The sequence below is a fragment of the Arthrobacter sp. U41 genome, assembly GCF_007679325.1.
Classification (GTDB): domain Bacteria; phylum Actinomycetota; class Actinomycetes; order Actinomycetales; family Micrococcaceae; genus Arthrobacter.
Genome location: NZ_VEGI01000001.1, coordinates 1,816,729 through 1,873,545, shown reverse-complemented (window position 1 = coordinate 1,873,545; position 56,817 = coordinate 1,816,729). Strand labels below are relative to the sequence as shown.

Sequence of the window (56,817 nt, the reverse complement as noted above, 5' to 3'; positions counted from 1 at the left end):
CCACGGTGCTTAAGATCAGGGCGTCGGCGCTGGGCCCCATAACCGATTCCGGCGCGCGCAGGCGGGTGAGCGCCACCGGCGTCGGGGCGCCCTTTTCGTTCATGACGGTGATGACGGCCTCGCCGATCCCTGCGGAGGTGAGGGTCTCCTCCAGGTCGTAGTCGCTCATGGGGAAGGTGGAGACGGTGGCTTTGAGCGCTTTGGCATCCTCCGGCGTGTAGGCCCGGAGCGCGTGCTGGACACGGTTGGCGAGCTGGCCCAGGACTTCGGCGGGGACATCCCTGGGGGTCTGCGTGACGAAGAAGATGCCGACGCCCTTGGACCGGATCAGCCGCACCGTGGTGGTAATGGCGTCCAGGAAGGCCTTGGATGCGCCGTTGAACAGCAGATGGGCCTCGTCCAGGAAGAAGACGAGTTTCGGCTTGTCCAGGTCTCCGGCCTCGGGCAGTTCGTCGAAGAGGTCCGCCAGCAGCCACATCAGGAAGGTGGAGAAAAGCATCGGCTTGGTCTGCAGGGTGGGCAGTTCCAGGCACGTGATGACGCCTCGGCCGTCCGGGGCGGTGCGCATCAGTTCGGCGGTGTCGAACTCGGGTTCGCCGAAGAACTTCTCCATACCCTGGGCTTCGAGGGTGACGAGTTCCCGGAGAATGACACCGGCGGTCGACTTCGACAGTCCGCCCAGTTCCTCCAGTTCATCTTTGCCTTCCGCGGAAGTAAGGAACTGGATGACGGCGCGCAGGTCCTTGAGGTCAATGAGTTCGAGGTCGTTTTTGTCCGCGAAATGGAAGACCAGCTGCAGGCTCGATTCCTGCGTGTCGTTGAGTTCCATGATGCGGGACAGCAGGATGGGGCCAAAGGACGTGATGGTGGCACGGACGGGGATGCCGTTACCGTCGCCGCCGAGGGCCAGGAACTCCACTGGGAACGTCTTCCCGGACCAGGCCTGGCCGATCCCTTCCGTGCGTGCAAGCAGCTTCGGGCTGCCGGTGGCGGCCGTGGCCAGCCCGGACAGGTCTCCCTTGATATCCGCCAGGAACACCGGCACCCCGGCGGCGGAGAGCTGTTCGGCCATCATGTGCAGGGTAACGGTCTTGCCCGTGCCGGTTGCGCCGGCCACCAGCCCGTGGCGGTTCATCATGGACAGCGGGAGCCGGACGGGGGCATCCTTATGGACTTCGCCGTCGATGATCGCGGCGCCCAGTTCGATGGTGGGGCCCTCGAGGGTATAGCCCTTCTGGATGGTGGCGACTTTGTCAGCAGTGGATTTGATGGCCATGCGGACAGCATAGCCGGGTCCGGCAACCCCGGACCCGGCTAAGCTTTCGGTTTTCTGCGCCCCAGTGCTGAGAGGCTAGCCGGCGAGGGCGTTGAGGACTTCCTTCGCCACGTCCTCGCTGGACTGCGGGTTCTGGCCGCTGATCAGGTTGCCGTCACGGACCACATGGGAGCTCCAGGCGGCGGCGTTCTCGACGACCGCGCCCTTCTCCTTCAGGACGTCCTCCACGAACCACGGCGTGTTGGGGCCGGTGCCGCCGCCCAGTTCCTCCTCGTTGGTGAAAACGGTGAGGCGGCGTCCCGCGAAAGCGAACGTTCCGGCGTCGTCTGTGGCGCTCAGCAGCCCGGCCGGGCCGTGGCAGAACGGGGCAATGACCTTGCCGTCGGCGTTCGCTGCGGTCAACAGCCTGCCAAGGTCGGCATCGCGGTAGAGATCAGCCATGGGGCCGTGCCCGCCCGGCATAACGATCGCATCGTAGCCGGAGAGCTCGACGTCGGCCAGCGCCAGCGGCGCGGACAGCTCGGCGTCGATCTCGGAGATGTAGGTGCGGAAGCTGTCGGCGCGGTCCTCACCGCCGGCGGACTCGGCCGCCAGGCTGACCTGGTCCACCGTGGGCTTCGCGCCGCCGGGCGTCGCGATGTGGACGGTGTGGCCGGCGTTCCGGAGGGTCTGGTGTGAAACCACCAGCTCCTCGGCCCAGTAGCCGGTGGGGTGTTCGCTGCCGTCCCGCATGGTGAGGGAATCAGCGGCGGATACGACCATCAGGATGTTAGCCATGTCAGTCTCCTGTTCTGCCGGCCAGGCGGCCGGGGGTGAATGGAAAAGCGGTCCATGGGCGGCAACTCCCCGCAGCCGCCAGGTATTCCGGCGACGCGCACGCCTGGCCTCAAGGTGCCTCAAGGGTTCCGAAGTAAGCTGGGGTATGGCTACCCGGGTATTGACGAAGCTGGTTTCCGCCGCCATCACGCTTGGCCTTGTCCTGCTGGGCGGAGGGCCGGCCGCCGCGGCGCCGCCGCCCCGGGTTGCCGAGCCGGTGGGTATCGACGTGTCGTGGCCCCAGTGCGGGAAAACCCTCCCCAAACGGCCGGCCTTCGCCATCGTCGGTGTCAATAACGGCCTCGCGAACACCACCAACCCGTGCCTGGCGGCCCAACTGGCTTGGGCGGAAACCGCCCCTTACCCGCCGCTCACCGACCAGCCGCGGGTGGCGCTCTACGTCAACACGGCCAACCCGGGCCAGCAGGGCTCGTGGTGGCCCACGTCGAACCACTACGGCGGTGCCGACGTCGACAACCCGTACGGTGTCTGCGGCAGCGGGGCCGGCGACTTCAAAGCCTGCTCCTACATGTACGGCTACGCGAAGGCCTATGACGACGCCACGATCCGCGGGATCGACAATCCGCAGGACTACCTGTGGTGGCTGGACGTGGAGACGGAAAACAGCTGGCAGGCGGACAAGGCCGCGAACGTCGCCGACCTCGAAGGCATGGCCGACTACTTCGAGAGCATCGGTGCGAAAGTCGGGATCTATTCCACGGGCTACCAGTGGGGCCAGATCGCCGGAACGGTTCCTGCCAGCAGCCCCCTCGCCGGCCTGCCAAGCTGGCTCGCCGGGGCGCGGTCCCTGAACGGCGCCAAGTCGAACTGCTCCCTGCCGGCGCTTACCCCCGGCAGCCGCGTGGCCCTGACGCAGTACGTTTCCGGCGGCCTGGATTACAACTATTCGTGCCCCTAACTGGACCAGGCACATGGGGAGCGCCACAGCGGGCGCAGAAATAACCCGGGGGCCGGCGTCGTTGTTGCCAGTGTGCGCGCGCCGGGATCCGGCGCCGCGCCTGTGACTTCCCGCTACGAAAGGCCGGCTTTTTCCGTGACTGTTCCGCTTTCCATCCTTGACCTGGCAACTATCGGCACGGGCCAGACGGCGGCAGAAAGCCTGGCCGGCAGCGTGGCTATGGCGCAGCTCGCCGAGAAGCTGGGGTACCGGCGTGTCTGGTACGCCGAGCACCACAACATGTCCGCGATCGCCTCCTCGGCCACCAGTGTGCTGATCGCCCATGTCGCCGCGCAGACGGAGAGCATCCGACTCGGCGCCGGCGGCGTGATGCTGCCCAACCACTCGCCGCTGACCATCGCCGAGCAGTTCGGCACGCTGGAAACCCTGCACCCCGGGCGGATCGACCTGGGCTTGGGCCGGGCGCCCGGCAGTGACCAGAACACCCTGCGGGCCCTGCGCCGCGATCCGATGTCCGCCGACAGTTTCCCGCAGGACGTCCTCGAACTTCAGGGCTACCTGAGCGGCCCCACCCGAATTCCGGGGGTGGAGGCCACCCCGGGCAAGGGTACCGATGTGCCGCTGTACATCCTGGGGTCCTCGCTGTTCGGCGCCAAACTTGCCGCGCAGCTGGGCCTGCCCTACGCGTTCGCCTCGCACTTCGCCCCCAACGCCCTTCAGGACGCCGTCGCGATCTACCGCCGCGACTTCCAGCCGTCCGCACAGCTGGACGCCCCGCACGTGATCGCCGGGGTCAACGTGATCGCGGCGGACACCGCAGCGGAGGCACAGGAGATGTTCCAGGCCACCAAACGTGCCCGCGTCTCGCTGTTCTTCGGCAACGGCCGCGTCTTCAGCGACGATGAAGCGGACATGATCCTGGACTCGCCGCAGGGCCAGCATGTGGCGCAGATGATGAAGTATTCCGCCGTGGGCACCCCGGACGCGGTGCTGGACTACCTTGACGAATTCACGGCCCACGCCGACGCCGACGAGCTCATCGTCGCGCACCAGAGCACCGGCACCGAGGCCCGGCTGCGCTCGGTGCAGCTGCTCGCGGACGTCGCCGGACTGGTCCGCGTCTAGGCACCCGGGTCGGTGAGCTTCGTGGCCGGATAGCCGCCTCCTCCGGCACGAACCCCGGCGGCTGCGGATGTTACATCCCCGCAACCGCCGGGACACCCAGGGGAAATCGAGCCGGGAAATACTGGAAGCACGTCCCGCGGGGACGGTCTCATGCAGGCATTGGGGACAACCGGAAGGACGCCGTCCATGCCCACCCCGCTCAACCAGTCCCTTGCCGACTCTGCCCTCCTGACGAAATCCCTGCCCTTGGGCCTGCTCCGCGCCTTTGTGCAGACCAACGCCGCCGACGACGGCCTGACGCCGCAGCTGCTGGCGGAACTCAAGATTTTGGCCCGCACGCCGGGGTTGCTCGTGGCCTGCAATTACGGCGGCACCCTGTGCGAGGCGGAAGGCATTTCCACCGAAACCCTGCCGCTGGGCAGCGCCGCAATTGCCCTCCGGGCGCTGGCCGCCCTCCCGAACACCCACGCCGCCGTCATCTCCGGGCGCTCCCTGCGCGACCTGGCCGCCGTCTCCCGGCTCCCGGCAGAAGTGCACCTTGTCGGCTCGCACGGCGCCGAGTTCGACATGGGCTTCGCCCACGGGTTGTCCCTGGCCACCGAATCCGTGCTGCAGCAGACCAGCCAGGCCCTCGCCGAAACCGTGGGCGCCTACCGCGGGATCACCATCGAGCGGAAGCCCGTGGCCGTCTCCGTGCACACCCGCCCGGCGACCCCCGACGTCGTCGCACTGGTCACCCAGCAGGCCGAGGAAATCGCCAAGGCGCACGGGCTGTCCTTCATCGTCGACGGCTCCGTCCTGGACCTGTCCGTGGTGGAACCGTCCAAGGGCGCCGCCATGGAACACCTGCGGTCCATGCTGGGGGTCAGCGCCGCCCTCTACGCCGGGGACGCCTCCAGCGATGAGGCCGCCATGGCCACCCTGCGCGGGCCGGACCTGGGCCTGCGCGTCGGCGAAGGGCCCACGGCCGCGGCGCACCGGCTCCGGGATCCGGAGTCCTTTGCCCGGGTCCTGGCCATTCTGTTTGAACTCCGCCGGGCGTGGCTGTTCGGGGAAGACGCCGTTGGCCTGGAACGGCATTCCATGATCGGCAACGGCTCCTCCACCGCGCTCATCACCCCGGACGCCAAAATCTGCTGGATGAGCCATCCGCTGCCGGACTCGGGTTCCCTTTTTGCCCATCTGCTCGGCGGTGACGCCGCGGGCCACTTCTCGGTGGAACCCGTGAAAGCCTCGCAGGTCCTGGGCCAGCGCTACGTGGACAGCACCATGATCGTGGAAACCCGCTGGGCCGACGTCACTGTCACGGACTATCTGGAACCGGCGCCGGAAGGCATCACCAGCCTGGTCCGGGTCCTCTCGGGGACCGGAACAGCGCGGATTGTCTTTGCGCCCCGCCCGGACTACGCCAACGCGCCCTTCAGCATGGAGGCCCGTGGTGCCGAGCTGCACGTCGTGGGAACGGCGGACCCGATCATCCTGCTCGCACCGGGCGTCGACTTCACGATCACCTCGGACGGCCGCCATGCCACCGCCACCGCCGACGTCGAGCTGCGGCACGGCCCCGTCGTGCTGAATCTGCGCTGCGGCGACACGGAACCCCACCGGGCCGAACCGCCGGAGGAGAACTCGCGCCGCGCCGCCGTCGCGCATCATTCCCGGCGCTGGGTGCAGGCACTGCAGCTGCCATCCGTGAAACCTTCCCTGGTCCGCCGGTCGGCCCTGGTGCTCCGCGCCCTGGTCCATGAGCCCACCGGCGCGGTGCTGGCCGCGCCCACCACGTCGCTGCCGGAGGGGATCGGCGGCACCCGGAACTGGGATTACCGGTACTGCTGGCTGCGGGACGGCTCCATGACGGTCAACGCACTGGTGGACCTCGGCTCCACCGCGGAGGCGGAAGGGTTCCTGGCGTGGCTGGGACGGATCCTGGCCCACGCCCCCGGCCCGGAGTGGCTGCACCCGCTGTATTCGGTCACGGGCGCGCCGCTGTCCACCGAGGCGATCATCGAAAGCCTCCCCGGCTATGCGGGCTCCCGGCCGGTGCGGATCGGCAACGCCGCGGACCACCAGGTGCAGCTGGACGTCTTCGGACCGGTCGCCGAACTCATCGATTCCCTCAGCGCGCGGCAGGGGGTCCTGGCCGATGCCCACTGGGAGCTGATGGTCCAGATGGCCTCTGCGGTCCTGGCCCGCTGGCACGAGGCCGACCACGGGATCTGGGAGGCCCGGCGGGCACCCCGGCACCACATCTACACCAAGGTGATGTGCTGGGTGGCGCTGGACCGGGCCTTGCGCACCGCCGTCCGGCACGGCCGGACGCCGCTTCCGGAGTGGGAACCGGCGGCAGCGGTCATCCGGGAGGAAGTCCTTCGCGAGGGCTGGGACGACAGTGCCGCCTCCTATACCGTGGCCTACGACAGCCCGGACCTGGATGCCGCCGTGCTGCACATCGGGCTCTCCGGCCTCCTGGACGTCTCCGACCAGCGCTTCCTGGACACCGTCACGGCGGTGGAACGGGAACTGCGGGTGGGTCCCACCGTGTTCCGCTACCGGTACGACGACGGACTGCCGGGCCTGGAGGGCGGATTCCACATCTGCACGACGTGGCTGATCGAGGCCTACGTCGCGGTGGGCCGGATCGAGGAGGCCTGGGACCTGTTCGACCAGCTGGTCAACCTGTTCGGTCCCACCGGGCTGCTGCCGGAGGAGTACGACCCCGGCACCGAAACCCACCTTGGCAACCATCCGCAGGCATACTCACACCTGGGCTTCATCCGCTGCGCCCGGCTGCTGGACGCGCTCCCGAAGAACTAGGGTCTCGCTGGAGTCGTTCGTCGGCTCAGCGCCCCTACTCGCAGGCGATGCCGTCGCGGTCACCGTCCATCTTGGTGCGGTAGCCCGGCTGGCCGGCCCGCAGCGGCGCGGCACCGGCGGCACGGGCGGCGGCGCAGTTCGCGTAGTACACCGTTGCAGGAGCAGGAGCAGGAGCAGGAGCTGGAGCAGGAGCTGGAGCAGGTGCAGGTGCAGGTGCAGGTGCAGGTGCAGGTGCAGGTGCCGGCGGGGCGGGTGCGAGGGTGGCCCCGGCCGCCGGGGTGGTCGGGGTCGCCTGGCTGGCGGGGGCGGTGGTGTCCCGGCAGTCGGCCAGTACCCGGGTCATAGCGTCGTGCTCGGCCCGGGTGACCCACAGCCCGTAGCTGGCCTTGACCGAGATCTGGCGGGCCACGTAGTCGCAGCGGTAGGACTTGTTCGGCGGCAGCCAGGTGGCGGCGTCGCCGTCGCTCTTTTGCTGGTTGGCGGGGCCGTCCACCGCCAGCAGGTTCAGCGGATCGTTGGCGAAGGAGACCCGCCGGGCCTCCGTGAGCTGCTGGGCGCCCTTCTGCCAGGCGTCACTGAGGGCCACCACATGGTCGATCTGAACGGCGCTGCTGGTGCTGGTGCCGCGAAGGAAGTTGATCAGGGTTGCCGTGTAGGGATCGTTCAGGATGCCGGAGAGGACAACGCAGTCCCGGGTGCCGGGCTTGAGGGCGAGGTCGCTCAGGTCCCGGCGGAGCATGTCGTTCCGGGTGTCGCAGCCGTTGCGGTCCACATCGGCCCAGGCCTGGCCGAACTGATCGCGCGAGTAGCCCGTTTTGGGCGCCCGCCCCTTGACCGGAATCGTCGCCAGTACGTCCAGGGACTTGGCAGCGAGGGCCGGCTGCTTGGGCGGCACGCTGGCGGCCGGGGCCGGCCAGGAGTTCTGCGGGGAACTTTCGACCCTGGGCGCCGGACTGCCGGTCAGCGAGGGGGAAGCGCCGCCGGCGGCGGCCGGGGACGCGGACGGGGTTACGGCCGAGGCCGTCCCGGGGCTGGCGCAGGCGGTGGCGGAGATCAGCAGCAGCCCTGCCAGCCCGGCCGCGATCCAGTCAACGGCGCCGGGTTTTGCGGTGCGGCGCATTGTGGCCGCGCGCTGATCGGCCCCGCGCTTAATGTCCCCCGGCGTCCTGTCGCTGCGCTTGGTATCCCTGTGCAATTCTTCCCCGATTCGTGCGGTTGCCCCGTTACCCGCGGGACGGCTTAAGACCGGTCCCAGCCTACCGGCGCCGGGCGACAATTCCGCGTCAGCGGACCCCCGGGCGGGACGCGGAGAAGATGGCCGGCGCGGCGCCTTCGCCGGTGGCGAGGTCGGCGAGGATCCGCCCGACGACGGGGGTGAACTTGAACCCGTGCCCGGAGAAACCCGCGCCGATCACGAGCGGGCCGATGCGGTCGAGGACGAAGTTTTCGTCCGTGGTGGTGGTGTACGTGCAGCTGATGTCGGTGAGGGAATCGGCGTCGACTCCGGGGAGCCAGGTCCGGGCGTAGCGTTGCAGCGCCGCCATCTGTGCAGGCTCGGGCGTGAACGACCTCCGGTCCGGGTCCACCACCGGACCCACGCCGTGCCAGCCGGCCTTGATTCCCTCGCCCGGCGTCTGCATTCCGTAGACCGGGGAGTACCAGCCCGCGAACTCCGGGCCCTGACCGGGGACATGGTTGAACCCGGGCCAGAGGGCGTCCTCGTCCCGGATGGCGAAGTGTGCGGGCTGCTCCTGAGTGACGGTGAGCCGCGGGAGGGACACCCGCCCGCCCAGCAGCTTCGCGGTCCACGCGCCGGCCGTGACCACGGCCTGCCGGGCGGTCAGCACCTCGGTCCGGCCGCCCGCGTCCAGGGTGAGCCGGACGCCGTCGTCCGCCACGGCGACGTCCAGGACGGTGACCCGGTGCCGGATGTCGGCCCCGCGGTCCGCGGCGAGACGCTGCATCACCGGCAGGGCGGCGTCGGGATTCAACTGTCCTCCGTCGGGCATGTGCAACACCTCCTGGTCGAACCGGATGCCGCGCCAGCGTTCCGCGGCTTCGGCAGCAGGCAGGAACTCGGCCCGCAGGCCGGCGCCCCGCAGGGCGTTCCGGACGTCGCCCAGCCGCGGATCGGTCCCGTGATTCACGACGCCGGTGCGCGCCAGAAGGCGCTCGCCGCCGTCAGTTGCAAGCTCGTCCCACAGGCGGACCGCTTCGGCCAGCATCGCCACGTAATCCGGATCGGCGTAGCCGGGGTTGAAGTTCCGCGTGGCGCCGTGGGAAGCGCCGTTGCGGTGCCCGGGGCTGAACTGCTCGAGCAGGGTCACGTCCCGGCCGCGGCTGGCCAGCGCCCAGGCGGCCGCCGAGCCCATGGCGCCGCCGCCGATGACGACGGTGTCAAGGTGTTGGGTCTTCAAGGGGTCCTCCGGATCGAATGGGTGCGGGAAGTGGGGCGCGAGGAGTGGGAGCGCGGCGGGCCGGGGTCAGGTGAGGAGCAGGGCCACAATGATCATCGCCGGAACGGCCACCACGGTGGTGATCAGCACGGTGTCCCGGGCGACGGTGAGGCCGGTCCGGTAGCGGCTGGCGATCACAAAAACGTTCTGCGCGGTGGGCAGGGCGGCGGTCACCACCACGGCGAAAAGTGCTTCGTCTTCCAGCTGCAGCGCGAAGCGGGCGAAGGCGTAGGCCACCAGCGGATGCACCACCAGCTTGAAAGCGGAGGCCAGCAGGGTGTCGGCCCGGCGCCCGGCCGAAGCCTGCAGCGGGCGGGACCCGTTCAGGCTCATCCCGAAGGCGAGCAGCATGGCCGGAATGGCGGCCCCGCCAATCAGGTGGATGGGCTCCAACACCAGCGGAGGCACCTGCCATCCGGTGGCGGCCACCGCCAGGCCCAGGCCGGAGCCCACAATCATGGGATTCCGCAGGATCATCAGCACGAAGCTCAGCGGAGTGGTCCGGTGGGTACTGGTGGTGGCGTCCAACGCCATCAGGAACAGGGGGGTGAAGAAGGCCAGCTGGAAGATCAGCAGCGGCGCCACGTACCTGGCATCCCCCAGAACGTACACGGCAATGGGGATGCCGAGGTTCGCGGAATTGGCCAGCGAGGCGCTCATGGAGGACGTCAGGGACTCCGCCAGGGGACGCTTGAGCAGGAAACGGACGACGACGAAGAAGAGCGCCGCCGTGGCGACGGCGCCGACGGCCGCCACCAGCAGCGGAGCGGCGAAGACGTCGTGGACGTTGGCTTGGCTGAGCGTGTCGAAGAGCAGTGCCGGGCTGGCGACGAAGAAGGTGAGCGCGCTGAGCACGGAGCGGGCGTTCTCGCCCAAGATTCCGCGCCGGCCGACGAACATGCCCACCAGGATGATGCACCAGACCACGAAGAATCCGGCGAGAACGCCTAGCACGCGCAGGTCCGCGGCGCAGGGTGCGGGGGAGGGGTGGGGCTCACCCCTCCAGAGTAATCAGCTATATTCGTTCCGGGCGTGCCTGTTACGGCGAGTGCCGTTTTTGCGGCCTGCCGCAGAGCCCTTAGTTCAGTGTGGCGTTGTTCAGGGCGAACGGCGGGCGCATGATGCCGGGGGTGTGGCCTTCCGCGGGGTCGTTGCCGATCTGGACAATCCTGTTGTCCTTGTCCACATGGACCACCTTGGGGCTGTACGCCCTGGCTTCATCCGTGGTCATCTGGGCGTAGGTGATCAGGATGATGATGTCGTTCTCGTGCATGAGATGCGCGGCGGCACCGTTAATCCCGATCACGCCTGAACCGCGCTCGCCGGCAATCGTGTAGGTCTCCAGCCGGGCGCCATTGGTGACGTCGACAATGGAGACCAGCTCGCCGGGGAGGATATCGGCCGCTTCCAGCAGGTCCAGGTCCACGGTGACCGACCCGACATAGTGGAGGTCCGCGTGCGTGACCGTGGCGCGGTGGATCTTGGACTTGAATATTGTGCGATTCATAACGGGACCAGTCTAGCGCCGGCACGCCGGCAGCGCTGTGAGCCAGCGAACACGCGCCTGCTCAGCCGGCCGGCGGGATGGACGCCGCAGTCTCGGCCAGTATTTCCCGCGCGGCCAGGATCGCCGGACGCGTGGCGCTGGAGCGGCGCACCGACGTGAAGATGGTCCGGTGCGGATCGCCCGGCAGGGTAATCAGTTGCGACGTGGTGCCCCTCCCGGTCCAGACGAGGTCCGGCATGAGGGCCACGGCGTTCCCGGATTCGATCAGCCGGATCTGGGCCTGCAGGTCAGCGGTCTCGAAGCGGACGTCGGGCTCGAATCCCGCGCTGCGGCAGGCCTGCTCGGCCCAGTGCCGGGACGCCGCCCCGCGGGGCTCCATCACCCACGCCAGCTCGGCGGTATCCGGGAGGGACGTGATCGCCGGCCGGCCGGGCCCGCGCGGCGGAACAGCGAGGCGGATCGCATCGCTGGTGAGCCGGAGGCGGTCCAGTTCGGCATACCGGGGAGCCGCGTGTCCGGGGTACTGTTCCGCAATCACCAGGTCGAAGTCACGTGCCCAGGTCTCATGAAGCGCCGTTTCAGGTTCCCGCTGGGTCATTTCGATCCGCACCTCGGGGTAGCGGGACGCCATCCGGGTCAGGGCGTCCGGCATCAGGGCCAGCGCCGCGGACTGGAAGACGGCGATGCGGACCGTGCCCGTCACAGTGGTCAGGGACGCTGCCAGATCCGCCTCGGCCTGTTCCAGCGTTTCCAGGAGCTGGGCCGTATGGGCCACCAGGACTTCGGCCTGCGGGGTGAGCTGCACCCGGCGCCCGGTCTTGCGAAGCAGTTCGACGCCGGCCTCCTTTTCCAGGAGGGCCAGCTGCTGGGAGACCGAGGAGGGGCTGTACTGGAGCGCCTCGGCGACCTCGGCAAGGGTGCCCCTGATCTTCAGTTCGCGCAGCAGGCGCAACCGACGGACATCCAGCATCGCTATTCCTTTGTGAATTCTAATGCTTATTGATTAGGAGAATTCACTTTATCTAATGCAATCCTGGTTGCATACTGTTGTCGTTAAGTTACCCCCATCACAGGGTGGATTGATGGGCGCCACACCTATACGCGGGAGACCCAGATGGCAACGAAAGACATAGACAGGTCGGTCATGCGGCGCAAGCCCATCGACGACATCGAGGAAGAGAGCCTGCACAGCGGCCTGATGAAGAGCCTGGGGTTCTGGCAGCTGACGGCCATCGGCGTCGGCGGCATTATCGGCGTCGGCATTTTCTCCCTGGCGGGCCTCGTGGCCCACGGCAGCGAGACCGAACCCGGCGTCGGCCCAGCAGTGCTGTTTTCCTTCCTGATCGCGGGCCTCGCCTCCGCGGCGGCCGCCCTGTCCTACGCGGAATTCGCCGGCATGATCCCGCGGGCGGGATCCGCCTACACCTATGGTTACGTGGCGCTCGGCGAAATCATCGGCTGGTTCATCGGCTGGGACCTTCTGCTGGAGTACATCGCGATCGTGGCCGTCGTGGCGATCGGCATTTCCGGCTACTTCGACGCTTTCCTGTCCGGCATCGGCATCAACATGCCTGTCTGGATGACGTCGACGCCGGATGAAGGGCTCGGCGGCATCGTCAACATCCCGGCGATCGCCGTCTGCCTGCTCGTGACCTGGATACTTTCCCGCGGCACCAAGACCTTCGGACGGTTCGAGCTCATCGCCGTCGCGATCAAGGTCATTCTGATCCTGTTCATCATTGGTCTTGGCGTCTTCTACATCGATACCGGAAACTACAACCCGTTTATGCCCAGCGGCTTCGGTCCGGTGGTGGCGGGAGCCGCCACGGTGTTCTTCGCCGTGTTCGGGTATGACGCGATGAGCACCGCCGCGGAAGAGGCGAAGGACGGCAAGAAGCACATGCCGAAGGCCATCATCATGTCCCTCATCATCGCGATGCTCCTGTACGTCGCTGCCACCCTGGTGCTCACCGGCATGCAGAACTACCAGGAGATCGACCCCAAGGCCGGCTTCGCCTCCGCATTCAACAGCGTGGGCCTGCCGGTCATCGCCACCATCATCTCGGTCTTTGCCGTGCTGTCCATCCTGACCGTGATGCTCACCTTCCTGCTCGGCGTCACCCGCGTCTGGTTCTCGATGAGCCGCGACGGGCTGCTCCCCGGCTGGTTTGCCAAGACGGACAGCCACGGCACACCGCAGCGCGTCACCTGGATCGCCGGGATCGGCTCCGCCCTGCTGGCCGGCGTGTTCCCGATCAAGGCCGTCGCCGACCTCACCAACATCGGCATCCTGGCCGCGTTCGTCGTCGTCTGCACCGCGGTCATCGTGTTCCGCTACAGGAAGCCCGATGCCCCGCGCACTTTCCGGCTTCCCCTGATGCCGCTGGTTCCGGCGTTTGGTGTGCTGGCCTCGGCGTTCCTGATGCTCCAGCTTCACTGGGAGACCTGGGCCCGCTTCGGCGTCTGGCTGATCATCGGCCTGGTCATCTACTTCGGCTACGGCCGCAAGCATTCCCTGATGAACCCGGACAGCCCGCGGCACGAGGAGCTCGTGGAGATGCACCGCCCCCTCAAGTAGCCGCGTACCACCCGAGATGCGCTATCACCTTTGGTTCCCATTCAGGACTTTTGGGAGCCAAAAGTGATAGCGCATCCGTGTGTTTGGGGCGGTTGAGGCCGCTCCGTGAAAGTTCGATTTTGCTAACCAGTATTGCTCGGAAAACATCGCTTTATCTTATGAAAATCCGGTCGCATACTGAATCTTGAACGGTCCACATTTTGAGAAAGAACGAGTACCAGCCATGACCAAGATTTCAACGGAGTCCGGCGTGCACCCTGGCAACGGGGCCGGACACGCACCCGTTTCGGAAGGCTCGCCGGTCCTTGAGGCCGCGGCCCTCGCCGAGGAGACCATCGGGCTGGTACGCCGCTGGCTCACCGAGGCGGCGAAGGTCCCGGTCGACGCCTCCGCCGAGCAGCTCGCCGGTGTGTTGAAGGATCCCAACGGACTGGACTTCACAGTCGGGTTCGTCGACGGGGTCGTCCGCCCCGAGGACCTGCAGGTCGCCGCCCGGAACCTCGCCGCACTGGCCCCGAAAGTCCCGGCCTTCCTGCCCTGGTACATGCGCAGCGCCGTCCGGCTTGGCGGCACCGTGGCTCCGGTGCTGCCGCAGGTGGTCATCCCGATCGCCCGCCGTGTGCTCCGTGAAATGGTGGGCCACCTCATCGTCGATGCCACCGATGCCAAGCTGGGCCCCGCCATCGCGAAGATCCGCAAGGACGGCATCAAGCTCAACGTCAATCTCCTGGGCGAGGCCGTGCTGGGCGAACACGAGGCCTCCCGCCGTCTCGAGGGAACCCACAAGCTCCTGTCCCGGCCCGACGTCGACTACGTCTCCATCAAGGTCTCCTCCACCGTTGCCCCGCACTCGGCGTGGGCCTTCGATGAGGCCGTGGAGCACGTCGTGGAGAAGCTCACGCCGCTCTTCGAGCGCGCAGCCTCCTTCGCCAGCGGTGGGCAGGCCAAGTTCATCAACCTGGACATGGAGGAGTACAAGGACCTGGACATGACCATCGCGGTCTTCACCCGGATCCTGGACAAGCCCGAATTCAAGGACCTCGAGGCCGGCATCGTGCTGCAGGCCTACCTGCCGGACGCGCTCGCCGCCATGATCCGCCTGCAGGACTGGGCCGCCGCCCGCCGCGCCAACGGCGGCGCCGCGATCAAGGTCCGCGTGGTCAAGGGCGCCAACCTGCCGATGGAACAGGTCGAGGCATCCCTGCACGACTGGCCGCTGGCCACCTGGAACACCAAGCAGGACTCGGACACCAACTACAAGCGGGTTATCAACTACTCGCTGCACCCGGACCGGATCCGCAACATCCGGATTGGCGTCGCCGGCCACAACCTCTTCGACATCGCCTTCGCCTGGCTGCTCGCCAAGCAGCGCGGCATCGCGGATACCGCACAGCAGGGTATCGAATTCGAGATGCTGCTGGGCATGGCCCAGGGTCAGGCCGAAGCCGTCAAGAAGGACGTCGGCTCGCTGCTGCTCTACACCCCCGTGGTCCACCCGGCCGAGTTCGACGTCGCGATCGCCTACCTGATCCGCCGGCTGGAGGAAGGCGCCAGCCAGGACAACTTCATGTCCGCGGTTTTCGAACTCAGCGAGAACGAAGCATTGTTTGAGCGCGAGAAGCAGCGTTTCCTCGCCTCCCTGGCCAAGCTCGACGACGAGGTTCCGCCGCCCAACCGCCGGCAGAACCGCAGCCTGCCGGCCGAGCCGATGCCGCACGACTCGTTCAGGAACACACCGGACACCGACCCCTCGCTGCCGGCCAACCGCGACTGGGGCCGCGCCATCCTGGAGCGGGTCCCGTCCTCCACCCTCGGCAATGCCGCCGTCGAGGCCGCCACGATCAACGACGAGGCCACCCTCAACGCGGTCATCGACACCGCCATCGAGAAGGGCAAGGCCTGGGGCGCGCTCTCCGGTGACGAGCGTGCGGCGATCCTGCACCGCGTCGGCGATGTCCTGGAGGCCCGCCGCGCCGACCTCCTCGAGGTCATGGCCAGCGAAACCGGCAAGACCATCGATCAGGGCGACCCGGAAGTCAGCGAGGCTGTCGACTTCGCGCACTACTATGCCGAATCGGCCCGCAAGCTCGACCACGTCGACGGCGCCACGTTCGTCCCCGCCAAGCTCACTGTGGTGACGCCGCCTTGGAACTTCCCGGTGGCGATCCCGGCCGGGTCCACCCTGGCGGCCCTCGCCGCCGGGTCCGCCGTCGTCATCAAGCCCGCCAAGCAGGCGCGGCGCAGCGGTGCCGTGATGATCGAAGCGCTTTGGGAAGCCGGCGTCCCGCGCGACGTGCTCACCATGGTCCAGCTGGGCGAGCGTGAGCTGGGCCGGCAGCTGATCTCCCACCCGGCGGTGGACCGCGTGATCCTCACCGGCGGCTACGAGACGGCGGAACTGTTCCGTTCCTTCCGCCCGGACCTGCCGCTGCTGGCCGAGACCAGCGGCAAGAACGCCATCATCGTCACCCCGAGCGCCGACCTTGACCTCGCGGCCAAGGATGTGGCGTACTCCGCCTTCGGCCACGCCGGGCAGAAGTGCTCCGCGGCCTCGCTGGTGATCCTGGTGGGATCGGTGGCCAAGTCCAGGCGCTTCCACAACCAGCTGATCGACGCCGTCACCTCGCTCAAGGTGGGCTACCCCGAGGATCCCGCGAGCCAGATGGGCCCGATCATCGAACCCGCCAACGGCAAGCTCCTCAACGCACTCACCACCCTGGGCGAAGGCGAAAGCTGGGCCGTCGAGCCCCGGAAACTGGACGGCACGGGCAAGCTCTGGAGCCCGGGCGTCCGCTCCGGCGTCCGCCGCGGGTCCTACTTCCACCTCACCGAGTTCTTCGGCCCCGTCCTGGGCGTGATGACCGCGGAAACCCTTGAGGAGGCCATCGCCATCCAGAACCAGATCGAGTACGGGCTCACCTCCGGGCTGCACTCGCTGAGCCCGGAGGAAGTGGGCCTCTGGCTGGACACCGTCCAGGCCGGCAACCTGTACGTCAACCGCGGCATCACCGGCGCCATTGTGCAGCGCCAGCCCTTCGGCGGCTGGAAGAAGTCCGCCGTCGGCGCCGGCACCAAGGCCGGCGGGCCCAACTACCTCGTCGGCCTCGGCGACTGGGTCAGCGCGCCCAGCACCGCGACCGGAGCCCCCGCTCACGCGGGTGTCCGCCGGATCGAACAGGCGGCCCGGGACTTCCTGGACGCCGTCGAGCTGGAATCGCTGGAGCGCGCCCTGGCATCCGACGCCCTTGCCTGGACCGAGGAATTCGGCACGGCCAAAGACGTCTCCGGGCTGAGCGCCGAACGGAACGTTTTCCGCTACCGCGCACTGCCGGTCGCGGTGCGGCTTTCCGAGGGCGAGCCCCTCGCCCGGTTGGTCCGTACGGTCTCTGCCGGTGTCCTGGCGGGCTCCGCGCTGACGGTGTCCTCCGCCATCGAACTCCCGGCCCGGCTGCGCACCGTGCTCTCCGGACTTGGCATCGATGCCACCGTGGAGAACGACGCCGACTGGCTGGCCTCCGCGGGCAGGCTCGCCGGCACGGCCAGGCTTGCCCCTTCACGGATCCGGCTGATCGGCGGTGACGCCAAGGCCCTGGCCGAGGCAACCGGCGGACGTCCCGACCTGGCGGTCTACTTCCACCCGGTCACCGAAGCCGGCCGCGTTGAGCTGCTGCCGTTCCTGCACGAGCAGGCCATCAGCATCACGGCGCACCGCTTTGGTACGCCCAACTTCATCTCGGACGGCCTGATCTAGGACAGGCCCGCTGTTCTGAATCCTCACGGGGAGACGCAAACGAGCCGGGCGGCCACCCTCCAATGGTGGCCGCCCGGCTCGTTGTCTGTGGGAGCTCGTTTGCCCGCGGGAGTTCGTCGCCCGCGTCCTCAGCCGAAATACCAGCCGGGCGGAACCCACGAGGCGGGCACCGCGTGCGCGGAGAAGTCGTCGCAACCGGAGCAGAAGTACGTGACTTCGCCCAGTTTGTTGATGGAGCCGTCCCTGTGGTGGGTTGCCGGGACAAAAGTCTCAAGGAAGATGAACTCGTCGGTCCCGCAACGCTCGCAATACGGGCTGCCGACGTACTCGGCCTCGACCAGCGTGGTGGGATGCGGGTCAAGGCGTCCCAGGCTGGGGTGTTGGGCGGCGTTGCCGCGGTGTACTGCCTGAGTGAATTTGCCCACGGGCTTGAGGCTGCGGGCTGTGGATGTTGCCGGAGTGTGGGGTCGGTTTATGGCTGGCGTCATTGTCGGCCTATCCCGAACGCTTCCGGAGGGCCGCCGCACGGCAGGCACACAGGACAGCGTTCGTTACTCGAATCGTTGTCATTAGGCCTCTGCTTGACCTTCAACACCCCAAGGATATGCCAGGAATCCGAGTGGATCAATGGTATGCGTAAGTACGCAATCCGAGTAGGTACATCGGCGAGTACGCAGGCCGCGGAGAGTAGCGTCCCGGCTGCATCGACGCCCCGCGGGGCTCACGCAGGGCGTTTCAGGGTCCGGCCCGCGATCGTCTGGGTCAGGGCTTCGATCACCTCAGTATTGGCCAGCGGGTTGCGGATCAAGGTGAAATCGACGTCGCCCACCGGCGGCAGATCGAAGCGCCGGGTGATGATTTTCAGGTCCTCCGGCACCAGCGAGGCCGGCATGACCGCCACTCCGATGCCGGCCCGGACCGCGGCCAGCACGCCGCTGATCTGCCGCGTGGTGCAGGTGATGCGCCAGGTCCGGCCGGCGGATTCGAGGGCGTCGATGGCCAGTTTCCGGCTCAGGCTGGGGGAGGGGTAGGCAATCAGCGGCACGGACTCGGCCGGGTCCAGCGAGGTCTGTTCCAGGCCCACCCAGGCGAAGGAGTCCTGCTGCACCACCGTGCCGTCCTTGGCCCCGGCCACCCACTTGACGAAAACGAGGTCCAGTTGGCCGGCGTTGAGCCGCTTGTAGAGCTGGTCGCTCTGGCCCACGGTGAGTTCCAGGTTGATCTGCGGGTAGACCTGCCGGAACTCCCGCAGGATCCTCGGCAGGCCCGTGATGGCAAGGTCGTCCGCCGTGCCGAAGCGCAGCCGGCCGCGCATGGCCGATCCGGAGAAGTAACGGGAGGCGGCGTCGTGGGCGGAGAGGATGCTGCGGGCGAAGCCGGCCATCGCATCCCCGTTGTCGGTCAGGCGCACATCCCGGGTGTCCCGGGCCACCAGGATCCGCTTGGCTGCGGTCTCAAGCTTGCGCACATGCTGGCTGACCGTCGGCTGCGCGAGGCCAAGGCGCTCGGCGGCCTTGGTAAAGCTCAGCGTTTCGGCCACTGCCAGGAAGGATCGCAGCTGTGCTGGTTCGAACATGCGGGCTCCTGACCTGCGGCGAACTGGCGCCGCATTGCGTTCCGTAATGCTAGTTATGCGGTGGATAATCTTCCATAATCCGCTGCGGCCAGCCTAGCGTTAAGGCATCCCACTCACCCGCTCCTTGAGGACTTTTTCGTGGCACCCCCTCCGCCGTTAGAGGCCAACGTCATTTCACTGCCGGACACCAACACCGCCCCGATCGCCGTCGTCAACCAGCCGCTGCCGTGGCGGCACACCTTCATTTCGTTGAAGGTCCGCAATTTCCGCATCTTTGCGATCGGGCACTTCATTGCAGTCATCGCCCTGTGGATGCAGCGGATTGCCCAGGACTGGCTGGTGCTCCAGCTCTCCGGTTCCGTCACCGCCGTCGGGATTACGGTGGCACTGCAGTTCCTGCCCTCGCTGATCCTTGGCCCGTGGGCAGGCATGATGGCGGACCGCTTCGCGAAGCGCAAGATCCTGCTGCTGTGCCAGTCAGTGGCCGCGGTGCTGGCGGCCATCCTCGCGGTGCTGGCGCTCACCCAGCGGATCGAGGTCTGGCACGTCTACGTGATCGCCCTGGCCCTGGGCCTGGTCACGGTGCTGGACCAGCCCGCCCGGCAGGTCTTCGTCAACGAGCTGGTGGGGCCGGCCTACCTCCGGAACGCCATCAGCGTGAACTCCACAACGTTCCAGCTCGGCGGCCTGATCGGTCCTGCGCTCGCCGGGCTGCTGCTCACGGCTGTGGGCGCCGGCTGGGCGTTCGCCGCCAACGCCGCCGCCTGCTGCTCCACCGTTGCGATGCTGCTCACGCTGCGGAAGGACCAGCTTTACATCAGCGCCCCGGCACCCAAGCGCAAGGGCATGCTGCGGGAAGGCCTGGACTATGCGCTGAGCAAACCCACCATCTACTGGCCGTGGCTGATGGCCGGTTTTGTTGCGGTGTTCGCAATGAGCCTGCCGGTGCTGCTGGCCGCCTTCGCGGACCGCGTGTACGACGCCGGCGCCGGCGGCTACGGCCTGCTCAACGCACTCGTGGCCCTCGGTGCGCTGGCCGGGGCGATTACCTCCGCCCGACGGCGCGAACTGCGCCTGCGCTCGGTGATGCTGGGGGCCGGTATGTACGGGCTGATGCTGTGCCTGGCCTCGCTGGCACACTCCATGCTGTGGTTCGGGGCGGCCATGGTGCTGGCCGGGTTCTGGTGCCTCATGTTCCTGACCGCGGCCAACCAGCTGGTCCAGATCAGCTCCAACATGGCCATCCGCGGACGCGTTATGAGCCTGTACATCATGGTTCTGATCGGTGGGCAGGCCATTGGCGGGCCGATGATCGGCTGGCTGGCCGAGCATGTGGATCCGCACACAGCCATCCTGGTCTCCGGCGGGGTGCCGGCACTCGCAGCGGCGACGGTCGCCGTCGTGCTGGCACGCAAGGATCAGCTGATGCTCAAGGTGGACCTGAAAGACCGGCGCAGGCTGCTGAAGATTGTCCGGACCCAGGGCCGGCCGGGGGCGGCTGCCACGCCATAGCTTTCGACGCCGGTTTCCGCACCGGATTCTGCACCGAATTAGGACAGCCGCTGCGTGGATCCACGCAGCGGCTGTCCTAATTCGTCGCGGAAAACCCAAACTAGAGCGTCAGCGGCACGTGCGGGTACTCCGCTCCCCGCTGCTGGAACTGCAGCACATCCGGGTTGAGGACCACGCCGTCGCGGATTTCGATCGCGCGGCGGATGGTCTCGTTCGCGGTCCATGCGTCGGGGCCGGTGATCACGGTTTCCAGGAACGGCAGCAGCGCTTCGCTGATCTCCCAGCTGGACGAGTTCCACAGGTAGGACGGGCTGTGGTCCACCGCGTAGTAGTCGATGTGGTCCCCCACCTTGAACATGGGCTCGGCAAACGTGGTGGTTTTCGCCCAGCTGAAGCCCATGCCCTCGTCGCAGGAGACATCCACAATCAGGCTGCCGGGCCGGAACGCGTTCAGGTCCTCGGTGCGCAGGTACGTCAGCGGCGCGTTCGGGTCCTGCAGGGTGCAATTGACCACGATGTCGCGCTCGGCGAGGAACGGGGCGAGCGGCACGCGGCCGCGCTCGGTGATGACCTCGCTGAGGAACGGCGCTTTGTCGGCGTGGTCGAACTGCGCGATCCGTACCGAGTGGATGGGGGAGCCCACCGCAGCGACGCCGCGGTTGGTCAGCACCTGGACGTCGTGGATGCCGTGGGCGTTGAGGGCCGTCACCGCGCCGCGGGCCGTTGCCCCGAAGCCGATCACAACGGCGCTGAGGCGCCGGCCGTAGTCGCCGGTGGAACCGGTCAACGCCAGGGCGTGCAGGACCGAGCAGTAGCCGGCCAGCTCGTTGTTCTTGTGGAACACGTGCAGGCCGAAGCCGCCGTCGCTGGCCCAATGGTTCATCGCCTCGAAGGCGATAAGGGTGAGCTTCTTGTCGATCGCCAGCTGGGTCACGGCCCGGTCCTGGACACAGTGCGGCCAGCCCCAGAGGACCTGCCCGTCCCGCAGTTCGGCGAGGTCTTCGGGCTGCGGTTTGGGCAGGAGGACGACGTCGGCCTCGGCCAGCAGCTGCGCGCGGGGGACGATACGGCCCACCAGCGGGGCCAACTGGGCGTCCGCGACGCCGAAACGCTCGCCGTAGCCCTCCTCCAGCATCATCTGCTGCCGGAGCTCCGGGGCGATGCGGTCCAGGTGGAGGGGATGGATCGGGAGGCGCCGCTCGTCAGGCTTCCGCGTGCTGGCCAGGACTCCCAGAGTGAGAAGGTTCACGGTGCCGCTCACTTCTTTTTGGGACTCGCCGGCTTGGAGCTGGTGGCCTTTTCCAGGGAGCTGGGCGGCGCTGCGGCGTTCCTCTTGTCGGCGCGCTTTTCCTTGATGGACTTGCCGGATTTTTTGGATGCTGCTTGACGGGGGGACTTGTCAGCCATGATCGCTCCTGTAGCGGAACCGAAGAGGTTCCTGACTTCGAACGATACAGGTAGTGACCTAACGGCCCGGGAGAGCTCCGCAGGACGGGGTTGTGCAGGGGGAAGGGCTACCCGGTCAGGTGCTGCAGGGTGACGTCCTGCGGGGGAGTTGGAGCGGCTGACGGGAATCGAACCCGCGTATCAAGCTTGGGAAGCTAGCGCTCTACCATTGAGCTACAGCCGCAGTGGGACTGGCCGGAATACTGGACCTGGTCCCGGGGAACAACGAGATTTACCTTACCCCAGCCGCGGGCGTTCTCCGAACAGGTCACGCGGTGGAAACCGCGGGCCGCACACTCCTCCGAACGGGCGGGGCTGCCCGGGCTGAACCACGGCAGGGCTCCACCAGCCGTACCTCTCGCCGGACCTGCCCGCGTCAGCCAGCGGAGCGTCTTGGCCGCAGGGGCGCCCGGACCTCTATAGCCTAGATCCATGAATGTTCTCCCAAGGGAAGGCCGACGGTGGTAAATAACCCCGCGCTGCCGCTGGACCCCGAAGTGGCCGTCGAAACGGGCCCCGAAACGGGCCCAGAAGTGGATCCCGAAACGGACGCCGAAACGGACGCCGGCCAGGCCGGCGGAGGCGCCGTTCCCCGGCCGACCCCGCGGCACCAGCAGCTGATCGTCACGATCTACGGCCTTTACGGACGCTCCAACGGCGGCGCGCTGCCTGTCTCGGCGCTGATTTCCATGCTGGACGATCTCGGCGTCGAATCTTCCGGGGTGCGGTCCTCCGTGTCGCGGCTCAAACGCCGCGGCGTGCTGGAAAGTGTCAGGCAGGGCGGAGTGGCCGCCTACCGGCTGGCCCCCAACCTGGAGGATGTTTTCCAGGAGGGCGACCGCCGCATCTTTTCGCCGCGGCGGGCGACGGCGGCCGACCGCTGGCTCCTCATCGCCTTCTCCGTCCCGGAATCCCAACGCCACCTCCGCCACCAGCTGCGCAGTACGCTGACGCGGATGGGCTTCGGCTCCGTGACGCCCGGGCTCTGGATTGCCCCGGGGAACACCTATGAGGACATCAGCCACCAGCTGGAGCGGGCAGGGCTGACCGAATACGTGGAGTTCTTCAAAGCCGAGCACCTGACCGCCGGGGACGTCAAGGACAAGGTCTCCCGCTGGTGGGACCTGCCCGCCCTTGAATCGCTCTACGCGGAATTTATCGAACGCTTCGCTCCCGTGCTGGAGCGCTGGGAATCACCGGGCGCGCCGCCGTCCGGGTCCGACGCCGACCGGGCCGCCTTCGCGGACTACGTCCAGCTGCTCACCCAGTGGCGCCGGCTGCCGTACCTGGATCCGGGACTGCCGGAGGAGTTCCTGCCGCCGGGCTGGCACGGGCTAACCGCGGAGCGGATCTTCGCCGAACTGCACCGCATCCTGAACGGCCCGGCCCGCCAGCATGCCGAGCGGCTGCTGGGGGCCGCAGGCGGGTCCGGTTCCGCCCAGGCGTAGCCCTCAGTCGGAGTCCTAACCCGTCCTAGCCCTGGCCAGACACAACGGCGATCGCCTGGATCTCGATCAGCGCCTCGGCCTGCCAGAGCCGCGTAACGCCGACGCCGGCCATCGCGGGATAGTCGGTGCCTGCCATCTCGCGCCAGATCCGCCCGATTTCGCGGCCGTTCTTCTGGTAGTCCTCGACGTCGGTCAGGTAGATCGTGACGTTGACCAGGTCAGAAGGCATGCCCCCGGCTTCGGCCAGGGTGGTGAGGACATTGGAGAAACACTGGCGGAACTGCTCCACGATGCCGCCGGGAACAATGTCCCCGTTGCTGTCCATGGCCGTCTGGCCGCCCAGGTACACCGTGTTGCCGGCCAGGATGCCGTGGGCGAAGCCGGAGGGCTTGGCCAACGCTGCGGGGTTGATGACCTTGTGGTTCATGGTGGCTCCTCATTGAGTCGGCGGTAATCGAGCGGGCGGGGTTCTGAAAAACGGTCTACCCAAACCGGTGAATCCGTGTTAACTTGAGCATATGTGACGACCGTAAAAATGTCGACATACCCACTGGGGATGGCGCAGCGGACACGTCACCGGGACCGGCAAAGGAGCCGGTCCCGCCGTCGAACCGGAAGTGAAGAAATCATGCGCCTTGCGACCGTCATTACGGCAGCCCGCGACGACAAGGATGGCCTGGCCACCCGTGCCGCCGTCCAGTCCGGGGACCGTTTTGTACTCCTGCCCGCAGAGGACCTCAGCGAACTGCTGGGACGTGCCGGCTGGCGTGAACAGGCGGAGGCCGCCGTGGCGGAAGCCGCCGGCGGCGCCCCGCACGAGTCCATCCCCGCCGGCGCCGCCCGGTTTGCCACCGTGCTGCCGCGTCCGTCCAAGGTCATCTGCTGCGGACTGAACTACGCGGACCACATTGCGGAGATGGGCCGGGAGCTGCCGGAATACCCCACGCTGTTCGCCAAGTACGCGGACACGCTGATCGGCGACGGCGAGGTCATCGACGCCGCCGGGCATGGCGCCCGGCTGGACTGGGAAGCGGAACTGGCCGTCGTCGTCGGCGCCCCGCTCAAGGACGCCTCGCCGGAGGAAGCCGCGGCCGCGATCGCCGGCTACACCGTGGCGAACGACATCTCCATGCGGGACTGGCAGAGCCGCACCCTGCAGTGGTTCCAGGGCAAGGCCTTCGACCGCACCACCCCGCTGGGGCCCGTGCTGGTGACCCCGGATGAATGCGACCCCGAAGCCGGCGTCCGGGTCCGCTGCCTGGTCAACGGCGAAGAGGTCCAGAACGGCAACACCAAGACGCTGGTCTTCACCGCGGCCGCGCTGCTGTCCTACATCTCCACCTTCACCCGGCTGAGCCCCGGTGACGTCGTCCTCACCGGCACCCCGGGCGGCGTCGGCATGGGGGCCAACCCGCCGCGCTTCCTGCACGACGGCGACGTGGTCACCACCGAGGTGGAGGGCATCGGCACGCTCACCAATACCGTCCGTCTCTAAGCCGCCACGAGCCACCAAACCGACCGCCCTATAGAGAGGTATCACCATGACTGAACAGATCACAGACCAGGTTGTCCCCGTCGTGACCCGCAAGGGCGCCGAGCACCGCGACACCGGCCAGTCCGGCGGCGCCGTCCGCATCTCCGGCGTCAGCACGCAGCACACCCCTGCTACAAAGATTTGGTACGGCCAGGTCAGCAACGAACCCGGCTACCGCTCCTTCCCGCATCACCACGGCGAAGCCGAGACCGGCGGCTACGTGCTCCGCGGCCACGGCCGGATCTACTTCGGCGAGGACTACAAGGAATTCATCGACATGACCGAGGGCGACTGGGTGTTCGTCCCGCCGTACATGCCGCACGTCGAGGCCAACATGAGCGTCACCGAGGAACTCGTCTGGCTCACCGCACGCACCCCGGAGAACATCGTGGTGAACCTCGACGACGTCGACGACTCCACCCTCGAAGGGTACCGCCGGGTATGACTCCCACTTCGGAAATCCTCCTGTCCGCCCTCGAGCTGACGCCGGTTGAGCCGGACTTCCTCGACGAGGCCTACACCGCCACCACACAGTACGTGCCGTGGCCCAAGGCGTACGGCGGGGACATGGTGGCCCAGGCCGCCGCCGCGGCGATGCGCTCGGTGGGGGACGACCGCTCGCTGCACTCGATGCACAGCTACTTCATGCGGCCCGCGGACATCGGTGCCGAGGTCCGCTACGAGGTGGAGCGGCTCCGCGACGGGCGGGGCTACTCCACCCGGCAGGTCCGCGCCTACCAGGGCGGCAAGACCGTCTACGTGGCCATGGCCTCCTTCCATGCGGAGGAGGCCGGCGAGGAATTCGCCCGGGCCATGCCGGCCGGGATCCCGGATCCGGAGTCGCTGCCGTCGTCGGCCGACGTGCTCGACGGCATCGAGGGCGACGCCGCGGCCTACTGGTCCGGCGGCCGCAGCTTCGACATGCGGCACGTTCCGGGGGCCGTCTACCTCAGCGTCGAGGGGGAGCAGGTGCCGCATCAGGCCGTGTGGGTGAAAGCCTTCGACCGGCTGCCGGATGACCCGGACCTGCAGCGTGCCGCCCTGGCGTACGTCTGTGACTACACCATCCTGGAACCGGTGCTCCGGGTGCACGGCTACGCCTGGGGCGACCCGGGCCTGGTCACGGCCAGCCTGGACCACGCCATGTGGTTCCACCGCGAAGGCCGGGTGGACGATTGGCTGCTGTACGTCCAGGAGGCCGTCTCTGCCCAGGCCAGCCGCGGCCTGGCGCAAGGACACTTCTACGACCGGCAGGGCAGGCTCCTCGCCACGGTGGTCCAGGAAGGCATGATCCGGATGTCCGATGCTCCGTAAGTGCCCTTTTGGGCCGCCCAAACGGCCGTTTCGGAGCAATCGATGAGCTCGTCCCCCTCCTATCAATGACGATATGAAAGGTCTGCAATGGAACTGACGCCCTCGGCGCACCTGGACACCTTTGCGCGCGACAATCTGCCCCCGGCGGAGCAGTGGCCCGCGCTGGAGTTCACCCTCCCGGAACTGCAGTACCCCCAGCAGCTCAACGCCGCCACCGCGCTGATTGACGACGCCGTCCGCAGCTTCGGTGCCGATCGTCCGGCCCTGCTCACCCCTGACGGCGGGTCCTGGAGCTACGGGGAACTGCACCGCCGCGCCAACCAGGTGGCCCAGGTCCTCGTAGAGGATTTCGGGATCGTCCCCGGGAACCGCGTGATGCTGCGCTCGCCGAACAACCCGTGGCTCGTCGCGGCGTGGCTCGGGGTGCTCAAGGCCGGCGCGGTGGTGGTCACCATCATGCCGGCCCTGCGCGCCAGCGAGATCCGGACCCTGCTGGAACTGACCCGCCCGGCCGCCGCCCTGTGCGACAGCCGGTTCCTCGATGACCTGGCCGAGGCTGCCGGAAACGACGTGCCGGTGCTGGCCATTGGGGGCAGCACGAGCACGGATCTCGCCGCACGCTGCGCCGCCAAGAGCGGCGACTTCACCGACGTCGCGACGGCGGCGGACGACGTCGCGCTGCTGGGCCCGACGTCGGGCACCACCGGAACGCCGAAGATCACGATGCACTTCCACCGGGACATCCTGGCCAACGCGGACACGTTCGCGCGGCACGTCCTGGCGCCGACGCCGGACGACGTCTTCGCGGGCTCCCCGCCACTGGCTTTCACGTTCGGCCTGGGCGGCCTGGTGGTTTTCCCGCTGCGCTTCGGCGCCGCCGCGCTGCTGACCGAACGCGCCACCCCGCTTGAGCTGGCGCAGGCCGTGCACGCGGCGCAGGCCACCATCCTGTTCACCGCCCCGACCGCCTACAAAGCCATCCTCAAGGAAGGCGCCGAGGGGCTGCTCGCCAGCCTCCGCACCGCTGTTTCGGCGGGCGAGCACCTGCCGGCCGAAACCTGGCGCGCCGTCCACGAACGCACCGGGCTGAAGCTGGTCAACGGCATCGGCGCCACCGAAATGCTGCACGTCTTCATCTCCGCCGCGGGGGACGCGATCCGCGCCGGCGCCACCGGCACGGCCGTCCCCGGCTACCGGGCCACGATCCTGGACGAGGACGGCCGGGAACTTGGCCCGAACGCCGTCGGACGTCTCGCCGTCATCGGCCCCACCGGCTGCCGCTACCTCAACGACTCCCGCCAGGCGGATTACGTCGTCAACGGCTGGAACGTCACCGGGGACACCTTCAGCCGGGACGACGACGGCTACTTCTACTACCAGGCACGCTCCGACAACATGATCGTGTCCTCCGGCTACAACATCGGCGCCCCGGAGGTGGAGGCGGCGATTGACCAGCACCCGGATGTGATGGAAAACGCCGTCGTCGGCCGGCCCGACGCGGAGCGGGGCAGCATCGTCTGCGCCTTCATCGTGCTGCGCGAGGGCGTCGAGGCCGATGAGGCCAAACGCAAGGAAATCCAGGACTTCGTCAAGCAGGCCATCGCGCCGTACAAGTACCCGCGCCAGGTGAATTTCGTTGACGGCCTGCCCCGCAACCCCAGCGGCAAACTCCAGCACTTCCGGCTGCGCGAGCAGCTGGCCGCTGACACCGCCGCCCCCGAACACCAGAACGCCTGAGAGGCACCACATGAAAATTGCAATCATCGGCGGCGGTCCGGGCGGACTGTACTTCGCCGCCCTCATGAAGCAGCTGGACCCGAACCACGAGGTCACTGTCTGGGAACGCAACGCCGCGAGCGACACCTTCGGCTTCGGCGTCGTCTTCAGCGACGAGACCCTCGGCGGAATCGGCAACGCGGACACCGTGATCGCCGAGTACATGTCCGAGCGCTTCGCCCGCTGGACCGACATCGACATCCACTTCCAGGGCCAGCAGCACACTGTCGGCGGCCAAGGCTTCGCCGCCATGAGCCGCAAGGAGCTGCTTGAGCTGCTGCAGCGGCGGTGCGCCGAACTCGGCGTCGACCTGCGCTTCAGCACGCTGGCGCCCGACGTCGAGGAGCTCAGCCGGGACTACGATCTGGTGCTCGCTGCGGACGGCCTGAATTCCGCCGTCCGCTCCCGCTTCGCCGAGGTCTTCCGGCCCAGCCTGGACGTCCGCAAGTCCAAGTACATGTGGCTTGGCACCGACCTTGTCTTCGAGGCGTTCAAGTTCTTCGTCAAGGACACCGAGCACGGTGTGATGCAGATCCACGGCTACCCGTACTCGGACGAGGGCAGCACCTTCATCGTCGAAATGCATGAGGACGTCTGGCGCAACGCCGGTTTCGACGCCACCGAGCACCAGGCGTTCCGGCCCGGCGAAAGCGACGAGGCGGCCGTGGACGCCATCCGCACCATTTTCGCCGAGGAGCTCGAGGGCCACGAGGTCCTGGTCAACAACTCCAAGTGGATCAACTTCACCACGGTCCGCAACGAGTCCTGGCGGCACGGCAACATCGTGCTCCTGGGCGACGCCGCCCACACCGCGCACTTCTCCATCGGGTCCGGCACCAAGCTGGCCATGGAGGACTCCCTCGCCCTGGCGGCCTGCCTGCACGAGCACTCCGAGCTGGAAGCCGCGCTGGAGGCGTACGAAACGGAGCGCCGGCCGGTGGTCGAATCCACCCAGCGTGCCGCGCAGGCCTCGCTGGAATGGTTCGAGAACATCGGCATGTACAAGGACCAGAACCCTGTGCAGTTCTGCTTCAACCTGCTCACCCGCAGCCGGCGGATCACGTACGACAACCTCAAACTGCGCGACCCCGAGTTCGCCGCCCGGGTGGATGAGGAATTCGCCCGCACGCAGGGCATCGCCGGCCGCGCCCCCGCCATGTTCCAGCCGTACCGGATCGGCGGGCTGGAACTGAAGAACCGGATCGTCGTCTCGCCGATGGACATGTACTCCGCCACGGACGGCGTCCCGGGCAACTTCCACCTGGTCCACCTCGGGAGCAAGGCCCTCGGCGGGGCCGGCCTGGTGATGACCGAGATGGTCTGCGTGTCGGAGACCGGCCGCATCACGCCGGGCTGCAGCGGCCTTTACACCGACGCCCAGCAGGAGAGCTGGCGCGAGATCGTCGACTTCGTGCACAGCCGTTCGACGGCGGCGATCGGCGCCCAGCTGGGGCACTCCGGCCGGAAGGGCTCCACCAAACTCATGTGGGAGGGCATTGACGAGCCGCTCCCCGAGGGCGGGTGGGAGCCGGTGGGCCCCTCAGCCATCCCTTACGGCCCGGGCAGCCCGGCGCCGCGCGAAATCAGCCGCGCCGAGATGGACCAGGTCCGGGACGAGTTCGTCGCCGCGACCGTGCGTGCGGCCGCCGCCGGGTTCGACCTGCTGGAGCTGCACTGCGCGCACGGCTACCTGCTTTCGTCGTTCCTTACGCCCCTGGCCAACCGGCGCAGCGACGAATACGGCGGATCGCTCGAGAACCGGCTGCGTTACCCGCTGGAGGTGTTCGACGCCGTCCGCGCGGCGTGGCCCGCTGACAAGCCGCTCACCGTCCGGCTTTCGGCGACGGACTGGGCGCCCGGCGGCAACGACGAGCACGACGCCGTCGCGATTGCCCGGGCGTTCGTGGAGCACGGCGCCGACGGCGTGGACGTCTCCTCCGGCCAGGTGGTCAAGGAGGAGAAACCCGCCTACGGCCGCAGCTACCAGACCCCGTTCGCGGACCGCATCCGGCAGGAGGTGGCCCATAAGGCAGGCGTGGCGGTGATCGCCGTCGGGGCGGTGTCCTCCTACGACGACGTCAACTCGATCCTGCTGGCAGGCCGCGCGGACCTCTGCGCCCTCGGCCGCACGCACCTGTTTGACCCGCAGTGGACCCTGCATGCGGCGATCGAGCAGGACTACCGCGGGCCCGGCGCCGACTGGCCGCAGCAGTTCCGGGCCGGCAGCCGGAAGCCGCCGGCAGCCCGCACGGACGCGGTCCGGCCCCGGCTGGCGCTGGTGCGGGAACCGGAGATCGCCGAGCTGCCCACCCACCTGCGCTGGACGCCGGCGAAAGTGCCGGCGTCGGTGTAGGCGGCTAGCCTTCGGGGGCGGTGATTTTGGCCGTAAATTCCGCCGGCCACGGGGTGGCCATCGTGCCGCCCCGGGCCACGTGGGCCGTGACGAACGATCCGTGGGCGGCGAGGACCCGGGGGTCGCCTTGGAACTCCTCGCCCCACACTTCAAAGCTGAACGTCATGGACGTGCGGCCAATTTTTTCCACCACTACGGTGGTGGTGACCTGCTGGCCGAAGTACAACTTCGCCCGGTAGTTGAGCTCGTGGCGAACCCGCGGCGCCAACGGGAAGTACTCCGGCAGCTCCAGGTCCCGGAACAACTTGGCCTCGCAGGCCTCGACAAAGCGGAGTACCGCCGAATTGTGCTGGTGCCCCGCGGCATCCGTATCCACCCATTCGATGGTCCGGACCAGGGTGGCCGTCGCGGCGGCGCGGGGGAGTGACTGGGTGGAGTTCATAGGGGCCGCCTGGAAGTTTGAAGGGCACGTCAGCAACAGAGCAAGTCAGCAACACGGCAAGCAGAAACAGTGCAGTCAACAACTTTGCAGTCAGCAACAGCGCAGTACCCAACCGGTGCATTACTCAATGGAAGGTAAGTCCATGGTAGTAGCTTCATCCGTTTCCCCCGGAGCCGTGGAGGCGCCCCGGGAGCCCTCCGGGACGGTCCAGCAGGTGGCCGGGACCGTCGCCCAGCTCGTCGGCCGGACCCTGGCGGGCCTCGGCGTCGGGCACGTCTTCGGCGTGGTCGGCAGCGGCAACTTCGAGGTAACCAACGCCCTGCGCGAGGCAGGAGTGCCGTTCACCGCCGCGCGGCACGAGGGCGGTGCCGCCACAATGGCCGACGCCTACGCCCGGATGTCGGGGCGGGTGGGGGTGGTGAGCACACACCAGGGCTGCGGGCTGAGCAATGCCGTGACAGGGATCGGGGAAGCCGCCAAGAGCCGTACCCCGCTGATCGTGCTTACGGCCGACACCCAGGCCTCCGCGGTCCGTTCCAACTTCAAGATCGACCAGGACGCCCTCGCCCGGAGCGTCGGAGCCGTGAGCGAGCGCATCCACTCCCCGGCAACCGCCGTCGCGGACACCCTCCGGGCGTTCCGCACCGCACGGAATGAACGCCGCACCGTGGTGCTCAACCTCCCGCTCGATGTCCAGTCCGCTCCGGCACCGGAACCGGCCGCGCACCCCGCGGAGGCCGCCGGCGCCCAGCCGGTCCGCCCCGCGGCCACCAGCGTCCGGCGCCTGGCGCACCTGATCAACGCCGCGGAGCGGCCGGTCTTTGTGGCAGGCCGCGGGGCGCGGAACGCGCGCGAGGAACTGCTGGGCCTTGCCGCCCACGCCGGTGCGCTGGTGGCCACCTCCGCCGTGGCCAACGGTCTGTTCCATGACGAGGAGTTCAACCTGGGTATTTCCGGCGGATTCTCCTCACCGCTCAGCGCCGAGCTGATCCACGGCGCCGACCTGATTGTCGGATGGGGCTGCGCCCTGAACATGTGGACAATGCGGCACGGCCACCTCATCTCGGACGGGACGGCCGTGGTGCAGGTCGACGTCGAGGATTCCGCGCTCGGCGCCAACCGGCACGTCGACCTGGGGGTGGTGGGGGATGCCGCGCTGACCGCTGCGGATGTCCTCGCGGAGCTGCGGATGCTCCAGCCGGACCCGGCCGAGCGGTACCGCACCCCGCGGAACGCCGCGGCCATCGCGGAACGCTCGCGCTGGAACGACGTCGAAACGCCGGACCTCTCCGGGGAGGCAAGGATCGACCCCCGCGTGCTGAGCCGCGAACTGGACGCCATCCTGCCCGCGGACCGGATCGTCTCGATCGACTCCGGCAACTTCATGGGCTATCCCAGCACCTACCTGAAGGTCCCGGACGAGTTCGGCTTCTGTTTCACCCAGGCCTTCCAGTCGATCGGGCTGGGGCTGTCCACGGCGATTGGCGCTGCAGTGGCCCGGCCGGACCGGCTGCCGGTGCTCGGCGCCGGCGACGGCGGGTTCCTGATGGGCATCAGCGAACTGGAGACCGCGGTCCGGCTGGGACTGCCGCTGGTGTGCATCATCTACAACGACGCCGGCTACGGTGCGGAAGTCCACCACTTCGGCGCCGCGCACGACGTCGAGCCCGCCGTCGAGCCCGTCGATCTCAGTACGGTCACCTTCCCGGACACGGACATCGCCGCGATCGCCCGGGGGTTCGGTGCGGACGCCGTGACGGTCCGCGGCGTGGCAGACCTCGAGGCGGTCCGCGCCTGGGTGGGGGAGCGTCCCTCCCGTCCGCTGGTCATCGACGCCAAGATCGCGTCCGACGGCGGCGCCTGGTGGCTTGCGGAGGCCTTCAAGGGCCACTGACGTCGGCCGCAAAGCCTGACGATCGTTACGCAAACGATATATGCTGATTTGTTTACTGTCGGAACGGAAGCGTGACACAGTGGGCACAGCATGTGAGCTACCACACAATCCCATGACATCTCAACGAGAGGTACATCCATGACGCAGTCAATGTCGACTGAGTTGCACAACGAGGCCACACCTCGCTGGAAGGGCCATGCGGTCCTCGTCCTATGCTTCGTGGCCATAGTTTTTGATGGCTATGACCTGGTGGTCTACGGTTCCACCGTTCCCACGATCCTGAAGTTCGAGGAATGGGGCGTCACCCCCGGGCAGGCCGGCCTGATCGGCAGCCTCGCCCTGGTCGGGATGCTGGTCGGCACGCTCTCCGTCGGCATCCTGACCGACAAACTGGGCCGCCGCCGCATCATGCTTGCCTGCATCGCGTGGTTCTCCACGTGCATGCTGCTGACGGCCTTCGCGCCGTCCGCCGAGGTCTTCGGCTTCCTGCGGTTCCTGACCGGGCTGGGCCTGGGCGGCATTGTGCCGACCTGCATCGCGCTGACGGTCGAATACGCCCGCAAGGAGCGCCGCCAGATCGCCAACGCCGTGATGTTCAGCGGCTACTCGGTGGGCGGCGTCGGCGCGTCGCTGCTCGCCATCAACCTCCTGCAGCACATCGACTTCCGCTGGATGTATGCGATCGGCGCCCTGCCGCTGGTCACCCTGCTCCCCATCGCCTGGAAGCTCCTCCCCGAATCGGTGGCCTACCTGGCCCGCAAGCAGCGCATCGACGAAGCCAAAGCCACCGCGGACCGCTACGGCCTGGTCTACTCGGACATCGTCACCGCCGAGGACGTCAAGACCGGCGCCGAGGCGCCCAAATCAGCCATGAAGACCCTGTTCACCCGCAAGTGGGTCCGCTCCACGATCCTGTTCGCACTCGCAAACTTCTGCGGGCTGCTGCTGGTCTACGGGTTGAACACCTGGCTCCCGCAGATCATGCGCCAGGCCGGCTTCCAGCTCGGGGATGCCCTGACGTTCCTGCTGGTCCTCAACGCGGGTGCGATCGTCGGTTCCATCAGCGCCTCGGTGCTGGCGGACAAGATCGGGATCCGCAAGGTGGTGACGGCGTCCTTCCTCCTGGCCTTCGTAGCCATCCTCATGCTCAGCCTCCAGCTCCCGCTGGCGATGCTGCTGGTGATCGTCGCCTTCGCCGGCCTCGGCTCCGTGGGAACCCAGATTCTGGTGGGCGGCTACTGCGCCACCCACTACCCGCAGTCCCTGAGTGCCACGGCCCTGAGCTGGTCCCTGGGCATCGGGCGCATCGGCGCCATCTGCGGACCGCTGATCGGCGGGCTGATCGCCGGCATGGCCTTCGGCTGGCAGCTGAACTTCTACATGTTCGCGGCGTTCGCGGTGGTGGGCGCCATTGTGGTGTTCTCGGTGCCGAAAATCACCGACAAGTAGCCGCCGCAGCCGGCCCTGCAAAGGAGCCGCGGAACACTACACGGTCGGTGCACAGTCCGGAAGCCCATAACTCTTCGATAAAGGCCCGTCCCGCAGCCGCGCGGGACGGGCCTTGCTGTCTATCCTGAAGAGGTTAGCTGCAGTTCAGGGGAAGCGGGCTACGCCCATCAGCTGTCCGCCGAACAAGGATTTTCGTGGCAATTGCAGAGTACGACGTCGTCATCCAACGGGATGCCATGAGCGTGTATGACTTCCTGCTCGACGCCCGCAACCTGCCCAGCTGGCGTGCCGATGTCCGCAGCATTGAACTGGAGGCCGGCGCTGCCGGGACCAAGGGCGCCGTTTACCGGCAGACCATCGCGGGCACCGGCGGGCGGGCCGTCTGCGGCGATTTCGAGATCACCGAGGCGCGGCCGGGGGCCGAAATCCAGTACCGGGCACTGGCCGGGCCGGAGCGCACGCACGGCGGCTACTACCTGAGCACCGAAGGCGGCAGCACCCGCGTCCGTTTCGCCCTGGAATGCGAGCCGCGGGGGATCCTGGCGCGGCTGAAGTCCGCCTTCCGCCGGCGGATGAAAGCTGAAGTCTGCCAGCTGGAACAGCTCAAGTCGGTGCTGGAAGAACAGGCAGGGCTGTAACAGCAGCGCTGTAACACTGGGGCCGCGCACATCTCCTCCCGGCGAGTACGGTAATTTGAGACTGTGCTGATCTCCGACCGCGACATTCGTGCCGAAATTGACTCCCAACGGATCGTTCTGGAGCCGTTCGACCCCGCCATGGTTCAGCCATCGTCGGTGGACGTCCGGATCGACAAGTTCTTCCGTCTGTTCGATAACCACAAGTACGCCCACATCGACCCGGCCGAGGACCAGCCCGAGTTGACGCGGCTGGTGGAAGTCGAGACAGGCGAACCCTTTATCCTCCACCCCGGGGAATTCGTGCTGGGCTCCACCTACGAGACCGTGACGCTCCCGGACGACATCGCTGCCCGGCTCGAGGGCAAGTCCTCGCTGGGCCGGCTGGGCCTGCTCACGCACTCCACCGCGGGTTTCATCGATCCGGGCTTTTCCGGCCATGTCACCCTGGAGCTGTCCAACATGGCCACCCTCCCGATCAAGCTGTGGCCGGGCATGAAGATCGGCCAGCTGTGCTTCTTCCGGCTGACCTCGGCCGCCGAACACCCCTACGGCTCCGGCGAATACGGCAACCGTTACCAGGGCCAGCGCGGACCGACGGCGAGCCGCAGCCACCTGAACTTCCACCGCACGGACATCTGACCCACGCGCCCTGCGCGCCCCTCGCGGCCTGACTCCGCGGGCGCCGTTACTGCCGTGCCTTCGGTTTAGATCCCGTCCGCAGTCCGCACCGCCGGCGGCTTCGCCGGGCGGCGCAGCATCGCCACAATCGGCTCCACGTACCTGGCGGCGAGCGGGCCGGTCACGGCCATAATCAGCACGTAGGCGGTCGCCATGGCCGCGAGGTCCGCGGGCACCACGCCGGAGGCGACGGCGAGGCCGGCAATGACGATCGAGAACTCCCCGCGGGCGATCAGCGCGGCGCCTGCGCGGAAGCGGCCCGGCACGCCGATCCCGGCACGCTTAGCCGCCCAGATTCCGGTGAGCATCTTGGTGGCCGCCGTGGCGATGGCCAGCAGAAGGGCCCAGCCGAGCACGGGCGGGATGGTGGAGGGGTCCGTATTGAGGCCGAAGACCACAAAGAAGATGGCCGCGAAGAGATCCCGCAACGGCTCCAAGATCCGCGTGGCGTTATGCGCCGTGGCCCCCGAAATGGCGATTCCCAGCATAAAAGCGCCCACCGCCGCGGAGACCTGCATGGCCGCGGCCAGGCCGGCCACCAGCAGCGCGGCCCCCAGCAGGTTCAGGAGGAACACCTCTGAGTTCTCGCTGTGCACGGCCTTGGACACGTGGTGCCCGTGCCGCAGCGCCACCAGCAGGACCACCGTGACGACGGCCAGTGAGATCCCTACGGTCTGCAGCCCCACGGCGAAGCTGACCCCGGCCAGGGTGGCCGTCAGGACCGGCAGGTAGATGGCCATGGCCAGGTCCTCGAACACGAGGATCGAGAGCACCACCGGTGTCTCGCGGTTGCCGATCCGGCCCAGGTCCGTGATCACCTTCGCCGCGATGCCCGACGACGAAATATAGGTAACACCGCCCATCACCATGGCCCCCACCACTCCCCAACCCAGCAGGACCGCCAGGATGGCCCCTGGCAGGAAGTTTAGGACGAGGTCCAGAACACCCGCCTGCCATGAGCGGCGGAGCCCCGTGACCAGCTCGGCGGCCGTATATTCCAATCCGAGCATAAGAAGGAGGAGGATGACGCCGATCTCACTGGAGAGATGTGCAAACTCGTGCATACCTTCGAGCTTGATAACACCGCCGGCTCCGAAGAACAGGCCGCCGAGGAGGTACAGCGGGATGGGGGACATGCCGATCCGCCCGGCCAGCCTCGCCAGCATGCCGAGGCAAAAGACGACGGCCCCGAGTTCAATTAGGGTCAGTGCGATCGGGTCCATGCCGTCAGCCGTTGCGCAGAATGCCGGCCGCCGTGTCGAGTCCTTCTTGCGTTCCTACCGCAACGAGGAGATCGCCCGGGTGCAGGACGACGTCGGGCCCCGGGGAGGGGAGCACCTCGCCCTCACGCATGATGGCGACGATCGAGGCGCCACTCCGGGTCCGGATGGCGGCCTTGCCCATCGGCTGGTTGTGGAACGGCGAACCGGCGGCGATGGAGAACTGCCGGGTGACGATCCCCGGAACCTCGCGGTGGGCTTCGGAGAGCTGCATGGCCAGCCGCTGCCCGCCCAGCAGGTTTCCCAGCGCCGCGGCCTCATCCGCAGTCAGCGGGATGGACGCCTGGCAGGTGTCCGGATCATCCCAGGCGGAGACGATCAGTTCGGTCTGGCCTTCGCGGTATTCCACGACGCCGATCCGCCGCCCGGAGGCGGTCATGAAGTCCTTGCGCCGGCCCAGTCCCGGGAGGTCAGTTTCATCCACGTTCATTCCTCCAGCCTAGTGCGCCCCGCGGCTTTTCGGGCGGCGTCAGACCGCGGGGACGACCGCGATTTCCGTCTTGTCCGGAGCCTTCACCGGGAGGAGCAGCAGCAGGCCGGCCAGCAGTACCGCCATAATGCCGAGGATGCCCCAGCGCTGCGCCTCGCCGGGCTCCACCAGCGGGGCGGCAATGGCGATGCACAGCGTAAAGAGAGCCGGGGCGAGGAAGCTGACGGCCCGGCCGGTGGTGGCGTACAGACCAAACAGCTCGCCGGATTCGCCCGCCGGCGCAAGCCGGGCCAGGTAAGCCCGGGAGGAGGACTGCGCGGGCCCCACGAAGAGGCACAGGAACAAACCGAAGATCCAGAAGGTGGTGGCGCCGGACCACTCCATGCCCAGGAAGGAATGGTTGTCGTTGCCGAGGACCAGGATCGCGGTGCCGGAGACCAGCAGGCCGATCAGCGAGCCGGTGATCACCGCCTTGGGTCCGATCCGGTCGTCGAGGAAACCGCCTATGACGGCGCCCACCGCGGCAACGACGTTCCCGAAGATCGCGAAGAAGATGACGTCCTTGAGTTCAAAGCCGAACGTGCCCGCCGCGATGATGCCGCCGAAGGTGAACACTGCGGCCAGCCCGTCGCGGAACACGGCGCTGGCGAGCAGGAAGTAGATGGTGTGCGGGCTGGTTCGGTAGATCGCCTTGATCCGCCGCACCAGCAGGCCGTAGGACGCCAGGAACCCCAGGCCGGCGCCCTGCTTGGACCTAGGCAGCTCCGGGACGGCGAACAGGACGGGCAGCGCGAAAATGAAGAACCACAGGGCCGAGAACACCGCCACCAGGCGGATGTTCAGGCTGTCCGCCGTTGAAGCGCCGAACCACTCGAAGGTTGGCTGGACAAAGAGCTGGAGCACGGCCAGCAGCGCCACGATCCCGCCGAGGTATCCCATGCCCCACCCGAAGCCGCTGACTTTGCCGATGTTCCGCGGGGTGGAGATCTGGGTGAGCATGGCGTTGTAGTTCACGCCGGCAAACTCGAAGAACACATTCGCCAGGGCAATCAGGGTGACCCCGAGCAGCAGGAATTCCGGCCGGGGGAACACAAAGAAGCACAGCGCGGTCAGGAGCGCCACCACTGCGGTGTTGACTCCCAGCCACAGCTTCCGGTGCCCGCCCGTATCGGAACGCTGCCCGGTGACGGGCGCCAACAGGGCGATGGCGGCTCCCGCGATGGCGAGGGCGCCGCCCAGCACGGCGGACGCCTGGTCCTCGCCGCCGAAGGCATTGGAAGTCAGGTACACGGTGAAGACGAAGGTGGTCATGACCGCGTTGAAGGCCGCCGATCCCCAGTCCCAGGCCGCCCAGGCGAGGATGCGGCCCTTGTTGGTGACCTGGCTCCCGGATTCCAGATCCGAGGCGGGATGCGTGGCCTCGGGGGCAGCGGCTGAGTTCATAGCAGGAATATTATCCGCAGCGGGTGCACGGCCCGGCGCACCGTGCCACACGAAACCGTGAGAAAAGAATTTGTCCACGCTTGGTAAACTGTCCGGACTGAACCTAACGAATGCCCCGCCTGCTCCAACTTTTTGACAATCGAATTCCTGACGTTGCGGAGATACCAGTGATCACAGTTCTTGCCGTGCACTTTGCGGTGGCTGCTGTGGCCCCGTTTCTCTTCCGGAAATTCGGCCGGAATTCGTTTTACGCCCTCGCGGCGGTGCCCACCGCCTCGTTCGTCTGGCTGATCCTCCAGCACGGCGCGGTCTATTCCGAAGCACCACAGGCCGGCGGCGCTGCACCCGGCGTGTCCGAGGTCCTGCCGTGGATCCCCGAGCTGAAGATTGAGTTCGCCTTCCGGATGGACGCCCTGGCCTGGGTCATGTCCTTGCTGGTCCTCGGCGTGGGCGCGCTGGTGCTGGTCTACTGCGCCCGGTACTTCAAGGACAAGGACGACTACCTCGGCGGATTTGGCGCCCAGCTGCTGGCCTTCGCGGGCGCCATGTTCGGCCTGGTGACGGCCGATGACCTGCTCCTGATGTTCATTTTCTGGGAACTGACCACGGTCCTGTCCTACCTGCTGATCGGCTACGCCCGGACCAGGCTCTCAGCACGTCGCTCCGCGCTGCAGGCCCTGATCGTGACCACTGCCGGCGGACTGACCATGCTGGTCGGCCTGATCGTTCTGGGCTTCAACGCCGGCACCTACCGGCTTTCCGCCATCCTCGAACAGGCGCCCGCCCTCATTTCCGGGCCCGCCGCCGGTGCCGTGGCCGCCGCCGTCGTTCTCATCCTGGTGGGTGCCATCACCAAATCGGCGCTGGTCCCCTTCCACTTCTGGCTGCCCGGCGCCATGGCCGCCCCCACCCCGGTGAGCGCCTACCTGCACGCCGCGGCCATGGTGAAGGCCGGTATTTACCTGGTGGCGCGGCTGGCCCCCGGATTCGCGGAAACCCCGTACTGGCTGCCGGTGGTGCTCGGCCTGGGCCTGGCCACCATGCTGGTGGGCGGCTACCGGGCGCTGCGGCAGACGGATATCAAGCTCATCCTGGCGTATGGGACGGTCAGCCAGTTGGGCTTCCTGACCATGGTGGTGGGCCTTGGCGAACCCGACGCCGCCCTCGCCGGCCTCGCCCTGCTCCTGGCGCACGGGCTCTTCAAGGCCACTCTCTTCCTGGTGGTGGGCATCATTGACCACCAAGCCGGAACCCGCGACATCCGCAAGCTCTCCGGCGTCTTCAGGTCCTCACGCGCCCTCGCGATCGTGGCCGCAATCGGCGCCGCCTCGATGGCCGGCATCCCGCCGCTGGCCGGCTTCGTCGCGAAGGAATCGGTCTTCGAAGCTTTTGTCCATTACGCCTCGGAGCCCGCAGCCGGCTTGTGGGGGCCGGTCATCCTGATCGGTGTGGTCCTGGGGTCGATCTTGACCTTCGCCTACAGTGCACGGTTCATGTGGGGCGCCTTCGCGGTCAAGCCCGGCGTGGATCCCACCCCGTTCAAACCGATCAAACCGGCTTTCCTGGCGGCCCCCGCCATCCTGAGCCTGCTGACCATCGCCTACGGCCTGTGGCCGGTGCCGGTGGACGGCTGGATCCAGCCGTACGCGGCACTGTTCGTACCTGCGGGCGAGGACCCGGCCGCTGCCGCCGGACACTTGGCGCTGTGGCACGGCGTGACCCCCGCCCTGGGGCTGACCGCCATCACCTTCGCGCTCGGCCTGGTCATGTTCTACGGCCGTGACGCCGTCGCACGGCTGCAGGGCCTGGTGCCGGGGTGGATCGACGGCGACCGCACCTACCAGCTGACCATCGGCGCCCTCGACGACATAGCAGTCTGGATCACCGGACGGACCCAGCGCGGTTCGCTGTACTTCTACCTGTCCGTGATCCTGTCCGTGGCGTTCGCACTGCCGCTCACGGCCCTGCTGCTGGCCAACAAACCGCTGCCCGCAGACCTCTACTTCATTGACCCCAACTCCCCGCTGCAGATTGTGGTGGGCGCCGGCATCGTGATCGGCGCACTTGCCGCGGTGCGGGCCAACAAGCGCTTCCTGGCAGTCCTCATGGTGTCCGTGACCGGCTACGGAATCGCCTTGATGTTCGCGCTGCAGGGCGCCCCGGACCTAGCGCTGACCCAGATGCTGGTGGAAACCATCATTCTGGTGGCGTTCGTCCTGGCCATGCGCAGCCTCCCCGCGGAGCTGCGGGACCGCACGGGCGGAAGATACCGGGTGGTCCGCGTCATCATCGGGGCGGCCTTCGGCATCACGATGGTCTTCGCCGCCATCTACGCCTTGGGCGCCCGCGTGGCCGCGCCCGTCTCGCTCGAATTCCCGCAGCTGGCCTACGAGGGCGGCGGCGGACTGAACATCGTCAACGTAACACTCGTGGACATCCGGGCCTGGGACACCTTCGGCGAGATCGCCGTGCTGGCCCTGGCAGCTACCGGCGTGGCCAGCCTCATCTTCGTCCGGGGCCGGGGCGACCGCAGCCCGGCGTCGGCGAGCGTCGCCGAGGGCACTGTCGGGCGCCGGAAGCCCCGCGGCACCGGCCGCGGCAGCACCCGCGACGACGCCGCGCTGGCCATGAGCCGCCGGTTTGCCGCCTCCAGCCGCGATGCGTGGCTCGTGGCGGGGCGGACCCTGGCGCCGGAACGCCGCTCGATCATCTTCGAGGTTGTCACCCGGTTGATCTTCCACTCGCTGATCGTCTTCTCGATCTACCTCCTGCTGGCGGGCCACAATCTCCCCGGCGGCGGCTTTGCCGGCGGTCTCACCGCCGGGCTGGCCCTCACCATCCGCTACCTGGCCGGCGGCCGGTTCGAGCTGCGCGAAGCCACCCCGGTCAGTGCCGGCGCCCTGCTGGGCATTGGCCTCGCCACCGCGGCGGCCTCCGGCGTCGTGCCGCTTCTGCTGGGCGGCCAGGTGTTCCAGACCGCCATCCTTGAGTTCTGGCTGCCGGTCTTTGGCGACATCAAATTCGTCACCTCCACCATCTTCGACATCGGCGTGTACATCGTCGTCGTGGGCCTGGCGCTGGATGTGCTGCGCAGCCTGGGCGCCGAGATCGATGAGCACTTCGAGGAGCACTTCGAGGAACATCCAGAAGAGCCGTCCGACAACCAGGAGCCCGGCGCAATCCCGGCCGAAACCACAGCCAAGGGGAAAGCATGAGCGTCAACCTGACCCTGCTGACGGTCATGGGGGCTCTGTATGCCTGCGGCATCTACCTCATCCTGGAACGCAGCCTCACCCGGGTCCTGCTGGGCCTGATGATGCTGACGAACGCCACCAACCTGCTGATCCTCACCACGGGCGGCTACGCGGGCCTGGCGCCGCTGTTCAGCAAGGACACCGCTCCCGGCGACTACAACGATCCGCTGCCGCAGGCCCTGATCCTCACCTCGATTGTGATCTCCTTCGCCGTCACGGCGTTTATGCTCGGCATCATCTACCGCACCTGGGTGCTGGCCCGCGAGGATGAGATCCAGGATGACGCCGAGGACCGGCGCGTCGCCAAGACCCCCAGCTTCGACGTCGAGGACGACTCCGTGATCCCGGTCGAAACGTCCGAATTCCCGTTGACGATGCTCGGCTCGGACGGCCAGTCCGTTTCTGATACCCCCGACGGCGCCGACGCCACGGTCAAGGTGGCCGACCGCAAGCTGGACGCCGAGGTAGCCGCCTCGGAGGAACAACCCGGCTCCCTCAACATCACACCACCCAACAAGGAAGGAGGCGGACAATGAACATTGCCAGTTTCGCCCCGCTCGCCGTCCTCCTTCCCATCCTCGGCGCCGCCCTGACCTTCCTGCTGATCCGGCACTCGAAGGCGCAGCGGACCGTGAGCATCGTGGTCCTGTCCTTAACCCTGCTGCTCGAGTGCTGGCTGCTGGCCTCCGTCTGGGACGGCGGCACGTCCGCGGTCAACATCGGCGGCTGGCTCCCGCCCTGGGGCATCGTTATGGTGGTGGATCAGTTCTCCTCCCTGATGCTGGTGGTGTCCTCCTCCGTGAGCCTCGCCGTGCTGGTCTACGCCACCGGGCAGGGCATGGCCGACGGCGACCGGGACGCGCCGGTCTCGATCTTCCACCCCACCTACCTGATCCTGGTGGCGGGCGTGTCCAACGCCTTCCTCTCCGGGGACCTGTTCAACCTCTATGTGGGCTTCGAAATCCTCCTGACGGCGAGCTACGTGCTGATGACACTCGGCGGGACGGGTCCGCGGATCCGGGCCGGAGTGACCTACGTGGTGGTCTCGGTGGTGTCTTCCGTGCTCTTCCTGATTGCGATCGCCATGGTCTACGGGGCCACCGGAACCATCAACATGGCCGACCTCGCCCTCAAGCTCGCCGAGCTGGATCCGGGCACGCGGAACCTGCTGCACGTCATGCTGCTCGTGGCCTTCGGGATCAAGGCTGCCGTGTTCCCGCTGTCCTTCTGGCTGCCGGACTCCTACCCGACGGCGCCGGCCCCGGTGACGGCCGTGTTCGCCGGCCTGCTGACCAAGGTGGGCGTGTACGCCATGGTGCGGACCGAAACGCTGCTCTTCCCCGGCGACACCTTCAATACGCCACTGATGGTCGCCGCCCTGCTGACCATGGTGGTGGGGATCCTGGGTGCCCTGGCCCAGAGCGACATCAAGCGTCTCCTGTCTTTCACCCTGGTCAGCCACATCGGCTATATGGTGTTCGGCCTGGCGATGTCCTCGGTGGCCGGGCTGGGCGCCGCGGTCTTCTACGTCGCCCACCACATCACCATCCAGACCAGCCTGTTCCTGGTGACGGGCCTGATCGAACGCCGCGGCGGCAGTTCCTCCATGGACCGTGTTGCCGGTCTTGCCAAGCTGTCACCGGTGCTGGCGGTGCTGTTCTTCGTCCCGGCCATGAACCTGGCCGGGATCCCGCCGTTCTCCGGCTTCCTGGGCAAACTCGGCCTCCTGCAGGCGGGGGTCCAGCTGGGCACACCGCTGGCCTATGCCCTGGTGATCGGCGGTGTGCTGACCAGCCTGCTGACCCTGCTGGCCATCGCAAGGGTCTGGAACCGTGCCTTCTGGCGCAAGCCCGAGGACGCCGAGCACCCCGACCCGGTGCTGCTGGCCGATCCCGCGGAGTCGGCCACCGGCGACAGGGCAGGAAAGGCCAACGTGACCCTCCTTCCGCGGACCATGGTGGGTTCCACCCTGGGCCTGGTCATCTTCGGCGTCGGGCTGACGGTTTTCGCCGGGCCGCTGTTCCGGGTGGCGGACCAGTCCGCCCTCGTGATGCTGGACCGCACCTCCTATATCCACGCTGTCCTCGGCGAGGACGCGGCGGTTCCTGCGCTCTCCCAGCCGACGCCGGGGCCGGACCCCGCCGGTGATCAGCCGGCCGACGGGCAGGAGCGCAAATGAGCCGGAGACGCATATCCCTGCGCCAGGAACTTCCGCTCCTGGTGTGGCTTGTGATTGTCTGGGCCGCCTTGTGGCAGAACTTCAGTCCGGGCAACCTGCTCTTCGGCGCCCTCATCGCCGTGCTGGTGGCCCGGCTCTTCTACCTCCCGCCGGTGGAACTCGGCGGGCGTTTCAACGTGCTGCGCGCCATTCCCTTCGGCCTGCACTTCCTGACCAGAGTCGTGGCAGCGAGCTTCCAGGTCCTGTTCCTGGCCGTGGCAAAAGGCCCCAAGGTGATCAGCGCCGTCGTCGCCGTCCCGCTGCGGAGCCACTCCGACCTCCTGGTCACCGCCACGGGCCACGTGACCGCGCTGATCCCCGGGTCGCTGGTGGTGGAGGTGGACCGCTCCACGTCCACGCTCTACATTCACGGCATCAACGTCCGCAACGCCGAGGACGCCGCGCAGGTGCGCAGAGATGTCCGCAACACTGAGGCCGGGTTGATCAGGATCATGGGCACCAAAGCCGAACTGTCCGCCCTCAACCAGGAGCTGGGCTCATGATGCAGATTGTCCTGACCGTGACCGCGGTGGTGCTGTCCCTGGCCGCCGGAGGAGCAATCATCCGGATCGCGAGGGGCCCCTCGCTGCTGGACAGGGTGCTCGCCGCGGACGTGCTGCTGGCGATCGTGGGGGCGGCGCTGTGCATTGACATGGCCGTAAACCGGCACCTGAACAACCTCATGCTGCTGGTGGCGGTGTCCTTGATCGGATTCGTCGGCTCGGTGACGGTGGCCCGGTTCGTGGCCGACCGAAGGGAGCTGCCCCGTGAATCCTGAAACATTCTCCGGCGATGCCGTGATCGACGCCGTCTCGGCGGTCTTTATGGTGGTCGGCGCGCTGATGTCCCTCGCCGCGGCGGTGGGGCTGCTGCGCTTCCCGGACCTTATGACCCGGATGCACGCCGCCACCAAACCGCAGGTGCTGGGACTGTTCCTGCTGCTCTTCGCGCTGGGCCTTCAAATGCGCACCTGGTGGGTCTGGCCGGTGCTGGTGGTGGCCTGGATCTTCCAGCTGCTGACAGTACCCGTATCGGCGCACATGGTGGGCCGGGCCGGCTACCGCACCAAGCACCTGCACCCGGAGCTGCTCAGCACCGACGAACTGGAAGCCGTGGTGCAGCAAGCGGCGGGGAAAAGCGGGTTTACCGAGGACGACGGCGACGCCGCTGCCGGCAGGCGGTAGCGGCTGGCGAGGTGCCCTAAACCAGACGCCCTAAACGATGCGCTTGAAACCAGACGCCTTAAACGATGTCTTGGGACTTGGCGTAACGCGTGATCGCGCGCTGGGTGCCGCGGTTGGCAAGGACCTGGATGATGGCGCTGACGGACGCCGAGATCAGCGCGAAGGTCAGGGCCGAGTGCAGCGTGGTGGGAACGTCCTCGTCGTCGCCCTTGGGCGGCTTGCTGCCCGTGGACTTCTCCCAGATGGTGTCAACGAGCTTGGTGCCGACGTAGCCGGCGAGCAGGCTGATGCCGGCGCCGAACAGTTTGATGAAGAGGTTCATACTTCGGACTCCTTGCGGGCGGAAACAGGGCTTCCCCTAGCCTAGCGGTCCTGGACCGGCGGTCCAGCCAGGGAGGCGGTGCGGCCGAGGGTGTCCGTCAGAGCCTCGACCACCAGTTCGTGGTCGGCTCTCTGCGGCAGGCCAGACACCGTGACGGTGGCGACCATTCCGGTTCCGCGTACGTAGATGGGGAAGGCGCCGCCGTGCGCGGCAAACTCCGTCTCGTCGAACCAGGCGTTGTCCTCGATCCGCCGCCCGGCGGCCCGGGCCCGGAGCCCCACCAGCAGGGACGGGACCTCGTACCGCACGGCCGTCCGCTGCTTGGCCCTGATCCAGCGTTCGTTGTCCGGGGTGGCGCCCTCCAGCGCGGCGTGGAAGAGCACCTGTTCACCCTTGGTGATGTCGATGGCGATGGGGTGGGAGCGTTGCCTGCCGAGTTCAACCAGGCGGAGCCCCAGGTCCAGGGCATCGTCCTTGCTGAAAGACGGGAACTGCAGTTCGTCCATCTCGGCCAGGATGCGGCCGATGAGCGCCGCCAGGGATCCGTGCGGCTGCGGTTCGGCGGAGTCCGGATCGAAGTCGGGGGAAGACACCGGTGAAGTGGTCAAGTCATTCAGCTTCCGTTAGTGGCCGCCGCCGGGCGGCCGGCACACGGCGGCCTCCGGCGTTTTCCCTGCGTTGCCGACTCTATCAAGCAGGACGTCCCAGGTCACCGGCGCCGGAACCGACGGATTGTGACGACCGGACCCGGAGATGACGGTCCCCACGGGTGTAAACTGGGCCACGCCCATAAGGGCGACATTTAGATACGACAGGGGAGCGCCGCCGTCGGGCCTCACCGGAGGAATCCGGGGGAACCACAGGTGGGCGCTGAGAGTGCGGACAGCCGCAGACCCTCGAACCTGATCCGGTTAGTACCGGCGCAAGGGAGTCGAGTTCTCAGAGTGCCCGGAGCGACGGCGGAAGCCGCGGCCGGCGGGCACTCTCCCCTCCTGTTCCTCAGGAGGACGACATGACTGATACATCTGCTGCATCTGCTGCCCGGCAGGCACGCACCAAACGCAGCTACAACTGGCGTGTGGTGGACATTGTGGTGGCCGCGTTGATCGCGGTGGCCGGCGGCGTGATCTTCTGGGCCTGGTCCCAGGGCGCCAACCTGATTTCCGCTCCCGTTAATGCTTTCTACCCGCCGCTCACCGGACTGTACGCCGGCGGCTGGATGATCCCGGCGGTGCTGGGCATGCTCATCATCCGCAAACCGGGCGCCGCACTGTTCTGCGAAACCGTCGCCGCCACCGGCGAGCTGATCATGGGCTCGCAGTACGGCACCACGGTGCTCCTTTCCGGGATCCTGCAGGGACTGGGCGCTGAACTGGTCTTCGCCGCATTTATGTACAAGAAGTTCAACCTGCCCGTATCCCTATTGGCCGGGGCCGGCGCAGGCCTGTTCTGCGGGCTGAACGATTCATATATGCCCTGGGGCTGGAACATCGCCTACGCCGGCGGCGACAAGCTGGCGTACATCATCTTCACTGCCATCTCCGGCGCTGTGATCGCCGGAGGGCTGTCCTGGCTCGCCACCCGGGGCCTGGCCAGGACCGGTGTGCTGAGTTCCTTCGCCTCCCGCAAGGCGGCCACGGAGCCCGTCTTCTCCTGATGCCTGCCTTCAACACGTCCGCCGGCAGCGTCCGCCCGGCCGCGATCACCGCACGCGGCTGGGGCTGGCGGCATGCCGGCCGGCCCCGGCCCGCGGTCAGCGGACTGGACCTGGACATCCGGCCCGGGGAGCGTGTGCTGCTCCTGGGACCTTCGGGCGCCGGCAAGTCCACGCTGCTCCACGCCCTGGCCGGGGTGCTGGGCGACAGCTCCGCGGACGGCGCCGACGCTGCGGGCGGCGGCGCTGACCGTGCTGCCGGCGGCTCTCCTGAGGACTCGGACCAGACCGGCAGCCTGCTGATCGACGGCGCCCCGCCCCGGGCCCGGCGCGGCCGTGCCGGGCTGGTGCAGCAGGACCCGGAGACCCAGGTAGTGCTCTCGCGCCTCGGCGACGACGTCGCGTTCGGCGCGGAAAACCTCTCTGTTCCCCCGGCGGAGATCTGGTCCCGCGTGGCCGAAGCGCTCGACGACGTCGGGCTGGGACAGCTGCCGCTGGACCACCCAACGTCGGCGCTCTCCGGCGGGCAGAAGCAGCGGCTGGCGCTCGCCGGCATCCTCGCGATGCGGCCGGGCCTGATCCTGCTCGACGAGCCCACGGCCAATTTGGACCCCGCCGGTGTCCTGGAGGTCCGGGACGCCGTCGGCCGCTGCCTGGAGAAGACGGGGGCCACCCTGGTGGTGGTCGAGCACCGGGTCGCGGTCTGGAAGGACCTCGTGGACCGCATCGTGGTGCTGCAGCCGGGATCCGCCACGGACTCCGCCGTACTGGTCGACGGGCCGCCGGACCAGGTCCTGGCGCAGGCACGGGACATGCTCACCGCGGCCGGCGTCTGGGTTCCCGGCTACGTGCCGGTTACCCGGGCGCGCGGCGCACGGTCCGCAGGCCCGGCTTCCGCCGCCGGCACCGTGGCTGGCCCCGCCGGCCAGCTGCTGCTCGCCGCCGAGGACTTAGCTGTCTCACGCGAGCGGCCGCGCCGGGCCGGTCTCCGCGGCGGCTTCCGTCCCGTTCCACCGGAGCCCGTCCAGTCCGGAATTACCGCCCGGGTCCGCGCCGGCGAGGCGCTGACCATCACTGGCCCCAACGGTTCGGGGAAGTCCACCTTCGCGCTGACCCTCGCCGGCCTGCTCGCGCCGGTCTCCGGAAAGGTGTCCGCCACCCTGGACCTGAGCGCGGGCGCCGGCATCGATCCCTACCGGTGGAAGGCGCAGCAGCTGATCGCCAGAATCGGCACCGTCTTCCAGGAACCCGAGCACCAGTTCGTCACCGGACGCGTCCTGGACGAGCTGATGTTCGGTCCCCGGCACTTGGGCCGCGGCGAGGAACGCGTCGACGAACTCCTGGAACGGCTCCGGCTGACGGAGCTGGTGGACGCCAACCCCTACACCCTTTCCGGCGGGGAAAAGCGGCGCCTGTCCGTGGCCACCGTGCTCGCCGCCCACCCCCGGGTCCTGGTCCTGGACGAACCCACCTTCGGCCAGGACGCCAACACGTGGGCGGAGCTCGCCTCCTTCCTCTCGGAACTGCTCGACGACGGCACCGCCGTCGTGTCGGTGACACACGACGCCGAATTCAGCGAGGTCCTGGGCGGCACCGAGCTGAGCTTCCGCGCCCCGGGCCACCGGGACCGGGAACAACCGGAACCTGGCAAGGTCACAGCACCATGAGGCAGGAACTGACCCTGCGCGGCAACGATGCCGTCCTGACCCGCGCCAACCCGCTGGCGAAATTCGCCGCCGTTATGCTCATCACGATGGTGCTGGCGTTGTCCATCGACTGGGTGTCCGCCTCCGTGGCGCTCGCCTTCGAGCTGGCGCTACTTCCGCTGGCCGGACTGACCGTCGGACTGCTCTGGCACCGCGGCTGGCCGCTGATCCTCGCCGCTGCCCTGGGCGGCTGGAGCACCACCATTCTTGCCCCGGACAGCGGGGCCATCCTGTTCGACGCCAGGATCTGGTCCATCAGCGAGGGTTCCCTGGAACTCGGGCTCGGCTTTATGCTCCGCGGCCTGGCGATCGCGCTGCCGGCCGTGCTGCTGATGAGCTGCACGGATCCCACGGACCTGGCCGACGCCCTCGCGCAGAAAGCGAAGCTTCCGCACCGCTTTGTCCTGGGGACGCTGGCCGCGATGCGGCTGGTGGGCCTGATGGCCGAGGAGTGGCAGACCATCGGCATGGCCCGGCGCGCCCGCGGCGTGGGGTCCCACGGGAACCCGCTGCAGCGGATGCGGGCCACCCTGGGGCAGAGCTTCGGGCTGCTGGTGCAGGCCGTCCGGCGGGCCTCCCGGCTGGCGGTCACCATGGAAGCGCGCGGCTTCGGCGGGGGTCCCCGCACGTGGGCCCGGACGTCGGTCTTCAGCGGCCTGGACGTGTGGGTGTTCCTGGGCGGGCTGCTGATAGCCGGCGCCGCAGTGGCTGCTGCCCTGGCGGCGGGGACCTGGAACATGGTCTGGAACTGACCGGCAGCAGCGGCCCTTATCGCACGGTGCGGGTATTTGTGTGAGATTAACGGCATTCCGGCGGGAATCCCGGGGTTAATAAATCATGCGTGATATTTTCTTGGGATGACTCAAGAGACTGCTGAACACGTCGGCGCCCTGCTCCGCGACGCCCGCGGCCAGAAGGGCTGGACCCAGGGGCAGCTCGCTGCCGAGCTGGGAACCAGCCAGAGCGCCATCGCCCGGATGGAACAAGGCAAGCAGAATTTGAGCCTGAAAATGATCCAGCGACTGGAGTCCATCTTCGGCCGGAGCATCGTCAAAGTGGGCCGGCCCGCCATGACGCACCTCCGGGTCGAGGGCGGCCGCACCCTGTCCGGCGCCGTCGATGTGAACAGCAGCAAGAACGCCGGCGTCGCCCTGCTGTGCGCCAGCCTGATCAACCGCGGCACCACCACGCTGCGGCGGCTCGCCCGGATCGAAGAGGTTAACCGGATCGTCGAGGTGCTGACCAGCATCGGCGTCGAGTGCACCTGGCTTAACGCCAACGACCTGCAGATCCGCCGCCCCGCCGTGCTGGACCTGGACTCGATGGACGTCGAGGCCGCCCGCCGGACCCGCAGCGTCATCATGCTGCTGGGCCCGCTCCTGGACGAATCCAGCGAATACCGGCTGCCCTACGCAGGCGGCTGCGACCTCGGCACCCGTACCGTGCAGCCGCACATGCAGGCGCTGCGCCAGTTCGGCCTCAGCGTCGACGCGAAGTCCGGCTACTACGCCGTGAAGGCGCCGCCGTCGGACGGGCACGACCGTTCCTTCGTGCTCAGCGAACGCGGGGACACCGTCACCGAAAACGCCATCATGGCCGCCGCCCACCGCAGCGGCACCACCATCATCCGCAACGCCAGCCCCAACTACATGGTGCAGGACCTCTGCTTCTACCTGCAGATGCTCGGCGTCGGGATCCAGGGCGTTGGAACCACCACGCTGAAGATCACCGGCCGCCCCGCGGTCGACGCCGATATCGAGTACTTCCCTTCCGAGGACCCGATCGAGGCGATGAGCCTGATCACCGCCGGGATCGTCACGGACTCGGAAGTCACCATCCGCCGCGTCCCGATTGAATTCATGGAGATCGAACTTGCGACGCTGGAACAGATGGGCCAGCGGCTCGAAGTGTCCGGTGAATACCTGGCCCGCAACGGGCGCACCCGGCTGGTGGACGTCACCACAAAGCCCTCCGCGCTGCGCGCCCCGGAAGACAAGATCCACCCGATGCCCTTCCCCGGGCTGAACATCGACAACCTGCCCTTCTTCGCCGTCATCGCCGCCAATGCCCAGGGCCAGACGATGATCCACGACTGGGTCTACGACAACCGCGCGATCTATCTCACCGAGCTGAACAAGCTGGGCGCCCGGGTGCAGCTGCTGGACCCGCACCGGATCTACGTCAACGGACCCACCAAGTGGCGTGCGGCCGAGGTCGGCTGCCCGCCGGCACTCCGCCCGGCGGCCTGCCTGCTGCTGGCGATGCTCGCGGCGCGAGGCGTCTCGGAACTGCGCAACATCTACGTGATCGAGCGCGGCTACGAGGACCTGGCCGAGCGGCTCAACACCATCGGCGCGAAGATCGAGTATTTCCAAGACTGAATGCGCTGAATGACGCCCCGGGGTCCTTCCGCATCCGACCGGGTCAAATGACCACGGGCGTTTCGCCCGATCCTGCCGCACAATAGAGTCATGCGCACTTTCGGCGTGGAAGAAGAACTGCTCATTGTGGATCCCGAAACAGGGATGCTGCTTGCCCTCGCCGACGTTATGCTGCCCGGCCTGGTGCCGCCGAAGCAGGACGCCGCCCTGTTGCTCCCGGGGCAGCAACCGGTCCACGACGGCGGAGCGGACTTCAGTTACGAGCTCAAGCTCGAGCAAATTGAAACCCAGACACGGCCTTGCCTGGATTACCCGGAACTCCTCCGGCAGCTCAGGCAGGGCCGGGCGCGGGCGGACGACGCCGCCCGCGCGCACGGCGGCCGCGTCGCGGCGCTCGCCACGTCCCCCCAGGGCGCCGCCACGCACCTGACACCCAATCCCCGCTACATGACCATGCAGCAGCGCTTCGGGCTCACAGTCCGGAACCAGTTGACCTGCGGCCTCCACGTCCACACCCTGGTGGACTCGCCGGAGGAAGGGGTGGCCGTGATGGACCGGATCCGGGACAAGCTGGCCGTGCTGATAGCCCTCAGCGCGAACTCCCCGTACTGGAACGGCGCCGAAACAGGATTCGAAAGCTACCGGACGCAGGCCTGGAACCGCTGGCCCGGGTCCGGGCCCACCATGATCTTCGGCAGCCTGCCCGCCTACCGGCGGCTGGTGACCCGGCTCGTGGAAAGCGGCGTCCTCATGGACGAGGGAATGATCTACTTCGACGCGCGGCTGGCCCGGCAGCATCCCACCGTGGAGATCCGCGTCGCCGACGTCTGCCTGCGGGCCGAGGACGCGGCGCTCATCGCGGTGCTGGTCCGCGCGCTCGTCGAGTCGGCGTCCCGGGAATGGAACGACGGCGTCGATCCCGCCCCCGTGCCCACGCTGCTGCTGCGGATGGCTGCCTGGCAGGCCAGCAACTGCGGTCTGCGCGGGGAACTGCTGGACTTCGGAACCTTCACCCCGGCCCCGGCCGCCGACGTGGTCCATGCCCTCGTGGACTTCGTGGCACCCGTGCTGGAGGAGCAGGGCGAGCTGGAACTGGTCCGCGAGGGCGTCGGCCGGATCCTGGCGGAGGGCACAGGTTCGCACCTGCAGCGGGAGCCATTCCACGCAGGCGGGCTGGCCGCCGTCGTCGAACGGGCCGTCGAGGTGACCACGGAGGGAAGTGCCGCCGTGGAGGCCGGCCAGGATGCGTCCCTGGGCGGGGCCAGCCGCGCCTAGACCTGCTTGAGCGCCTGGCCCAGATCGCGGATGAGGTCATCGATGTCCTCGAGTCCCACGGACAGTCGCACCACGCCGTCGCTGAGCCCGATCGCCGCGCGGCCCTCCGGCCCCATGGCGCGGTGCGTTGTGGTGGCGGGATGGGTGATGAGGGACTTCGAATCGCCCAGGTTGTTGGAGATGTCGATGATCCGCAGGGCATCCAGCAGCGCGAAGGCGGCCTCTTTCGCGGACCGCCCGGCGGACGGGGCGAGCTCGAAGGTCAGCACGGTTCCGCCGGCCTTCATCTGCCGGGCGGCAAGTTCGTACTGCGGATGGGAGGGCAGCAGCGGGTACTTCACCCAGCCCACCGCGGGCTGCTCCTGGAGCCATTCCGCCAGCCGCAGCGCGGAGGCGGAGGAATGGTTGACGCGCAGGGCCATCGTCTCCAGGCCCTTGGTCAGCACCCACGCGTTGAAGGCCGAGAGCGCCGGGCCGGTGTGGCGCATAAGCTGCTTGACCGGGCCCTCGATGAACTCCTTGGTGCCCAGGATCGCGCCGCCGAGCACCCGGCCCTGGCCGTCGATGTGCTTGGTGCCGGAGTAGACCACCACGTCCGCGCCGAGTTCCCCGCAACGCTGCAGCAGGGGCGTGGCAAAGACGTTGTCGACGACCACCGTCGCCCCGGCGGCGTGCGCCAGTTCGCTCACGGCGGCGATGTCCACGATTTCCTGCATCGGGTTCGACGGCGACTCGAAGAAGACCGCCGTCGTGGGTTCCGACAGCGCGGACCGCCACTGCGCCAGGTCCGGTCCGTCCACAAAGACTGTCTCCACGCCCCACCGGGGCAGGATCTCATTGAGGATCACGAAGCACGAGCCGAACAGCGAGCGGGCCGCGACTACCCGGTCCCCGGCGGCCAGCAGGGCGCCGAGAGCGGTGAAGACGGCGGACATGCCCGAGGCAGTGGCGAAGCAAGCCTCCGTGCCTTCGAGCAGCCGGAGCCGTTCCTGGAACGTGGCCACCGACGGGTTGCCGTAGCGGGAGTAAACGAAGCGTTCGTCCTCGCCGGTGAAGGCGCGCTCGGCGGCGGCCGCGGATTCGTAGACGAAGCCGGAGTTCAGGAACACGGGCTCGGACGTTTCCTGGAAGCCGGTGCGGTCGAGTCCGCCGCGGACGGCCTGGGTGTCGGCGCTCCAGCCGGCGGCGTCAGGGTTGAAGGTCACTTAGTGCTTTCCGGTGTTGGTGGGCAGGCCGCGGTTCTTCCACCCGTTAACGGTGCGCCCGCCGTGCCGGTCCGGCTCGCCCTCGAAGCCCTCCAAAACGTTGTAGGACGTGAAACCGGCGTCCGTTGCGGCGATCGCGGCGGCGATGGACCGGGCGCCGGAACGGCACAGGAAAACCAGTTCGGTGCCTTCGCCGGCGGGGGCCTGCTGCTTCAGCTGTTCGATGAACCGCGCATTGGGGACGCCGCCGGCCAGGTTCCACTGGATGAAAAGCGGCTCGTTCCGCGTGCTGCCCGCGGCCGGGGTTTCCGGGATGCCAATGTGGGCCCATTCGCCTTCGGTGCGGACGTCCACCAGGATGGCGCCGTCCTCCAGCTTGGCCCAGGCCTCGTGCGGGCTAAGGTCCCCGGCGTAGCTCACGCGTGGCCCTCGCCGTCGAACTCAAGGTCATCCACGGCGTTGGCGACGGCGGCATCGGCGCTGGCCACCGCGGCCGGCAGCACCACGGCCTGGGCCACGATGACGTTGATGCCGTTGTACGTGGCGGACGGGCTGCCGTGCAGCACGTAGCCCTCGGCGAGGGCGGCCGAGACCCGCTCGCAGAAGGCCCGGTCATCGGGGCCGGTGAACAGGCGGTACGCCAGTCTCTCTTCGGCGGCACCGTCGGCACCGGCGGGGGATGGGGCGGGTGCTGTAGTGGGTGCTGTGGTGGGGACAGCGGGTGCGGACGCGTCAGGCACGACGGAACTCCTTCTTTCACGCTTGCAGCTCGAATGGTCGATATGCCGAGTATTCACCTGAGGCACCCCGCCGCGAAAGGGAGGGTTGCCGACCGGCCAGTCAGGGCTTGGTGCCGGTTCTCATTACTCACAAAAAACGTAACACCTGGAACGCCGGCCCGCACCGCCGCGGACGTCATGTGGGGTAACGGGATCCGCCGCATCGCAGGGACTTACACGGCGCCCCCGGCAGGGAATTGGGGCAGGAATAGGGCACTCCGGGTAGTCGAATTAATGAATGCGAGTACTACCCGTCCACTTGTTGAATTCAAAACCAAAAAGTTTCGAGTAGCGCCTACTCGGGCCTACTGATAGAGGACTCGACTTTACTGATGAGCAGGTCCAAGGTCTCCAGAAAGTCTCACATGCCACGCAACATGCCGGGGGGCAATCGCGCTGTGCAACATAAGCGATGGTCAACGCCCAGAAGTGCAAGTGCCGCCGATTGCGGCTGCGCTGATTGCCGGCCTGCGCCCTGCCGGAGACGCCCTGGACTTGCTCCACGAACGGTCCACCTTCCGCACCCATGCCCGGCTCTTTCCCGCGGCCTTATCTGACGTTCTGTCGCTTTATTCCCGGTCAGCGCTGAGGGCTGCCGGTACTTCTACGAAGGAATTGGATTTCCATGGTCTCGATATATGTTTTGCTGATTGTTTTTCTGATCACATTCCTGGTCGCTGCCGCCGTCGGCCGCTCCTGGTTCCACCGCCGGCTGCGCCGGCCCGAGTTGCTGCGGCAGGTTTCGCTCGTTGTGGGCGGCACGTTGCTCATGACGAATCTTGCCTGCTTCCTCCTCGAGGCATCGCAGTTCTGGCGGACCGCGAACTTCACTGCAACCGTCGGCGGCCTCGCGGCACTGGGCGTGGTCATGACGGCCCTGCGCACCGGGGGAGTCCCGGCCCGCCAGCCCCGCCGTGTCCTGGCAATCGGCGCCCATCCGGACGACCTTGAACTGGCCTGCGGGGGAACCCTGGCAAAATTCGTGGACTCCGGGCACGAGGTCCAGGGACTCGTCATGAGCGACGGCAAGCGCGGCGGTGACGCCCTGGAGCGCTCGCTGGATGCGCAGCGCGGCGCGGAGTTCATGGGCCTCACCGGGATGGCCCACCACAATTTCACCGACACGGAACTGACCCGGCACAGCCAGGAGATGGTTGGTGTCATCGAGGCGGCGATCGCCCGCTATAACCCCGACATCATCCTGACTCACTCCAACCATGACCAGCACCAGGACCACCAGGCCGTCCACCAGGCCACACTCCGGGCAGCCCGCCAGCATCACTCGATTCTCTGCTACGAAAGCCCTTCAGCGACGCGCGAATTCAATCCGAGCGTTTTCGTCGACATTGACGACTACATGGATGCCAAGGTCCAGGCGGTCAAGATGCACAGCGACCAGCTGGCCAAGCCGTACATGACCCCCGAACGGGTCCGGGGCATCGCCTCCTTCCGCGGCGGGCAGGCCCGCCGCAGGGTCGCCGAAGCCTATGAGCCCATCCGTCTGCTGAACACGGAACTGGAGAAGCTGTGAAACCCCGCGTCCTGGTCACCGGCGCGGGAGGGCCCGCGGGCCGCGCCATTGCCGCCCAGCTGAAAGACCGCGGCATCCCCGTCCTCGGCACCGACATCCGCGAGCTTCCCGCCGGCGCAGGCCTGACGGTCGTTCCCGTCCCTCCCGCCTCGGACCCGGACCTGGTTTCGGCGCTCCGCAGGATCGTCGTGCAGGAGGGCATCAACATGATCATTCCCACCGTGAGCGAGGAACTCCCTCAGCTTGCGGCGTACCGGGCGGCGTTCGGGGCGGAGGTCCGCGTGATCATCGGGGACCCCGGTCCGGTGGCGCTCGCCGACGACAAGCTGTTCACCGCCTGGCAGCTGCACTCGGCCGGAGTCCCGGTGCCCCGTTTCGGGGTGCCCGGCGACTATGCCGACGCGAAGGCAGCCATGGCCGCGCTGGGGGGACCCGTGGTCGTCAAGCCCCGGGTGTCCCGTGGCGGGCGCGGCGTGGCCGTCATCGACGCCGGCACGGAGGTGGACTGGCACCGTCTCCCGGCCGGGCAGATCGTTCAGGAGTTCATCCCCGGGGCCGAGTACGGACCCATGGTGTTCGGCACGCCGGCGCATAACGGCGCCGCACCGTTCGTCGTCGTGGTCGAGAAAACGGAGTTGGCGCAAGGCAACGTCGGGAACGCCGTAGCCACCCGCCGGGCCGACGCCGGCGAAGCGGTCGACGTCGGCAATGTGGCGCTCGCCGCCGTCCGCGCACTGGGCCTCACCGGCCCGGTGGACGTGGACGTTCGCCGCCGCGCGGACGGGACCCCCGTGGTGCTGGAGGTGAACGCCCGGTTCGGCGCGAACAGCGCGCGCGCCCCCGAACTGCTTGA

At 67.9% G+C, this 56,817-nt stretch carries 50 protein-coding genes, 1 tRNA gene and 2 riboswitches (2 of these 53 cut by a window edge); of the genes, 29 read left to right on the top strand and 22 right to left on the bottom strand.

Going from position 1 to position 56,817, the window contains the following annotated elements:
* Window positions 1-1,276: the 5' portion of a helicase HerA-like domain-containing protein gene (locus FS787_RS08730; protein ID WP_144671764.1), read on the bottom strand. The gene continues 443 nt to the left of window position 1, outside the view; 1,276 of the gene's 1,719 nt are visible here — the first part of the coding sequence; its start codon is at window positions 1,274-1,276; its stop codon lies beyond the left edge, outside the window.
* A gap of 75 nt (window positions 1,277-1,351) precedes the next feature.
* Complete coding sequence (locus FS787_RS08725; RefSeq protein ID WP_144671763.1) at window positions 1,352-2,053, bottom strand: type 1 glutamine amidotransferase domain-containing protein; 702 nt, start codon at window positions 2,051-2,053, stop codon at window positions 1,352-1,354.
* 145 nt (window positions 2,054-2,198) lie between these two features.
* On the opposite strand from FS787_RS08725, the gene FS787_RS08720 reads away from it, so the two are divergent.
* The 3 genes from FS787_RS08720 (at window position 2,199) to otsB (ending at window position 6,950) form a co-directional block, all read left to right on the top strand.
* Window positions 2,199-3,011 (top strand): hypothetical protein, encoded by an 813-nt coding sequence (locus FS787_RS08720; RefSeq protein ID WP_144671762.1) that lies wholly within the window; start codon window positions 2,199-2,201, stop codon window positions 3,009-3,011.
* A 135-nt stretch (window positions 3,012-3,146) separates the two neighbouring features.
* Window positions 3,147-4,136, top strand: coding sequence for an LLM class flavin-dependent oxidoreductase (locus tag FS787_RS08715; protein WP_144671761.1), 990 nt, complete (start codon window positions 3,147-3,149; stop codon window positions 4,134-4,136).
* 186 nt (window positions 4,137-4,322) lie between these two features.
* Entirely contained in the window at window positions 4,323-6,950 is a 2,628-nt protein-coding gene (otsB, locus tag FS787_RS08710) for a trehalose-phosphatase (RefSeq protein ID WP_144671760.1), read from the top strand.
* 34 nt (window positions 6,951-6,984) lie between these two features.
* On the opposite strand, the gene FS787_RS08705 is transcribed toward otsB, so the two are convergent.
* The 5 genes from FS787_RS08705 to FS787_RS08685 form a co-directional block, all read right to left on the bottom strand.
* Complete coding sequence (locus FS787_RS08705; RefSeq protein WP_144671759.1) at window positions 6,985-8,070, bottom strand: DUF1524 domain-containing protein; 1,086 nt, start codon at window positions 8,068-8,070, stop codon at window positions 6,985-6,987.
* 163 nt (window positions 8,071-8,233) lie between these two features.
* On the bottom strand, window positions 8,234-9,367 hold the full coding sequence (locus tag FS787_RS08700) for an FAD-dependent oxidoreductase (RefSeq protein ID WP_260982458.1): 1,134 nt from the start codon (window positions 9,365-9,367) through the stop codon (window positions 8,234-8,236).
* Between the two features lie 66 nt (window positions 9,368-9,433).
* On the bottom strand, window positions 9,434-10,360 hold the full coding sequence (locus FS787_RS08695; protein ID WP_144671758.1) for an AEC family transporter: 927 nt from the start codon (window positions 10,358-10,360) through the stop codon (window positions 9,434-9,436).
* 124 nt (window positions 10,361-10,484) lie between these two features.
* Window positions 10,485-10,913, bottom strand: coding sequence for an aspartate 1-decarboxylase (gene panD / locus FS787_RS08690; RefSeq protein ID WP_186329117.1), 429 nt, complete (start codon window positions 10,911-10,913; stop codon window positions 10,485-10,487).
* A 61-nt stretch (window positions 10,914-10,974) separates the two neighbouring features.
* The gene (locus FS787_RS08685) at window positions 10,975-11,883 is read right to left on the bottom strand and encodes a LysR substrate-binding domain-containing protein (protein ID WP_144671757.1); all 909 of its coding nucleotides are present in this window, start codon (window positions 11,881-11,883) and stop codon (window positions 10,975-10,977) included.
* A gap of 144 nt (window positions 11,884-12,027) precedes the next feature.
* Between FS787_RS08685 and FS787_RS08680 the strand changes: the two genes are divergently transcribed.
* Both FS787_RS08680 and FS787_RS08675 read left to right on the top strand, forming a co-directional pair.
* A complete protein-coding gene (locus tag FS787_RS08680; RefSeq protein ID WP_144671756.1) occupies window positions 12,028-13,491 on the top strand; it encodes an amino acid permease in 1,464 nt (487 codons plus the stop codon).
* A gap of 223 nt (window positions 13,492-13,714) precedes the next feature.
* Window positions 13,715-17,242 (top strand): bifunctional proline dehydrogenase/L-glutamate gamma-semialdehyde dehydrogenase, encoded by a 3,528-nt coding sequence (locus FS787_RS08675; RefSeq protein ID WP_144671755.1) that lies wholly within the window; start codon window positions 13,715-13,717, stop codon window positions 17,240-17,242.
* A gap of 128 nt (window positions 17,243-17,370) precedes the next feature.
* Here the strand turns inward: FS787_RS08675 and FS787_RS08670 are convergent, their stop codons facing one another.
* Together FS787_RS08670 and FS787_RS08665 are read right to left on the bottom strand one after the other, a co-directional pair.
* Window positions 17,371-17,667 (bottom strand): hypothetical protein, encoded by a 297-nt coding sequence (locus FS787_RS08670; RefSeq protein WP_144671754.1) that lies wholly within the window; start codon window positions 17,665-17,667, stop codon window positions 17,371-17,373.
* A 296-nt stretch (window positions 17,668-17,963) separates the two neighbouring features.
* Window positions 17,964-18,818 carry a LysR substrate-binding domain-containing protein gene (locus tag FS787_RS08665; protein ID WP_144671753.1) on the bottom strand — a complete coding sequence of 285 codons (855 nt, stop codon included), beginning with the start codon at window positions 18,816-18,818 and terminating at the stop codon, window positions 17,964-17,966.
* A gap of 138 nt (window positions 18,819-18,956) precedes the next feature.
* Between FS787_RS08665 and FS787_RS08660 the strand changes: the two genes are divergently transcribed.
* The gene (locus FS787_RS08660; protein ID WP_144671752.1) at window positions 18,957-20,330 is read left to right on the top strand and encodes an MFS transporter; all 1,374 of its coding nucleotides are present in this window, start codon (window positions 18,957-18,959) and stop codon (window positions 20,328-20,330) included.
* Between the two features lie 100 nt (window positions 20,331-20,430).
* Here the strand turns inward: FS787_RS08660 and FS787_RS08655 are convergent, their stop codons facing one another.
* The 3 genes from FS787_RS08655 to FS787_RS08650 all read right to left on the bottom strand — a co-directional run bounded on the left by FS787_RS08655 (window position 20,431) and on the right by FS787_RS08650 (window position 21,960).
* Window positions 20,431-21,579: a N(5)-(carboxyethyl)ornithine synthase gene (locus tag FS787_RS08655; RefSeq protein WP_395940321.1), complete on the bottom strand. Its 1,149-nt coding sequence runs from the start codon at window positions 21,577-21,579 to the stop codon at window positions 20,431-20,433.
* 8 nt (window positions 21,580-21,587) lie between these two features.
* The gene (locus FS787_RS17975) at window positions 21,588-21,737 is read right to left on the bottom strand and encodes a hypothetical protein (RefSeq protein WP_186329116.1); all 150 of its coding nucleotides are present in this window, start codon (window positions 21,735-21,737) and stop codon (window positions 21,588-21,590) included.
* A 149-nt stretch (window positions 21,738-21,886) separates the two neighbouring features.
* Window positions 21,887-21,960: transfer RNA gene (locus tag FS787_RS08650), tRNA-Gly, on the bottom strand.
* A gap of 277 nt (window positions 21,961-22,237) precedes the next feature.
* Between FS787_RS08650 and FS787_RS08645 the strand changes: the two genes are divergently transcribed.
* Window positions 22,238-23,224 (top strand): PaaX family transcriptional regulator C-terminal domain-containing protein, encoded by a 987-nt coding sequence (locus FS787_RS08645; protein WP_260982457.1) that lies wholly within the window; start codon window positions 22,238-22,240, stop codon window positions 23,222-23,224.
* A gap of 25 nt (window positions 23,225-23,249) precedes the next feature.
* Here the strand turns inward: FS787_RS08645 and FS787_RS08640 are convergent, their stop codons facing one another.
* Window positions 23,250-23,651, bottom strand: coding sequence for a RidA family protein (locus FS787_RS08640; protein ID WP_144671750.1), 402 nt, complete (start codon window positions 23,649-23,651; stop codon window positions 23,250-23,252).
* A 201-nt stretch (window positions 23,652-23,852) separates the two neighbouring features.
* Between FS787_RS08640 and FS787_RS08635 the strand changes: the two genes are divergently transcribed.
* The 5 genes from FS787_RS08635 to FS787_RS08615 all read left to right on the top strand — a co-directional run bounded on the left by FS787_RS08635 (window position 23,853) and on the right by FS787_RS08615 (window position 30,201).
* Window positions 23,853-24,719, top strand: a complete 867-nt coding sequence (locus FS787_RS08635) for a fumarylacetoacetate hydrolase family protein (protein WP_144671749.1) — start codon at window positions 23,853-23,855, stop codon at window positions 24,717-24,719.
* Between the two features lie 46 nt (window positions 24,720-24,765).
* Complete coding sequence (locus FS787_RS08630; RefSeq protein ID WP_144671748.1) at window positions 24,766-25,203, top strand: cupin domain-containing protein; 438 nt, start codon at window positions 24,766-24,768, stop codon at window positions 25,201-25,203.
* Window positions 25,200-26,072, top strand: coding sequence for an acyl-CoA thioesterase II (locus FS787_RS08625; RefSeq protein ID WP_144671747.1), 873 nt, complete (start codon window positions 25,200-25,202; stop codon window positions 26,070-26,072). The genes FS787_RS08630 and FS787_RS08625 overlap by 4 nt, the downstream gene beginning before the upstream one ends.
* Window positions 26,073-26,159: 87 nt before the next feature.
* On the top strand, window positions 26,160-27,809 hold the full coding sequence (locus FS787_RS08620; RefSeq protein ID WP_144671746.1) for an AMP-binding protein: 1,650 nt from the start codon (window positions 26,160-26,162) through the stop codon (window positions 27,807-27,809).
* 10 nt (window positions 27,810-27,819) lie between these two features.
* Window positions 27,820-30,201 (top strand): bifunctional salicylyl-CoA 5-hydroxylase/oxidoreductase, encoded by a 2,382-nt coding sequence (locus FS787_RS08615; protein ID WP_144671745.1) that lies wholly within the window; start codon window positions 27,820-27,822, stop codon window positions 30,199-30,201.
* A 4-nt stretch (window positions 30,202-30,205) separates the two neighbouring features.
* Here the strand turns inward: FS787_RS08615 and FS787_RS08610 are convergent, their stop codons facing one another.
* Window positions 30,206-30,643, bottom strand: a complete 438-nt coding sequence (locus FS787_RS08610; protein ID WP_144671744.1) for a thioesterase family protein — start codon at window positions 30,641-30,643, stop codon at window positions 30,206-30,208.
* A 142-nt stretch (window positions 30,644-30,785) separates the two neighbouring features.
* Here FS787_RS08610 and FS787_RS08605 point away from each other — a divergent pair, with 142 nt between their 5' ends.
* From FS787_RS08605 to dcd, 4 genes are all read left to right on the top strand, one after another.
* A complete protein-coding gene (locus FS787_RS08605) occupies window positions 30,786-32,537 on the top strand; it encodes a thiamine pyrophosphate-binding protein (RefSeq protein ID WP_144671743.1) in 1,752 nt (583 codons plus the stop codon).
* Window positions 32,538-32,675: 138 nt separating this feature from the next.
* Complete coding sequence (locus FS787_RS08600) at window positions 32,676-33,986, top strand: aromatic acid/H+ symport family MFS transporter (RefSeq protein ID WP_222124048.1); 1,311 nt, start codon at window positions 32,676-32,678, stop codon at window positions 33,984-33,986.
* A 194-nt stretch (window positions 33,987-34,180) separates the two neighbouring features.
* On the top strand, window positions 34,181-34,624 hold the full coding sequence (locus FS787_RS08595; RefSeq protein ID WP_144671742.1) for an SRPBCC family protein: 444 nt from the start codon (window positions 34,181-34,183) through the stop codon (window positions 34,622-34,624).
* 63 nt (window positions 34,625-34,687) lie between these two features.
* Window positions 34,688-35,263 (top strand): dCTP deaminase, encoded by a 576-nt coding sequence (dcd, locus tag FS787_RS08590; protein ID WP_066436588.1) that lies wholly within the window; start codon window positions 34,688-34,690, stop codon window positions 35,261-35,263.
* A gap of 65 nt (window positions 35,264-35,328) precedes the next feature.
* Here dcd and FS787_RS08585 read toward each other — a convergent pair whose 3' ends face one another.
* The 3 genes from FS787_RS08585 to FS787_RS08575 are packed head-to-tail and all read right to left on the bottom strand — an operon-like array spanning window position 35,329 to window position 38,455.
* A complete protein-coding gene (locus tag FS787_RS08585; protein WP_144671741.1) occupies window positions 35,329-36,525 on the bottom strand; it encodes a cation:proton antiporter in 1,197 nt (398 codons plus the stop codon).
* A 4-nt stretch (window positions 36,526-36,529) separates the two neighbouring features.
* Window positions 36,530-37,012 (bottom strand): cation:proton antiporter regulatory subunit, encoded by a 483-nt coding sequence (locus FS787_RS08580; RefSeq protein WP_144671740.1) that lies wholly within the window; start codon window positions 37,010-37,012, stop codon window positions 36,530-36,532.
* Window positions 37,013-37,051: 39 nt separating this feature from the next.
* Window positions 37,052-38,455, bottom strand: coding sequence for an MFS transporter (locus FS787_RS08575; RefSeq protein WP_144671739.1), 1,404 nt, complete (start codon window positions 38,453-38,455; stop codon window positions 37,052-37,054).
* Between the two features lie 167 nt (window positions 38,456-38,622).
* Between FS787_RS08575 and FS787_RS08570 the strand changes: the two genes are divergently transcribed.
* From FS787_RS08570 to mnhG, 6 genes are read left to right on the top strand one after another with little or no spacing between them, the layout of a single operon-like run.
* Window positions 38,623-41,670 (top strand): Na+/H+ antiporter subunit A, encoded by a 3,048-nt coding sequence (locus FS787_RS08570; protein ID WP_144671738.1) that lies wholly within the window; start codon window positions 38,623-38,625, stop codon window positions 41,668-41,670.
* Window positions 41,667-42,245, top strand: a complete 579-nt coding sequence (locus FS787_RS08565) for a Na(+)/H(+) antiporter subunit C (protein WP_144671737.1) — start codon at window positions 41,667-41,669, stop codon at window positions 42,243-42,245. Before FS787_RS08570 ends, FS787_RS08565 begins: the two co-directional genes overlap by 4 nt.
* A complete protein-coding gene (locus tag FS787_RS08560; RefSeq protein ID WP_144671736.1) occupies window positions 42,242-43,888 on the top strand; it encodes a Na+/H+ antiporter subunit D in 1,647 nt (548 codons plus the stop codon). Before FS787_RS08565 ends, FS787_RS08560 begins: the two co-directional genes overlap by 4 nt.
* Window positions 43,885-44,430 (top strand): Na+/H+ antiporter subunit E, encoded by a 546-nt coding sequence (locus tag FS787_RS08555; RefSeq protein ID WP_144671735.1) that lies wholly within the window; start codon window positions 43,885-43,887, stop codon window positions 44,428-44,430. Before FS787_RS08560 ends, FS787_RS08555 begins: the two co-directional genes overlap by 4 nt.
* On the top strand, window positions 44,427-44,705 hold the full coding sequence (locus FS787_RS08550) for a monovalent cation/H+ antiporter complex subunit F (RefSeq protein WP_144671734.1): 279 nt from the start codon (window positions 44,427-44,429) through the stop codon (window positions 44,703-44,705). Before FS787_RS08555 ends, FS787_RS08550 begins: the two co-directional genes overlap by 4 nt.
* Window positions 44,695-45,111, top strand: a complete 417-nt coding sequence (mnhG, locus tag FS787_RS08545) for a monovalent cation/H(+) antiporter subunit G (protein WP_144671733.1) — start codon at window positions 44,695-44,697, stop codon at window positions 45,109-45,111. Before FS787_RS08550 ends, mnhG begins: the two co-directional genes overlap by 11 nt.
* A 58-nt stretch (window positions 45,112-45,169) precedes the next feature.
* On the opposite strand, the gene FS787_RS08540 is transcribed toward mnhG, so the two are convergent.
* Window positions 45,170-45,433, bottom strand: a complete 264-nt coding sequence (locus FS787_RS08540) for a DUF4235 domain-containing protein (RefSeq protein ID WP_144671732.1) — start codon at window positions 45,431-45,433, stop codon at window positions 45,170-45,172.
* A gap of 41 nt (window positions 45,434-45,474) precedes the next feature.
* Window positions 45,475-46,041, bottom strand: coding sequence for a heme-degrading domain-containing protein (locus tag FS787_RS08535; protein ID WP_144671731.1), 567 nt, complete (start codon window positions 46,039-46,041; stop codon window positions 45,475-45,477).
* A 195-nt stretch (window positions 46,042-46,236) separates the two neighbouring features.
* Window positions 46,237-46,380, top strand: a riboswitch (TPP riboswitch).
* Between the two features lie 65 nt (window positions 46,381-46,445).
* Between FS787_RS08535 and FS787_RS08530 the strand changes: the two genes are divergently transcribed.
* From FS787_RS08530 to FS787_RS08510, 5 genes are all read left to right on the top strand, one after another.
* The gene (locus tag FS787_RS08530; protein ID WP_144671730.1) at window positions 46,446-47,090 is read left to right on the top strand and encodes an ECF transporter S component; all 645 of its coding nucleotides are present in this window, start codon (window positions 46,446-46,448) and stop codon (window positions 47,088-47,090) included.
* Window positions 47,090-48,754 (top strand): ABC transporter ATP-binding protein, encoded by a 1,665-nt coding sequence (locus FS787_RS08525; protein WP_144671729.1) that lies wholly within the window; start codon window positions 47,090-47,092, stop codon window positions 48,752-48,754. Before FS787_RS08530 ends, FS787_RS08525 begins: the two co-directional genes overlap by 1 nt.
* Window positions 48,751-49,545: an energy-coupling factor transporter transmembrane protein EcfT gene (locus FS787_RS08520; RefSeq protein ID WP_144671728.1), complete on the top strand. Its 795-nt coding sequence runs from the start codon at window positions 48,751-48,753 to the stop codon at window positions 49,543-49,545. The genes FS787_RS08525 and FS787_RS08520 overlap by 4 nt, the downstream gene beginning before the upstream one ends.
* 105 nt (window positions 49,546-49,650) lie before the next feature.
* Window positions 49,651-51,174 carry a UDP-N-acetylglucosamine 1-carboxyvinyltransferase gene (locus FS787_RS08515; protein WP_144671727.1) on the top strand — a complete coding sequence of 508 codons (1,524 nt, stop codon included), beginning with the start codon at window positions 49,651-49,653 and terminating at the stop codon, window positions 51,172-51,174.
* A gap of 90 nt (window positions 51,175-51,264) precedes the next feature.
* Entirely contained in the window at window positions 51,265-52,449 is a 1,185-nt protein-coding gene (locus FS787_RS08510; RefSeq protein ID WP_144671726.1) for a glutamate--cysteine ligase, read from the top strand.
* Here FS787_RS08510 and FS787_RS08505 read toward each other — a convergent pair.
* From FS787_RS08505 to FS787_RS08495, 3 genes are read right to left on the bottom strand one after another with little or no spacing between them, the layout of a single operon-like run.
* Complete coding sequence (locus FS787_RS08505) at window positions 52,446-53,654, bottom strand: O-succinylhomoserine sulfhydrylase (protein WP_144671725.1); 1,209 nt, start codon at window positions 53,652-53,654, stop codon at window positions 52,446-52,448. The genes FS787_RS08510 and FS787_RS08505 overlap by 4 nt on opposite strands.
* On the bottom strand, window positions 53,655-54,074 hold the full coding sequence (locus FS787_RS08500; RefSeq protein ID WP_144671724.1) for a rhodanese-like domain-containing protein: 420 nt from the start codon (window positions 54,072-54,074) through the stop codon (window positions 53,655-53,657).
* The gene (locus FS787_RS08495; protein ID WP_260982481.1) at window positions 54,071-54,298 is read right to left on the bottom strand and encodes a DUF1737 domain-containing protein; all 228 of its coding nucleotides are present in this window, start codon (window positions 54,296-54,298) and stop codon (window positions 54,071-54,073) included. Before FS787_RS08495 ends, FS787_RS08500 begins: the two co-directional genes overlap by 4 nt.
* Before the next feature lie 109 nt (window positions 54,299-54,407).
* A riboswitch (SAM riboswitch) is annotated at window positions 54,408-54,522 on the bottom strand.
* A gap of 536 nt (window positions 54,523-55,058) precedes the next feature.
* Here FS787_RS08495 and FS787_RS08490 point away from each other — a divergent pair.
* Window positions 55,059-55,964 (top strand): PIG-L deacetylase family protein, encoded by a 906-nt coding sequence (locus FS787_RS08490; protein WP_144671722.1) that lies wholly within the window; start codon window positions 55,059-55,061, stop codon window positions 55,962-55,964.
* A protein-coding gene (locus FS787_RS08485; protein WP_144671721.1) for an ATP-grasp domain-containing protein crosses the window boundary here: on the top strand, window positions 55,961-56,817 show its 5' portion. It continues 88 nt past the right edge of the window; 857 of the gene's 945 nt are visible here — the first part of the coding sequence; the start codon lies at window positions 55,961-55,963; its stop codon lies off the right edge, out of view. The genes FS787_RS08490 and FS787_RS08485 overlap by 4 nt, the downstream gene beginning before the upstream one ends.

What these genes read in the sequence shown, in the direction of transcription:
- FS787_RS08610 (WP_144671744.1), bottom strand. Translation starts at nt 30,643, where the DNA reads ATGAACTCCACCCAGTCACTCCCCCGCGCCGCCGCGACGGCCACCCTG.
- FS787_RS08560 (WP_144671736.1), top strand. Translation starts at nt 42,242, where the DNA reads ATGAACATTGCCAGTTTCGCCCCGCTCGCCGTCCTCCTTCCCATCCTC.
- FS787_RS08615 (WP_144671745.1), top strand. Translation starts at nt 27,820, where the DNA reads ATGAAAATTGCAATCATCGGCGGCGGTCCGGGCGGACTGTACTTCGCC.
- FS787_RS08600 (WP_222124048.1), top strand. Translation starts at nt 32,676, where the DNA reads ATGACGCAGTCAATGTCGACTGAGTTGCACAACGAGGCCACACCTCGC.
- FS787_RS08705 (WP_144671759.1), bottom strand. Translation starts at nt 8,070, where the DNA reads ATGCGCCGCACCGCAAAACCCGGCGCCGTTGACTGGATCGCGGCCGGG.
- FS787_RS08515 (WP_144671727.1), top strand. Translation starts at nt 49,651, where the DNA reads ATGACTCAAGAGACTGCTGAACACGTCGGCGCCCTGCTCCGCGACGCC.
- FS787_RS08530 (WP_144671730.1), top strand. Translation starts at nt 46,446, where the DNA reads ATGACTGATACATCTGCTGCATCTGCTGCCCGGCAGGCACGCACCAAA.
- FS787_RS08635 (WP_144671749.1), top strand. Translation starts at nt 23,853, where the DNA reads ATGCGCCTTGCGACCGTCATTACGGCAGCCCGCGACGACAAGGATGGC.
- FS787_RS08490 (WP_144671722.1), top strand. Translation starts at nt 55,059, where the DNA reads ATGGTCTCGATATATGTTTTGCTGATTGTTTTTCTGATCACATTCCTG.
- FS787_RS08585 (WP_144671741.1), bottom strand. Translation starts at nt 36,525, where the DNA reads ATGGACCCGATCGCACTGACCCTAATTGAACTCGGGGCCGTCGTCTTT.
- FS787_RS08575 (WP_144671739.1), bottom strand. Translation starts at nt 38,455, where the DNA reads ATGAACTCAGCCGCTGCCCCCGAGGCCACGCATCCCGCCTCGGATCTG.
- FS787_RS08630 (WP_144671748.1), top strand. Translation starts at nt 24,766, where the DNA reads ATGACTGAACAGATCACAGACCAGGTTGTCCCCGTCGTGACCCGCAAG.
- FS787_RS08720 (WP_144671762.1), top strand. Translation starts at nt 2,199, where the DNA reads ATGGCTACCCGGGTATTGACGAAGCTGGTTTCCGCCGCCATCACGCTT.
- FS787_RS08520 (WP_144671728.1), top strand. Translation starts at nt 48,751, where the DNA reads ATGAGGCAGGAACTGACCCTGCGCGGCAACGATGCCGTCCTGACCCGC.
- FS787_RS08620 (WP_144671746.1), top strand. Translation starts at nt 26,160, where the DNA reads ATGGAACTGACGCCCTCGGCGCACCTGGACACCTTTGCGCGCGACAAT.
- FS787_RS08525 (WP_144671729.1), top strand. Translation starts at nt 47,090, where the DNA reads ATGCCTGCCTTCAACACGTCCGCCGGCAGCGTCCGCCCGGCCGCGATC.
- FS787_RS08540 (WP_144671732.1), bottom strand. Translation starts at nt 45,433, where the DNA reads ATGAACCTCTTCATCAAACTGTTCGGCGCCGGCATCAGCCTGCTCGCC.
- FS787_RS08725 (WP_144671763.1), bottom strand. Translation starts at nt 2,053, where the DNA reads ATGGCTAACATCCTGATGGTCGTATCCGCCGCTGATTCCCTCACCATG.
- FS787_RS08680 (WP_144671756.1), top strand. Translation starts at nt 12,028, where the DNA reads ATGGCAACGAAAGACATAGACAGGTCGGTCATGCGGCGCAAGCCCATC.
- FS787_RS08510 (WP_144671726.1), top strand. Translation starts at nt 51,265, where the DNA reads ATGCGCACTTTCGGCGTGGAAGAAGAACTGCTCATTGTGGATCCCGAA.
- FS787_RS08605 (WP_144671743.1), top strand. Translation starts at nt 30,786, where the DNA reads ATGGTAGTAGCTTCATCCGTTTCCCCCGGAGCCGTGGAGGCGCCCCGG.
- FS787_RS08580 (WP_144671740.1), bottom strand. Translation starts at nt 37,012, where the DNA reads ATGAACGTGGATGAAACTGACCTCCCGGGACTGGGCCGGCGCAAGGAC.
- FS787_RS08675 (WP_144671755.1), top strand. Translation starts at nt 13,715, where the DNA reads ATGACCAAGATTTCAACGGAGTCCGGCGTGCACCCTGGCAACGGGGCC.
- FS787_RS08565 (WP_144671737.1), top strand. Translation starts at nt 41,667, where the DNA reads ATGAGCGTCAACCTGACCCTGCTGACGGTCATGGGGGCTCTGTATGCC.
- FS787_RS17975 (WP_186329116.1), bottom strand. Translation starts at nt 21,737, where the DNA reads ATGGCTGACAAGTCCCCCCGTCAAGCAGCATCCAAAAAATCCGGCAAG.
- FS787_RS08625 (WP_144671747.1), top strand. Translation starts at nt 25,200, where the DNA reads ATGACTCCCACTTCGGAAATCCTCCTGTCCGCCCTCGAGCTGACGCCG.
- FS787_RS08640 (WP_144671750.1), bottom strand. Translation starts at nt 23,651, where the DNA reads ATGAACCACAAGGTCATCAACCCCGCAGCGTTGGCCAAGCCCTCCGGC.
- FS787_RS08550 (WP_144671734.1), top strand. Translation starts at nt 44,427, where the DNA reads ATGATGCAGATTGTCCTGACCGTGACCGCGGTGGTGCTGTCCCTGGCC.
- FS787_RS08555 (WP_144671735.1), top strand. Translation starts at nt 43,885, where the DNA reads ATGAGCCGGAGACGCATATCCCTGCGCCAGGAACTTCCGCTCCTGGTG.
- FS787_RS08685 (WP_144671757.1), bottom strand. Translation starts at nt 11,883, where the DNA reads ATGCTGGATGTCCGTCGGTTGCGCCTGCTGCGCGAACTGAAGATCAGG.
- panD (WP_186329117.1), bottom strand. Translation starts at nt 10,913, where the DNA reads ATGAATCGCACAATATTCAAGTCCAAGATCCACCGCGCCACGGTCACG.
- FS787_RS08665 (WP_144671753.1), bottom strand. Translation starts at nt 18,818, where the DNA reads ATGTTCGAACCAGCACAGCTGCGATCCTTCCTGGCAGTGGCCGAAACG.
- otsB (WP_144671760.1), top strand. Translation starts at nt 4,323, where the DNA reads ATGCCCACCCCGCTCAACCAGTCCCTTGCCGACTCTGCCCTCCTGACG.